Below are 57,671 nucleotides of genomic sequence, written 5' to 3'. Positions count from 1 at the left end.
ACGATCGCTGCAAAGGCTCCGAAGATAAGTGAGTAGATCAGACCCAATTTAATGGCTTCGCGTACTCGATCAATCGCTCCGCGGCCCCAGTTTTGCGCAAGTAATGGAATTAAGCCTGCTCCAATTTCTTTAGCTGGGAAAAAAAGCAAAGAGTGAATTCGATTACCAATCGCAAAGGCTGCAACCGCTTGGTGCCCATATTGGACGATAAAAATATTCAATACGAGAAACCCGAAATGCGTGCTGGCTTGAGAAAATGACAAAGGTAATCCAACTTTGAGAAGCTTCTTATGAATCGCCAATTTGGAAAATGTTTTTGAGGTGCTCCACTCCAACTTAAACTCATGGTTTTCTCGTTGGTACAAGAAAATCACAATCGCCAGCTGGATAAAATAAGTGACCAAAGTGGCATAAGCCAACCCATCGATGTCGTAATGGAATCCATAGATAAACACTGCGTTCATCACCGCGTTACATACGACACCTAAAATAGATATCTTAGAGACGATTTTCATCTTGCCTTGAGATTTAAAGAAACTCATATAGAGCTGAAATAACAAGACCAATGGAATCGATAGAAATAAAATCCGCGAATAGATAAGCGACTGTTGATATAGCTCGGAGGAAATACCCACGGCGCCAAGTATTGCAGGCAACAATATTGTTCCTGGGACAACGAATACCACAGATAAAAACAGGATTAACAACCGTAACTGCGTGGCGTAAGCCGTTGCTTCCTCGGGTTTGTTCTGACCGAGTAAGGTGGCGATGATACTGATTCCACCGCGAATCACACCTACAGCAAGTGCTTGAAGCATAACGAATAACGGAGTTACAAATGCAACAGAAGCCACTTCAACACTGCCTAAGCGTGAAGCAAACACCATATCGACAAACCCATATGATGTTGTGACAAAGCCTGCCAACATCACAGGCGCAGTCATTTTATAGATAAGATCTTTTATCGGCTCATTATGTAAATCGACCTGTGGCTTCACTTTTTTTCCTATTATTTATCTTCCTCTTAAGTATTATATTTATTTACACAATAATGATAATCTACCAAAAAAGTAAATTACTTTTACCAGGTGGTAATAATGAAATGGCAAGGAATTAATGAATTTGTATCGGTCGCAGAAACTCATAGTTTCTCGCAGGCAGCAAAGCATCTTGGGATATCGACTGCTCAGGTAAGTCGTCAAATTACCGCACTGGAAAAGCGCCTCAAGGTGAAACTGTTTTATCGCACCACCCGTCATGTTTCTCTCACCGCCGAAGCCGAACCGTTTTATCGACATTGTCGACAAATCTTAGACGAGTTAGATATGGCCGAACAAACCATTACAAATCTCCAAAGTCGACCGCAAGGCAAGATCAAACTGACTGCGCCTCCCAATTATGGCGAGCTAAAAGTCTTACCGTTAATCAACGATTTCGTTGTGAAATATAACGACATAGAAATTACAACCGAGTTAACCAACCGCGCCGGTGATTTAGTCGAAAACGGCTTTGACTTGGCTATTCGATTGGGAGTTCATTTGCAAGATTCCAGTTTGATCGCGAAAAAGCTTAGTAAGCGTTCAACCTTTTTATGTGCTTCACCAAACTATTTAAAAAAGCACGGCTACCCTCAAACTTTAGCCGATCTTAAACATCACAATTGCCTGCGAGGATCGAGAGATTATTGGCGCTTTAAAGAAAATGGAAAAGAGAAGCTCATCAAGATCAAAGGCAGTTTATGCAGCAATAGTGGTGTCGGTTTAGCGGATGCTGCGATGAAAGATATTGGTATCGTGCAATTATCTGATTCGTACATACGTCCCTTTATTGAATCAGGACAATTAGTCACCCTTCTCAATGACTTTTGGCAGCCAGAAGAAAATGTGTGGGCTGTTTATCCGCAAAATAAGTATCTTTCACCTAAGATTCGCTTACTGATCGATTATTTAGCCGAACATTTAAACTAAGCCTCTCACCATTGGTTAAAAAGTCGATACGCTTTCTCGCCTGAAAAAACGGGAGTGGAACCGTCAAATTTCGACTGTTTACATTCAATTCTTGACTCTGTAGTAACCTACAAGGTTTATAGTATATTGAGAATAGTGAGTAGAAGGGGTTGTCTATGGCGACGTTCACGCGGGGACAGTTGGCAAAACACTTTGGTATGACTACAGAAGCAATACGTTTCTATGAGCAACAAGAATTGCTCAAGCCTCATCGTGCGGAAAATGGGTATCGTCAGTACGACCAAGATTGTGTCAATAAACTTGAGTTTATCCTCCATGCCAAAGAGCTCGGCTTTTCTCTTAGTGATATCCATGAATTGTTGTCGATTCGAATTAGTCCTGAACAGCACACTTGCCAAGAAGTTAAAGATATTGCGCAAACAAAGTTACGGGATATCGAACAACGAATCACGCAGTTACAGCACATGCATGAAGCGTTAAAAGTTGTCAATGAGCGTTGTTGCGGTGGCTCGCACTCTGCTGAACATTGCACCATTCTTACTGCTTTAACCGACACGCAACAGAAGGAGGGCTAAGATGGAATTAGTCACCACATTTTTTAGTTCATTGCTTAGCCTCTGGCTCGACGCGGCATTTTGGATCATTTTTGGCTTAATCGTTTCTGGCATTTTGAAAGCCACACTCAGCAGTGACAAACTGGGTCGTCACTTTAGAGGATCTGGGCCTTTACCTGCGATTAAAGCCGCGTTAATGGGTATTCCACTACCTTTATGTTCATGCGGCGTTATTCCAGCTGCCGTGGGTTTACGACGTGCCGGAGCCTCTAAGAGTGCGACAACCGCTTTCTTAATATCCACGCCCGAAACAGGCGTTGATTCTATTGCGATTTCGTACGCACTATTAGGCCCGTTTATGGCGGTTATTCGACCTATAGCGGCCACCACCTCGGCCATTACTGCCGCGATGCTTGTCCTCGTTTCGGATAAAGAAGAGACTGAAAAGAAAGGCACTTCCGAGAAAGCAGCGAGTTGCTGCGAAAGCAAGAAGAAAGATAAGGACACGGTGGTCGAAACTCCCAAAATGACTGCATCAAGCAACTGTTGTTCAAGTAACAAAGAAAAAGCCACTTTAGAAGCGACTCCTCAAACAGCCCCGAGTAAAACAAGCAGTTGTTGCTCAAGTAACAAAGAAAAGGCCATTGTAGAAGCGATACCTCAAGCGTCGCCGACTAAAACAAGTAGTTGCTGTTCAAGTAAAAAAGAAGCAACAGCGGTAAATCTAGTAACTGCAACTAAACCAGCAGCATCACTAAACCTTGCCAGCTCACCAAGTTCAATGGGTGAAATAAAATCGGTCAAACCAGAAGAGACCTTAGATGAAGCCGTCGAAAAAGAATCGTGGATTCAGAAATTATGGCAAGGCCAACGTTTTGCGTTTACCAATTTGATTACATCACTATCTATGTGGTTGATCATCGGTCTTGTTATGTCGGCACTCGTGGTTACCTTTATTCCACCTGAAACATTAGCGGACATAAGTCGAGGCCCAATGGCTATGTTCCTTATGGCCATCATCGGGGTACCAATGTACATCTGTGCGTCAGCTTCAACGCCGCTGGCTGCTGGGTTTATGCTGGCTGGAGTCTCTCCGGGTGCTGTATTGGTGTTCTTATTAGCAGGTCCCGCATCGAATATGGCAACATTAGGTATCGTACAAAAAGAACTCGGAACGCGTTCTCTGATTAGCTATTTGGTCGGTGTCGTTGGTATCGCGATTCTATTTGGTTACCTAACCAATTTCCTCGTTGATCATTTTGGCATCAACATCGACGCTCAGTTAGCAAATGGAGGTGAGTTTGTTCCTTCTCCTTTAGCTTGGATTTCTGGTATCGTGTTAGCCGCATTGATTGCTTGGGATCTATTCAAAAAGTATCGTGCTCGTCCGTCAAAACCGTCTCCTGCACCAACATCAAGTTGTTGCAAAAGCAAAAGTGCCTAACCATCACTAGGGTATTGAAGCTGAGATATAGAAAAGGGAAGTCATCACTTCCCTTTTTTAATGAGGTTATTGGGTATGTTCAGTTGGTTTTCGGTTTTTTGTTAGCGTTTTTTGTCCGCGTTTTTTGTTCGAAATAATAAAAAGCTCAACTTAATAAACCTAAGTATGTTAGTTAATCGAGAAGAGACTGCAATATTAAACGAGTTTTCATCGAGATACTGAACGACCTCTTTACGACCAAACATCTGAGCCCAATCTCGAACATTCATATTTGAATGGTTTTTGGCGTCTGTCTTCGCACCCCACTCTAATAACAGTTGGAGTATCTCAACATTTCCCTTAAACGCGGATGCCATTAAGACGGTGTTACCCATGAAATCCATCGAGTCTACATTGGCACCAAGCCGTAAAAGCGCTTCGCAATAGTCTTTCTCACCATTGTAAACCGCCAGCATTAGTGCTGAATAACCTCGAGCATTTCTCGCATCGAGGTCGATATTAGGATCTTGCTCAACAATTGAAACCAATCCTCTCAAATCCCCATCCCGGGCATAATCGATAAGATCAGGTTCACGACGAAATGTCGTTTTATAGTCGCTCCAAGTTCTCATAACCTTGCTACTCCGTAAATTAAGTGAAAAAAATGCGGACACACAATAAGTGTCCGCACTTCCTATACAACTAAACTACAGCGCGACATCGGCTAAGTTAACACCAAGCGCTTTTGCAACGCCTTCGGCGTAAGCTGGGGATGCCTTATGACAATTAGAAATGTGGCGATGTTGTACTTCAATCGATGCACCACCGACACTTCGAGCCGTATTCTCAAATAGCACCTGTTGTTGTTCAGGTGTCATTAGATTAAACAGATCACGTGGTTGAGAGTAGTAATCACTGTCATCTTCACGGTAATCATAGTTATACGCATCGCCTTCAAGTTTCAATGCTGGTTCTTTTGCACTAGGTTGTTCCTGCCACAGACCCAAGCTATTTGGCTCGTAAGCTTTCGTGCTTCCGTAGTTCCCGTCAACACGCATCGCACCGTCGCGATGGTATGAATTTACAGGACAACGAGGTTGGTTTACTGGGATGTGTGAGTGATTCACGCCCAGTCGATATCGTTGAGCATCGCCATAAGAGAATAAACGCCCTTGCAACATTCTATCTGGAGAGAATCCAATCCCAGGAACAATGTTGGCAGGATTAAACGCAGCTTGTTCAACTTCAGCAAAGTAATTATCCGGGTTACGATTTAGCTCCATGACACCGACATCGATCAACGGGAAATCGGCATGTGGCCATATTTTACTCAGGTCAAATGGGTTGTACGACACTTCTCTTGCTTGCTGTTCGGTCATGATTTGAACTTTTACATTCCAGCGTGGGAAATCCCCTGCTTCGATCGACTCATACAGATCTTGTTGATGACTTTCACGATTTTTACCCACTAAAACTTCGGCTTCTTGATCGGTTAAGTTTTCAATACCTTGCTGAGTTTCTAGGTGGAATTTAACCCACGAACGCTCATTATCCGAGTTGATGAAACTGAATGTGTGACTTCCAAATCCGTGCATGTGACGGTAAGTACGTGGAATACCACGGTCACTCATTACAATTGTGATTTGGTGAAGCGCTTCGGGTAAAAGTGTCCAAAAATCCCAGTTTGTATTGGCACAACGTAAGTTAGTACGAGGATCGCGTTTCACTGCGTGGTTTAGATCTGGGAATTTAAGTGGATCTCGAAGGAAGAATACTGGCGTGTTATTACCCACTAAATCCCAGTTACCTTCTTCAGTGTAGAACTTAATCGCAAAACCACGGATATCACGTTCAGCATCAGCGGCACCACGCTCACCGGCTACTGTAGAGAAACGGACAAATAGGTCGGTTTTCTTACCCACTTCAGAGAAAATATTTGCTTTAGTGAATTCAGAAATATCATGAGTTACGGTGAAAGTACCATATGCACCCGAGCCTTTCGCATGCATACGACGCTCTGGAATCACTTCTCTATCAAAGTGTGCGAGTTTTTCAAGAAACCATGCATCCTGCAGAAGCATTGGACCACGAGGGCCCGCGGTTTGTACGTTTTGGTTATCAGCGACAGGGCAACCATTTGCTGTGGTTAATTTATGTTTTGTCATAATGTTATCCAACAATTGAGGTAAAAGGCACTAATCATGCTACGTGATTGCTTTCTAATACAAAATTACTCTCTAACAATTAATTCAATCGGTAAATCCTATTAATCTCCTCGTTCATTCATATTAGAAAGAATAATTTTATCCGTTGAGAGTTGATCTTTCTTTAATGGTTTTTGAATCAGATACCCTTGCGTTAGCATTGGAGGGAATTGTCGCAGATACTTAAGTTGTTCTTTAGTTTCAATCCCTTCGGCAACAATTTCAATTTCTAAAGTGTTAGCAAGAGCGATCATACTTTCAAAAATTTTAGCCCCTTTATCATTGACCATGGCGTCAGATAAGAAGGATTTATCAATCTTTAGTTTGTCTATATCCAAGTCCCGCAATCGACCTAATGATGAATACCCAGTGCCAAAGTCATCGATCATTACATAGACACCCTTCAGCCTTAACTGATGAATTCTAATGGCCACTTTTTCAAAATCTTTAAGAATTGTACTTTCCGTAATTTCAAGATGAATAATTCTACCTTTCATCTTTTGGATGGTATTCATCATTGTTCTTAAAAAGTGATTCGATAGAAATTGCCGTATGGTGACGTTGACAGAAACAAACTGGTTAGGAGATTGAAAACACTCACTTTCATCGGCAACGGCTTGCAATAACCATTGGAAAAATGCATCTGAAAGGCCCATATTTTCGGCAAGACTAATAATAAGTTCTGGATCGACATATTCCCCATCCAACTCCCATCGTATCAATGCTTCATATCCTACGACCTGGCTGTTATGAGTATTAACAATGGGTTGAAAAACTAAGTGGAATTCGTTGTTGAACAGCGCGTGCTTTAGGTTTGTAGATAAGCGCATGTGCTTTTTATGTCGTTCACCAACATCATCATTATAGTAAAATACAGGGGTGCTTTTGTTGGATTTCGCCTCATACATCGCCATGTCGGCGGCCACCAACAGTTCACTAATTGATTCACCATGATCTGGCGAAAGTGCAACGCCAATACTAAAGCCTACATTGACTGATTTTTCATATATATCAAAAGGTTCTTTTATACAAACTTGAATACGGTTAATAATTCTTTCGAGAGCATTTTCAGCATCGGCTCTTTCAACAATTACTAAAAATTCATCTCCTCCCAAACGTGCAGCCACCTCTTCACTTCGCACGACTGACGAAAGACGTTGACCCACTTGCTCCAAAAGTCGATCCCCATGGTCATGACCAAAAGAGTCATTCACAATCTTAAAATCATTCAAATCGAGAAAAATGACACCCACTGAGTAATCGTAACGTTTAGCTCGATGTAACATTTGAGTAAGTAAGAATTGAACAAAATCCCGATTTGGTAAGCCGGTTAAAGAATCGTGATTTGCATTGTATTCATTGCTCTTATTGAGATTGTTAATATCGATAATTCGTCGAATAGAATAGATACTCGCAACAACTGCTATCCATAAGAAACTAAAAATTATCTCGTCCAATTCCCAGTCTTCATGTGCACGAGTAAAGTCGTACAACGTTTCTACAAACTCGACCTCAAATGCTAACGAAAGAGCAATCAAAATCAATACAATGGTAATGGCATAAACTAATTCGACCATCGCGCGGCGTTTTCGCCAACGATGTAGGTTAAATCGAAAGTTGTAAAACCAATTAGTCATTAAATACCGCAGCCTTTGTAAACGAGATTTTTACACCAGTACTTAATATAGTTCAGTTTCGAATAACTCGTACCAAGATAACGAAATAAATACGACCAAGAGTTAATCTAGCAAATCTCCAGAATCACTAAGCCAACGACTCTGCTTTTCGTCACAACAGACTTCGCATGTGTACAAAAGTTACAAAACATTCAAAACTTACAATATTTTTCCACGCTCATTCTGTAATTCTAAGAATTGTTACACTGAAAACCATGAACCCTATGAGCTTTCACAGAAGCCATTTGGAAGACTGTCGTTTACAGCGAATCACAATAAAGGTGAGGGAAAAATCATGCTATACCTCGAGTTTCTGTTTCTATTAGTCATGCTCTATATGGGCTCACGTTATGGTGGCATTGGGTTAGGTGTCGTCTCAGGTATTGGCTTAGTCGTGGAAGTATTTATCTTTCGAATGCCACCAACTTCCCCTCCTGTTACAGTGATGCTGATCATTCTCGCAGTAGTCACTTGTGCTTCAATTCTTGAAGCGGCAGGTGGACTGAAGTTCATGCTTCAAGTCGCTGAACGAATACTCCGAAAAAACCCAAAAAACGTTACGCTCATTGCACCGTTTGTCACCTACACCATGACGTTTATGTTGGGTACTGGTCACGCGGTGTATTCGATTATGCCGATTATCGGAGATGTCGCACTGAAGAATGGGATTCGACCTGAACGTCCGATGGCAGCCGCTTCTGTGGCATCGCAAATCGCCATTTCTGCCTCTCCGATATCGGCCGCGGTGGTGTATTACCTTGCTCAACTTTCAAACGTTCAAATGGATATCACATTGGTATCGATATTGATGGTGACAATTCCTTCTACATTGATAGGAACCTTATTGATGGCGCTTTATAGCGTTCGAAGAGGCAAAGAACTCGACGATGACCCAGAATATCAGCGTCGTTTAAAAGATCCGGTTTGGCGTGAGAAAATTCTAAAAACGACCGCGACAACACTGGATGAAACATTACCAGCCTCAGCGAGAAACTCAGTGCTTATTTTCATTACAGCGCTATTAGTCATCGTCGCAATTGCAATGATACCGGAAATTAGAACTGTGGTAGATGGCGGAAAACCAATCAAGATGTCAGTAATCATTCAGATGATGATGCTCTGTTTTGGCGGAATTATCTTGTTAGCGACTAAAACCGACCCTCGCAAAGTACCGGAAGGCGTTGTGTTTAAATCGGGCATGGTCGCCGCCATCGCCATCTTTGGGATTGCTTGGATGTCTGATACCTACTTTAAGTTTGCACTTCCACAATTCAAAGAAGGCATCATTGGCATGGTAACCGACTACCCATGGTCATTTGCGTTGGCACTCTTTATTGTGTCGGTTGTGGTTAACTCTCAAGCCGCAACCGCTCGTATGATGTTGCCTGTTGGTATCGGCTTAGGGTTAGAGCCTGCATTACTGATTGGGATAATGCCTGCAATCTACGGCTACTTCTTTATTCCGAACTACCCTTCTGATATCGCAACCGTTAACTTCGACTCTTCAGGCACAACAAAAATCGGCAAATGGTACTTTAATCACTCGTTTATGTCGGTTGGTATTATTGGCGTCGTTTCCGCCTGTATTGTCGGTTATTTACTTGGACAACTATTCCTCGCGTAACCTTTGTTCCATTTATCGATTTAGGGCTCATTTTGAGCCCTTTTTTTATGAAAATTCCTGATTCAAAGCAAACTGCGGCCCAAATAAATCCAGATATACTGTGTGAGCTCGTTACCATCTATTGAGTGACGCTACTGATTGAGATCGCACATGAAATTAAAAAGTTATCTGGCAATCACGACCATTTCAACCTCCACTTTTATGGGGCTCATCGTCACCCTTGCGATTCTAGTGTTACTTCAAAGCTCTCATCAAGACGGTTTTAAAGCTCGAGGACTCGAATTGGCACGAGTTCTCGCTCACAATCCGATTGTCATTAACGCGGTTAACGCTAAAAACCACAATCAGCCATATGCGCTACAAGACTACATAGAAAACATCCGAAAGAGCACCGATGCCTCTTACATCGTTGTGGTTGATAAAAACGCCATCAGATTGAGCCACCCCGTCATTGAGCGGTTGGGTAAACACTTTATTGGTGACGACATTTATCCCGCGTTAGAAAACGGAGACGAATACAGTAGCCTAGCATCGGGGTCACTAGGAGAAGCAATACGGAACTTTTCTCCCATTCGATTAAATGGCGAAGTGATCGGTGCCATTTGTATCGGCTATTTATCCCAAAAAACGTCGAGCCTACTGTGGCAGAAATTCAGTGATGTTGGCTTGCTGATTGGAGCAGTGTTTTTACTGGGACTAGCCACGATCATCGCCTTCGTTTACAAAATTAAGCGCACATTTTTAGACTACGAACCCGAATTTATCGTCAACAAGTTTCGTGAGCATGAGATGATCTTCGACAGTATTCGCGATGCGATGATAGCCATAGATAGTGATATGAACATCACCACCATCAATGACAGCGCAATACAACGACTATCGATGGGAGTATCCGACCGCTATCATTACGTTAATCACCCTTTGTCTCGTTATTCTGCTGCGTTAAGCCACTTAGTATTATCAAAACAGCACCAGTTTCACCAAGGAGATTTCTCAATTGGTAAATTTTCTTATCAAGCCAATATCTATCCAATTGATACACCAAAAGGCCATCTGGGGCACGCTATTGTTTTTTTCCCAAACCTCAAGCAAAACGAGCTCGAGAGAGAAATAAACTCACTTAAAAGTTATACCGAGATTCTGCGCAGTAAAACCCATGAATACTCGAATAAACTAAATGTTATTTCAGGGTTACTTCAAACTCATAAATACGATGCCGCCATCGACTATATCCAAATGGAAACCGACCGCTATCAACATGTCCTCGGAAGTATTGTCCTTTCAATTACCGATAGTACAGTGGCGAGCTTACTGCTAGCGAAGTTTAATAAAGCATCGGAAATCGGAGTTCGATACACCATTGATGGCGATTCGACACTCTCAAACTATGAAAAAGACACATCCGAAAAGCTCGTCACCATCATCGGCAATCTGGTTGATAATGCAATATTAGCAGCGTGGCAAAATCGAGAAACCACAAGCCCAGAGGTCAATATTTACCTGAGCGACCGAAGTAGCCAGCTAATTATTGAAGTTCAAGACAGTGGTTGTGGAATAAGCTCCACCATCGCTGAACATATTTTGGAGTTTGGCGTCAGTTCAAAAACAGAAGATGGACAATGCGGTATTGGGTTGTACTTAGTCAAACAACTTGTTGACTACTTCAAGGGAAGCATTGAGTGGGAACGAACGGAAAACCAAACCACCCTTTTCAGTATTTATCTAAATAAGAGTGATGTTGAAAACCATGAATAAATACACAGTAATGATTCTAGAAGATGATGTTCGAGCCAGTTACACCCTCGAATCTACCATCAATCAACACGCGGAATTTCGAGTGGTTGCAATCAGTGAGCGCTGTTTTGAAGCTCTAGAGCAATTTAAGCTTTATCAACCTGATTTGGTTTTTATCGACATCACCTTACCCGATGGAAATGGCATTGATGTGATGCGCACACTTCGTGAACAGAATGCGGCATGTGACTTTATTATGACAACAGCAGAACGAGACACCGCTGTCATCGAACAGGCCGTTCACCTAGGAGTAAATGACTACCTAGTCAAACCCATACGAATGTCTCGTGTGCATCATGCATTAGATAATTTTTACCAATACAAACAACGCTTGACCACATCTGAAGCCCCTGACCAGGGCGCGATCGATCAAATTTTGGGGAAAGTTCCTGTAAGTTCTACCCGAACCACCCCAAAGGGCATCGACGCAACCACACTGGCATCAATGAGAACAATCATTAATAGTGAACAATTGGAAGAATTTTCTGCCAGTGACATTGGAGAACAAATGAATGTGAGTCGAGTTACGGCTAGGCGGTATCTAGAATTCTTAGAATCGCAAGGCGAAATTCAATTAGTCTTAAAATACAACACGGGCGGGCGTCCACAAAGGCTGTATCTGCCAACAGTACGATATTGACCTTTAAAGTGGTATGACTGCTCACACGCTACAGTCATACCAATACATTACGCTCAGTTACCACGCTTTGTAGGGTAGGAATTTACCGTTCATGGTAATCACAACACGATCACCTTTTGGGTCTTCAACTTTATCTACATCCATACTAAAATCGATTGCACTCATGATACCGTCGCCAAACTGCTCTTGAATAACTTCTTTTAAGGTATCACCATACACGCCAACGACTTCATATAGTCGGTATATCAATGGATCTTGTGGCACAGATTGATCCCAAGTCTTCGTTGGGTAAGCAGTAAGTGCTGCATTCGCTCCCTCAGGCAATTCAAGAAAAGCACAAAGCTTATCTGCAATATCCTTCGGCATACTATTCATTCCTAAGCACGCTGAAGTCACCCATACACATCCCATACCCAATTCATCAGAGATTGCTTGCCATGATAAGTTGCGCTCATGTTTAGCTATTACTATTGCCTCTACGACTTCTTCCTTTTTCATTTCATCTCCTTATGTATCAATACGCTGATATCTAGTACCACCAAAAACCGAAGCAAACCACGTGCCATTTATAGAATAATAAAAGTTATAAATAACAACATGTTACATAGTAAGGATGTGTCGTTTTGAATGAAACTTCAGAAGTTGGGCAATATTGCACTTTTATGGTCACAACGCGGTATAATATATTGCCAACGCGCCATGACGATGTGCTCTATTTATGGGCTAATCCTTCTCATGAAAAGTATGAGCTAGAGTCTATTAGTGAGGAGTTGGTTCCATCAAGCAACACCAATCAGGATATTCCTCAACTTCGGAAAAAACAGCGATGTTAGAAATTATGAAAGAAGAAAAAGAAGTCTTATTAATTATCGATATGCAAGTCGGATGTTTTAAAACGCCAAGGTACGACAGTGATGGGGTTATTTCTAGAATCAATCAAGTTTCGCAATATTTCCGACTAAACAATATTCCTGTCGTTTTTATCCAACACAATGGCGTTAAAGAAGACTATTTGTTGCCTGGAACAAACGACTTTGACATCGTTAAAGAACTCGTTATTGATTCCAAAGATTATATTGTTGAGAAGAAAGCCAACGGTGCATTTTACAAAACAAAGTTAAAAGAGCTACTCGATGAACTCGATGTCAGTACGCTTTATATTACTGGACTAGCGACTGATTTTTGCGTCAATGCAACGATTCATTCCGCACTGGTAAGTGACTATAATATCGTTGTTATTTCCGACTGCCACACCACGGCAGACAAAATCGACTTTCAAGCCCGTGATATTATTCGTTATCACAATTTCATTTGGTCAAACCTCACGCCAACGCAAGGAGCGATCCAATTAAAAAATCATCTCGACGTAATCTCTGCCTTAACTATCTGAGATTCGGTTAGCAACATTTCGTCATTTTCTTGCTCCATTTAGTTTACACGAATGAATCCGACATCGGAGCACATCTGTTTTAGAGGACAGTGATATTAGTAACTTAATAAGATTGAATATACCAGAGAGCTAAGAACGAGATAAATCTGTTATAGGTAAGACAATTTCGGCCTACAAGCTTGAATTTCCAACCTAAAATAACTATTTTATTTCAATAACGTACGTTTTTCACAATGTTTTTCACAATAGATATGGTGCAACTATGATTTGTCAATCTCCAGATCTAATCTCAGCGCTTAGTGAGCATGATGGTTGGGTAGTTAAAGAAAACGAAAATACAGTCGTCATTACCAACGAAGATAACATCGAGGCTTTCCTCGCCATATCAGGTGAGCAGATTCTCGTTGAGGTTCTTTTATTTGGTAAAGACCAAGTGAACAACCCTCAAGCACTTAACGATTACGTGCTAAAGACACATAAAATGTTCCCTCTTACCACCGTCGGTATCAACGAAATTGGAGGTGATGAATACTATGTTGCTTTTGGATCTCTTTCCTCTCAATCCAAACTAGAAAGTGTCGTAATTGAAGTCGCCACCTTGTTTCGTAACGTCGAAGCATTCATTGAATTATATCAAGAGTTTTTAACGGAGAGCGGGCAATGAGCGTTTGGAAAAAACTATTCTCTGCGGTAAAAGGCGGAGCAAATGAAGCAGCAGAATCGATAGCGGATAACCAAGCATTGCGTATTCTCGACCAAGAGATTCGAGAAGCAAAATCAGAGTTACGACGTTCAGATGAAGCTTTAGTTAGCATTATTGCTAAGCGTAAATTATCACAAAATAAAGTAGACGCGTTTACTCAAAGCATTACTGAATACGAAAACCACACCCGCTCAGCGATGGAAAAAGGTCAACAAGAACTGGCGTTAGAGTGTGCGCAAAAAGTGGCGAACTTAAAGAATGAACAAGAAGCCGAAAATACGTACTTAGAGCAGTTCAAGGCGTCAGCTGCCAGCATGAGTTCAAATATTGCACAAGCAAAAGATAAACTACGTCAATTAGAACAACAGGTTGATGTCGTCAAAGCAAACGAAGCGGTTCAGAAAGCTCAATCTGCGGTTTCCGCAACCAATGTGGGCGCGAATGCGAAAATGCACACAGCCGTAGAATCTCTAGATCGAATCAAGAAGCGTCAGGAAGAACGGTCAGCGCAACTTGAGGCCGCAGCTGAAATGGCCGACGAAGCCTCTGGCAGTTCTTTAGACAAGAAACTCGCAGAAGCGGGGATCACATCGAGTTCATCATCAGCAGAAGATGAGTTAGCTCGTATTCTTGGAAAATAAACTGCCGTTTGAGAAATGAGAGCGCCTAAACAGGTGCTTTCATTGATTCTACACATGCCATAAAAATGTTCCTATCGAGCGTTTTTTACAAGAGGGAACGGATATGTCGCTATGGTTGGCTGTTCGCCAATGGACGGTTCGTCACTTAGGTCAATTAACAGGAAAAAACCTTGTTATCTTGCTCGTGAGCTATATCTCTGCAAGTTGGGGATTACTGTACCTCACTGGAGAGTCAGACCTTACTCATTCATTCAGTGTTTTCATCTATTATTTAGTCGTAACGGCTTCTACGGTTGGGTATGGCGATTTCTCTCCCACCACCGACATGGGCAAATGGGTCACATTGCTCTTTGTTATCCCTGTCGGATTAGGAATATTTGCGATAGTTGTTGGTCAAGTTGCTAGTGTGTTAGTGGAGTCTTGGCGAAAAGGAATCAAAGGTAAGCGGAGCCTTAAAATGAAAGATCACATATTGGTACTTGGGTGGAACGAGAAGCGCACATTAAACATGCTCGACATGTTATTGCATGAAGAAAAAAATAAACGCCCGATAGTATTGTGCACCAACACAGAAATAGAAAATCCGCTACCTGGTGTCATTGAATTTGTCTCTGTTCCAAGTTATGTCGATAGCTCAGAAATGGCACGCTCAGGCATCGCTCACGCCAGTGTTATCATTATCGACACCCCTGAAGACGATGTAACATTGAGCGCTGCGTTATTTGTGAGCGGACAAAATACCAATGCCCATATCTTGGCATACTTCAACAACGAAGAGCTCAGTAATCTGCTCAAAACCCATTGTCCAAACGTTGAGTGTATTCCTTCAGTATCAGTAGAGATGCTTGCTAAATCTGCGATCGACCCCGGGTCTAGCTCTCTTCATCAAGAGCTACTCAGTACGACGACCGGCATGACTCAATATTCAGTGGTCTATCCTGATAATGGTTCAACTACCTTCGACATTCTGTTCCATGCTTTTAAGAAGCAACATGACGCGATCCTCATTGCTGTAGATGGTGGGAATGGCCTTCAAATCAACCCAGGTTTAAGTACTGAGGTTAACCAAGGTATGACTCTATTTTATATCTCGGATGAACGTATTGATAATGTCAATTGGCCGAAGTAGGAAAGACAATGTTTGATTGGTTGAAAAAGAAAGAACAGAAAACTCAGCCCGAAAGCGCACCTGAAGTGCTCGGGATGCGTTTAGGTGGCGCGATTGAGCTCGACGATTTGAAATTTCGCCTTATCGAGGACTCATTAACGATTGAAGGTGCGGCTCGAACTCAGCTAATTAAAGCCGTGGGCGTTGTCGAACTCGACGGGCAAACTCGGTTACTGCGTTATTATACTGATGACGATGGCTATTTTCAGGTTCTGCAAAACGGCACAACCGACGCTGATATTGTTGAAGTGAAATTGGTTTATTTTTACGAAACCAAGCCTATCGACACCGATACTCAGTGGGAAGCTTGGCTATCCACCCATTTAGTGGCTGCCAACCAATCTCTGGATGACCAAGTATTTTACAAAGCTTGGGATAATGAACGCCCTGTCGCGATGACGGAAAAAACATGGTTTGAAGATGGAAGCATAAGCGCCACCGATCAGTTTGCCATGGTATATGAAAGAGAAATCACCCCAGAGTTGTTTGAAGGGTTGCAAGTCATCGCTGAAGAAAAAGTTGAAAATAATCAATTACAAAGGAGCATCGTACTGAGCACAAGCATCGATGTTTCCCCAACAGATTTCAGAGTCATTGGTTAATAATGATTTTAGATTAAGACTACATTTATCAAAGGAGTTAGTATGCAATTACTCATAGATTCTATTGGGAACATCGGAGCATTTTTACTCTACTTTATTGTCTCATTGGGATTTTTATTACTCTTTAAAGTCGTTTACGTTCGCATCACACCGTACGATGAGTGGGCGCTGATTAAAGATGGAAGAAATATATCCGCAGCTATTGCGCTTGGTGGTTCGATCTTAGGCTATTGTTTGGCCATTTCTGGTGCCGCAAGTAACTCGGTCAATATTGTTGATTTTGCCGTCTGGGGTGTTGTGGCCTTACTGGCTCAAATTATGGCGTTCTTCATCGTTCGCTTTACGTTTATGCCTAAGATTTCTGAACGAATTGAACTGGGTGAAATCCCTGCGGGTATCGTCATGGCTGCGACATCAGTGTCGGTTGGATTATTGAACGCCGCCTGCATGACTTACTAATAGGGAGATTGTGAGGATGAAAAAAACCAAACACATTTCTCTCGATAGAATGCGCAAAACATGGCGTCCTTTCGCGCAGAACACACTGTCTGTCGCAGTTGTATCTGCAATGATCGCTGGTTGTGGTGACTCTGAAGAAGCAGTGATTTACCAACATGTCGATGATTGTATTAGTGATAACCCTGATTTTGCTCAACAATGTAAAGCAGCTTACGAATACGCGTTAGAAGAAGCCAGCCGAACTGGACCAAAATACAATACTGAAAACGAATGTATTCAAGAATTTGGCAACAACTCTTGTGTTCAAGTTAACAACTCGAGTTGGTTCATGCCAGCCATGACCGGCTTTATGTTTGCTCGTATGATGAACAATAATCGCCCATATTACTCACAGCCGATGTATTACTCACGTTATCCCGGCAGTATTTTTTATGATCGCTGGGTCACGTCTGATGGATACGATTACGGCTCGAGTAAATCTCGCCGCTCGACCATTAAAATTGGCAAAGATCAGATTAAGCCTAAACCAACCACGACTCGAACCATGTCTCGTGGTGGATTTGGTTCAACGGTATCGGCAAAATCAAGTTGGAGCAGCAGTAAGTCAAAGAGCAAAAGTTGGGGTGGTTAATTTATGCTGAGAGTTAGCGCAAAAGAGAGAAAGCACTGGAAAGCGCTAGCCAAGGAGTATGGGTTTGGTTTTCATTCTGTTTACGAAGACCCATATTGGGATGAAACGGCCTACTATCAGTTTACGCTCGAACAAATCGAGAAAGACATTGAAGATCCAACTGAAGAGATCCACCAAATGTGCTTACAAGTGGTGGATAAAGTGGTCTCCGATGACTATTGGTTACAAAAATTCCAAATTCCAGAACCCATGTGGGAAAATGTCTTAACGTCTTGGAAACAAAAAGAGTCATCATTATATTCACGACTGGATTTTGCCTATGATGGAAAAGGCGCGGCAAAGTTATATGAAAATAACGCCGATACGCCGACCTCTTTATATGAAACTGGATTTTGGCAATGGCTGTGGCTTGAAGATATGGTAGATAGTCAGCAAATTAGGCGCGATGCTGACCAATTTAATTTGCTTCAAGAACTACTCATCGAACGTTTCCATAAGCTCGCACTGCAACAACCAGGTCAAACCCTACACTTTAGTTGCTGTAAAGATACCGTCGAAGACAGGGGCACAGTGCAATACATCGAAGACTGTGCCTTAGAAGCAGGCTTATCAACCGCTTTTGTGTTCACAGAAGATATCGGCCTCAATAATAAAAATGAATTTGTTGATTTGAATGATCATGCGATTCGTTGGATGTTTAAGCTCTATCCGTGGGAGTTTATGTTTAGGGAGCAATATGCACCGAACTTGAAAGAAGCCAAAGTTAACTGGCTCGAACCAATGTGGAAATCCATCATCAGTAATAAGGCGCTACTGCCGTTACTATGGAAAATGTTTCCAAATCACCCGAATTTAATTCCCGCCTTCTTCCCTGATGACAAGCAAATTAGCACCTTAGGTGACTATGTCATTAAACCACTTTTCGCACGTGAAGGGGCCAATATTTCAATTGTGGAAAAAGGAAAGAAAACGCTGGAAACCGATGGTCCATACGGTGAAGAAGGTGTGATCTATCAGGCATATCATCCATTACCCAAATTTGGCGACAGCTATACGTTAATCGGCAGTTGGTTAGTCAACGATAGACCAGCAGGAATGTCGATCCGAGAAGACACATCAAGAGTCACACAAGATCTGTCGCGTTATATTCCGCATATTATTTTAGATTAAGATGTCGAACTAACCATACCTTGATAAACGTACGTAACCATTATTTGATTCAATACAATTTCAAGGTATGGTTGTTTTTACAACAACTGTTGAAACAACCATATATTGATATTTACTATCTGAATAATTTCAAATGGTTATAAAAAAACAACCGTATGTTGATATAACCATAAACAACCATATATTGATATTTTTGTGAAAAACTCTTAATTTGCTGTAAGAAACTTTCTTTCAAATCATTTAGGAAATTCTAACATGTCACGATTGTCTACCACGTACCCCCCGAAAGTTCATTAATGTGAGGGCCACCTTTCTTCCCCTTTGACTTATGTCACTCCTAGCTAAGTTCCACCGAAAAGCAATTTAACAATCGAATATTCTAATACAGCCTATAAACTTATTTCTGAATATTTGTGTGTCAGTGATATTGCTAAATTAGCGTTCAACGGATTAGTCGTAGTAATGGAAACCAATCAAGATAATAATTTGTAGTTAGTTAGGCAACTCAATATAACTCCCAAATAAGCAAACCACTCACAGCAAGAAAAACGAGGCCACCTAATCTATGTAATAAATCTATGTTCCAACGAGATAACAGCTTACGCCCTACGTAAACTCCGATTCATGATGTCGTAGTTAACGCTAGGGTCGCCCCCAACCAAACTAGCATCGGAACTTGAGATGCACTCATGGTTACAACGGTAAGTTGAGTTATACCTCCGAGTTCTGCAATAAACAGTATTCAAACATAGACGTTGCAACGTCCGGAGAGAAGCTGATAGGCTTCGAAATTATTTAGAATTCTCTATTCATTTTCGTTAACGTTGCAATGAGCTTCTCTTCATCTTCTGACTCAACATTTATAGTTAAGTCTTTGACTAAGTCTAGGTGGAGTTGATTATGTCTCAGGTGTATTTGTTGGCCCTTATCAGTTAATGCCACAACAATAGCTCTACGATCTTCAAGGTGAGGAAGACGTTCAATTAAGCCTGCGGTTACCAACTTATCAACCTGAACAGTAAGTGTACCTGTAGTAATACCTAGTTTGTCTGCCAACTCTTTCATTCTCATCTGTCCATGGACACCGAGGACTTCTATGGTATGCACTTGCGCAAGAGTATAACCCGTTTCTTTTACAACTGATTGTTCCCACGAAGACATCTTGTCGTAGAATTCAGTAAGTAGCTGATTTAAGGTTTCTAGGTTTTTCATTTTTTATGCGCTTCTATGGTGAGATGATTAATCCTATCAAATCGAGATAGTTTTTGCTTAAGTTCATCTACTGAGAAAGTATCATTTAATGATATAGTCAAGGCAGCACTGTAATGATGACCACTTATCTTCCATATATGTAAATCACTCACCTCTCCATAATGCGATAACTCAATTAAAACTTGCTCACGGTATTCTTCTTCAATACTTTCATCTAATAGGATAGGACTTGTCTGACGAAGAAGATTGTACGTCCACTTGGAAATAACCAGAGCACCAACCATACCCATAATTGCATCTAACCAACTCCAACCATAAAACTTACCGAATAACAGCGCTACAATGGCTAACACAGAAGTTAGCGTATCAGCTAATACATGCAGATATGCTGCACGAAGGTTGTGATCATGATGATGGTGATGAGAATGTTCAGAGTGATGATCACTAAGAAGGAACATGCTGGCTAAGTTGACAACTAAACCAAGAAAGGCGACTAAGATAGCTTCGTTAAACTGAATAGCATGCGGATTAAATAAACGGTTCGCAGATTCAACAAACATCAGTATGGCAACAATGCCAAGAGCAAGAGCACTTGTATAACCACCGAGCACACTTACTTTTCCAGTACCAAAAGAAAATCGGCCACTGTTTTCATGCTTTTTGGCATAACTGTAAGCAAACAAGGTGATACCAAAGGCTGCTGCATGTGTTCCCATATGCCAACCATCAGCCAACAACGCCATAGAGCCGTAAACACTACCAGCAGTGATCTCAATGAGCATGGTTATGAGTGTAAGCAATAACACATAATAAGTACGCTTTTCGCCGTGATGGTTGTGCGCAGAAAATTGATGGTGATGTTTTAGTGAAGTATCCACAGTATTTCCAATTAATTTGATGACCAAACTATTTGTACATCAATGTAATTTGAAATTCAAACTATATTAACGCGTTTATTTACTCAATCACCACGAAACATACGAAACAAGTTTTTCCAATCCAAACTAGAGGGGGATGGAAAAAGCTATTTTTCTCTAACAATAAACGGGGTACTTCCGAGTTATGAAGTGCCAACTGTAAGGGTTCTGGGCAGAACAATGTTCAGTCACTTTTACCGCAGTGCTTGTTGCTGTGATCATCCCTTTTCCTCGTCCGGAAATTTATTCTGTATCGATAGACACACAAATTATTGCATTACAATCGAGTAGTGCTGCTTTCTTTTTTAGTTCATTCATCACTTGTCCTTTTAAGTATTCAAGTTTATTTATATATGTCTGGGATAACGTTACGGGATATAAGCATCGTTGTCGCTCAAACCCTGGCTGACTATGTTTGCAGGAATTCACTGCGAACAGCATTGATAAAATGGATAACTTTTAATAGGGCTAAAGTGTATGAACAGGATGTGAATGAGTAAAAGGTCTAACACATGAAGTGGGATTTCCGAGTCCGCTATACACAGTTGGACAAAAGCTTGTTAGTCAAATCCATTGCTCGAACTTGTCACTAGGCAATTATCATCTGGTAATTTTGCCAATGTAACAAACTACTCCTTGACCCATGTGTTACAAATAGGTTGTAGAATTAATCCAACTTGAGATTAAGGAAAGTACTATGGGTTGTTGTAATAAAGCACCGAATGGGGGAAGCAATAACCTCAAGCTATTAGTAAAGGTCACACTGATTATGTTTGCGATCATTTTTTTTATAGCTTTTTTATTAGGATAATTACCTCAGATAAATTCTACATCCGATACTTCAACACGGCCTGGAGAATTAAATATGTTAACAAAGGAAATTGCGAGAGTTGTGGGCGTTACTGCTGAAACCGTTCGCTTTTATACCAGAAGGGGTCTGCTGTCTGCCGAGAAAGACCCTAACAATGGCTATAAAATATATCAACCGAGTGCGGTAGATAGGTTACGTTTTATCACCCATGCTCGGAAAATTGGCTTTAGCTTAAATCAAATCGAAGAAATCATCGAGTACTCGCAACAAGGGAAAACGCCGTGCCCAAAAGTACGTAAAATGTTGAGTCAGAAGATATCTGAAACGAGGCAAAAAATCCTAGATTATGAAAAGCACCTTGTCTTAATGGAAGAAACTTATGCTGAATGGGAAAATGAACCCGATATGGTCCCAAACGGAAAAGCCATATGCTGCCTGATAGAAGGTTGGTCTGATAAGCATCCATTGACTGAAGAGCCCGAGGAAAAATCATCATGAAAACACAAGAATTTTCTCTCACGTTATCAGGTGTCAGTTGTGGGAAGTGTGTAGCAAAAATCATTTCTGCATTAAAAGAAAGTGATCCTGATGTTTCTCTAACGATAAATGAAAGTAAAACCAAAGCCCATGTTATCACGACACTGACACCAGAAAACACCATCAGGCTGGTCGAAAATACAGGGTATTCTGCTGCGATTCTTACTCGCCATCAATACGAAACATCGGTCGCGAACGTTGCTTGTAAAGGCTGCGCTAAAAAAATAACAAACGCAATTAAAGCCTTAGAAGCCAATGCAGATGTATCAGTAGACATTGAGGCCCAAAGGCTAGTTGTCACCAGTCATTTAAGTGGTGTCGAAATCGAAAAAGCTCTGGATGACTTGGGGTATAACGGCGAAGCCATACAACCAGAAAATGTTAAAGTTACCGCAGGTAACGTTGAAGATAGCGAACGTCAAAAGGCACAAGTCGCCGCTCACCATTCAGTAAATCTAGCATTGATGGGAGTTACGTGTGCCAGTTGCGTTAACACCATCGAGACCGCTCTTAACTCTCTGCCTGGTGTTGAATCAGTTGATATTAATTTTGCCAACCGCACCGCCTCCGTTCGGTCAGAACATTCAGTTGATTCTCTAATTCAGGTGATTCAAACGTCTGGTTATGATGCCAGTGAAATCGTCGATGAAGAAGTGGCAGGTGATGCTAAAACAGAACGAGAGGCCAAAGAATACCTGACAAAAATACAGCACTGCATTATCGGACTCGGGCTTGGCGTTCCATTAATGGGATATGGCCTGATCGGCGGCCCAATGAATGTCAACACACCATCACAACAAATCATTTGGTTTGGCGTTGGACTGCTCACCTTTTGGATATTACTAAAAGCAGGTAAACACTTTTTCACTGGTGCATGGAAAGCATCTCAGAACCGAAATGCCAACATGGATACCCTTATCGCACTGGGTACAGGTACCGCTTGGCTGTATTCAATGATAGTGGTTATCGGACCTGAGTGGTTACCCGAAAGCGCAAGGCATCTCTACTTTGAAGCAAGCGCAATGATCATCGGCCTAATCAACTTGGGCCAAGCGCTAGAACTTAAAGCCAGAGGAAGAACATCACAGGCCATCGCACGTTTACTTGCTTTACGAGTAAAAACGGCCATCGTCATTCGAGAAGGACAAGAAGTTTCACTTCCAATTGAACAGGTCATCGTTGGTGACAAGATTCGAGTCAGAGCAGGTGAAAAGATTCCTGTCGATGGTGTTCTGATCGAAGGCCAAACGACAATCGATGAATCGATGTTAACCGGTGAACCAATCCCAGTAGAAAAAAAACTGGGCAGTAAAGTATCGGCAGGCACCATTAACAACCAAGGTAGCTTCGTCTTTGAAGCTCAGAACGTTGGCAGCGATACCGTTCTAGCTCACATTATCAACATGGTCTCGAATGCTCAGAACTCAAAGCCACCAATTAGTCAATTAGCGGATAAAGTGTCGGCCATCTTTGTACCGACCGTGATGATTTTATCTATTCTTACCGCCTTAGGTTGGTACAACTTTGGACCGCAACCCATACTTATTCATATGGTTGTTGCCGCAACTTCCGTCCTAATCATCGCGTGTCCCTGCGCTCTCGGTTTGGCCACACCAATATCAATAATGATCGGTGTCGGAAAGGCGGCTGAAATGGGTGGACTAATTCGAAACGGTGAAGCACTTCAAAGAGCAAGTGAATTGGATGTCGTTGTATTAGATAAAACTGGCACCATCACACAAGGTAAACCTGAAGTTACTCATTTTTCTACCTTTTCAGAAGATGATGTATTACCTCTGGTTGAAGCATTGGAAAAAGGGGCTAACCACCCCCTTGCTAACGCGCTAACCAGTTATGCCCAAACTCATAAGTCACCTTCTCATACTGAGCATAAGATATCCGAATTTCAATCTGTAACCGGCATGGGTGTAAAAGCCTCATACAAGGGTAAAAAGTTGTTATTAGGAAATAAAAAGCTGATGCGTCAATACGGCCTAGACATACAAAATACGGCTAAAGATGCGATGCTATGGGAGCAAAATGCCAATACAGTGGTGTACTTTGCAATAGATAACACCATAAAAGCTTTGTTCGGTATCAGCGACCCAATTCGAGAGGATGCACAACGTGCGATTCAGCGCTTCCATGAACAAGGGATTCGTGTCGTAATGCTCACCGGTGACAATGAAAACACAGCAAAATCCGTCGCCAGTCTTGCGAACATCGACGAGTTCTACGCAGGATTGATGCCCGAAGACAAACTCCGTTGGATCAAAGAACTACAGAATAAAGGAAAGGTCGTCGGGATGGTCGGTGATGGCATTAATGACGCTCCTGCACTTGCTCAATCCGATGTCGGCTTTGCCATCGGCAGTGGCACAGATGTGGCGATTGAAAGCGCTGATATCACCTTAATGAGAAGCTCTTTGCATGGAGTGTCTGATGTGATCGATATTAGCAGCGCAACCATGAAAAACATCAAACAAAACTTGTTGGGAGCATTTTTATATAACAGCTTAGGGATCCCTATTGCGGCTGGGTTACTCTTCCCATTTACCGGCTGGCTTCTCAGCCCGATAATAGCCGGAGCAGCCATGTCTTTATCGTCGGTTACGGTCGTCACTAACGCGAATCGCCTGCGTTTATATGTGCCAAAGCAAGCCAAAGTTGGAGGTTAACATGTTGGTAAATATCATAGGGATCGTTACTATTTTACTTATCATTTGGTGGTTTTGGGGTAAATAGACCGTCAGCGATACCGCCAGCAACAGAGCGACTTGGAATCGAACACAAGCGCTCTGTTTAAGCCCTAATGGTGATGGTCATCGTTATGATGGTGATTATGTTGCTCTGTACTCTCAACTTTATTCTCAATAGATTGTTGTTCTATCTTATTCTTATGCGCATTGTTTGGTTCATCTAGAGCCATTTCATCCATTCTTTTTTCATGTAAATGGCTGTCAGTAGCATCCCCCATATCATGATGATGATCTGAACTGTTCGCCTCCGGTAAACTTAGTACTCCTAAACCATACCTATAAACCAGGTCGCCACCCTTATACGCTGTTACTGTGACTAGCCCCCACGATAAAACTAAAACTACACCGATAGGGAATAAGTATTTCTTTTTTAAAATTAAACTCAGTGTCGCCCCTAAAACAAAAACAAACGAAGTAATCAAAGCCCAATGTTGGTGATTTGACATCGCGGCGTGCGACACAGAGTCGTGTGTTACTGTGTTATAAGCATGATACCCAGTTAGCACAGTTGAGAATATGGCCAAAATACCTAAGATGTGAATCCATTTTCGAGTAAACCATAACGGACTAACATCGCTTGGTGCCTTTATCCAAATAATGCACTGAATGACGCCCGAGAGAGTTAATAACGTTACAGTAAAATGAACAAAAATTGGGTGCCAGTTCGGAATAATTTCAAACATAAACGCTCCTTTTTAAATTTTAATACTCGTTATATAGACTCATCTGCCCATCCTTATCAAAGGCGACAACGTTGAAGTCTTTAAAAGGCTGACCCGCAGGAGCCATACCAGGAGAGTGCTGAGGCATACCAGGTGCTGATAACCCTGAAATATTATCTGGCCGTTCAGCTAATAATTTTGCAAGATCTGCTTCGGGAACATGACCTTCGATCATATAGCCATCAATGACGGCGGAATGACACGAAACCAATTGACTCGGCATGCCAAACTCTTGCTTGACCGACGTCCAGTCACGTTGGTGATGAATGTTAACTTCATACCCTTTATCTTTCATGATGTTTGCCCATTCTGTGCAGCAGCCACAGGAAGGTGATTTGTATAATTCAATCGATGATTTAGCAAAAACAGATGTGTTCAGTATCATCGCTGATAAAACTAATGTTTTTATGTGGATGTTCATAAATTATCCTCGTGTTTCACGTATTTATTTATCATTAACTCAGAGAAAGCTAAGTCTAAGTAGTCACTTAAAAATTCAGTCCTGACTTTGGCAATATGTAGCCGTATGTCTGTATAAAAGCCCCAAAGAAGCCTTCTGGGGCTTTCATTATCAAAGTGTGATTTTTTTCACCATACCCGCTTCGGCATGACCAGGTAAATCGCATGCCAACTCTACGTTTTTATCGCCGTGGAAATGCCATAGTAACTGTCTCGCTTTTCCCGGTTTAACGACAACAGAGCCATCACTGTCATGAGCATTCATGTTTTTCATCATTTCACGAAGCTTGACGTGCTCCGCTGAACTGCCAATAGAAAATAGATGTTCAATCGAACCTGTATTCATGATGACAAACTGAACCACATCATTGGACTCAATCTTTACCTCTTTCTTAAAGCGGATTCTCTTATCATCTGACAATAGAACATGAACGACCTTATCTGGCTTAGCACCCATAGCCGGCATACCGACATCAGACATTCCTTCCATAGACATACCTGCATGATCCATTTTCATGTCGCTCATTTCAGAGTGGTTGTGCTTTTCATCAGCAATCGCAGTGCTAGAAAGTGTTACGAGTGCTAGAGTGATTAATGTCTTTTTCATAATAAACCTCAGTTTTGTATTCGTTAATTTTGTGCCGGCGATCAGGCGCATGTTGTATGTTGTTCGTTATTGCTTGTTAACTTCGCGCTGTTTCCAGAGCTTAAAGATGGCTGGAAGAACCAGCAGGGTGAGTACGATGGCCGAAGCCATTCCCCCAATCATCGGTGCTGCGATACGTTGCATCACTTCAGAGCCTGTTCCGGAGCCTTGCATAATCGGAATTAAACCGATAATGACCGTAAGAACCGTCATCATAATCGGGCGGACACGGAGCCCTGCACCTTCAACGATCGACTCTTTTAAGTCTTGTGACGTCAAAGGCTGCTTATCTTCTAGCAAGCCAAGTTTTCGGTGGTGCCATGCTTGATTGAGGTACACCAACATAATGACGCCTATCTCTACCGCAACACCAGATAAGGCAATAAAGCCCACACCCACCGCTATGGAGAAGTTGTAGTTGAGGTAGTGCATCAACCAGAGCCCGCCAACCATAGCCAAAGGCAGAGTGAGCATGATGATCATCACTTCACCAACACGTCTAAAGCTGAAATACAAAAGCAACATAATGATTGCTATAGTGACGGGAGTGACAACACTTAGCCGCGCCTTCGCTCTCTCCATGTATTCATATTGCCCAGACCAAGCAAGGGAGTAACCAGGCGGTAAAACCAATTGTTCAGATACTGCTTGTCTGGCTTCAGACACATAAGACCCTAGATCTCGGTCAGCAATATCAACAAATACCCAACCGTTCGGGCGCGCATTTTCAGTTTTAATCATCGGTGGCCCATCTTCAAAACGCACATCTGCAACATCCGCGAGTGCAATTCTGGCTCCACTTGGCGTAACAAGAGGAAGGCTTTGAAGTTTCTCTAAAGAATCTCGATATATCTGGGGATAGCGAACATTGATCGGATAACGCTCCAACCCTTCTGTTGTCTCTCCAACATTCATGCCACCAATCGCGGTTGAGATGACTTGCTGGACTTGGTTCACACTCAGACCATAACGAGCGGCTTGCTTGCGTTGAATATCAATGGTGACATAGCGACCGCCAGCTACACGCTCGGCATAGACCGACGCAGTACCTTCAATATTATTGAGAATCGGCTCCAGCTCTAAACCAATTTGTTCAATCACGTTAAGGTCCGAACCTGCTATTTTTATCCCGATCGGCGTTTTAATACCTGTCGACAGCATATCGATACGAGTTTTAATCGGCATGACCCAAGCATTCGTTAAACCGGGAAACTGGATCAAACTGCCAAACTCTTTCCGTAAGGATTTCGTTGTCACTCCTGCGCGCCACTCCTCCTTAGGTTTAAATTGAATGACAGTTTCAATCATGGTGAGTGGTGCCGGATCGGTTGCGCTTTCAGCTCGTCCTACTTTGCCCCAGACACTCTCCACTTCGGGGACTGTCTTAATCAGTTTATTGGTTTGTTGCAAAAGCTCACGAGCCTTACCAATTGAGATGCCAGGGTAGGTGGTTGGCATGTACATCAAGTCCCCTTCATCTAATGGAGGGATAAATTCGCTACCCATTTTAGTAATCGGAACATACGCCGATGACATCAAAGCGAGAGCGATTACCACCATAGTCTTTGGAAACTTAAGACTGACATTCAATACCGGTTTGTACATGGCAATAAGAAGACGATTCACTGGATTCTTGTGCTCAGGTAGAATGTTACCTCGAACGAGATACCCCATTAACACGGGAACTAGAGTGATCGACAATCCAGCAGCAGCAGCCATTGCGTAGGTTTTCGTAAACGCCAGTGGCGAGAACATTTTCCCTTCTTGCCCTTCTAGCGCGAAAACCGGAACGAAGCTTAGCGTAATGATCAGCAGCGAGAAAAATAAGGGAGCGCCCACTTCTTCCGCCGCTTTGCCAATCACCTGCCATCGATTTTTATCGGTTAATGGCGTTCGCTCGATGTGCTTATGTACATTTTCAATCATGACAATAGCACCATCAACCATCGCTCCAATGGCGATAGCGATACCACCAAGTGACATAATATTGGCATTGATACCCTGCCAATGCATCACGATAAACGCAGACAAAATACCGACAGGCAAGCTGAGCGCAATGACTAACGAGGAACGAATATGGAACAGGAAGAGAGCGCATACAATGGCAACGACAATAAATTCTTCAGCCAGCTTCTCCCATAGATTTTCTACCGCCTTATCGATAAGCGTGGAACGATCATACGTCGCCACGATCTCTACGCCTTCTGGCAAGCTTGACTGCAGTTCGGAGAGTTTCTGTTTTACGTTGGCAATGACTGAACTAGCGTTTTCACCAAAACGCATCACGATAACACCTCCGACGGCTTCTCCTTCGCCATTAAACTCAGAGATACCACGACGCATTTGTGGACCTAAGTTAATATCAGCAATATCACCCAACAATAAGGGAGTCCCCTTTTCCGTCACCTTGAGTGGAAGCGCCTTGATATCTTCGATCCCAGATAAATACCCTGTTGTTCGGACCATATGTTCGGCCTCTGCAACTTCGATTACCGATGCACCAGTCTCCTGGTTTCCCATCTTAATCGCATTGTTTACCTGCTGAAGCGTCAAGTCGTAGGCACGTAATCTGGCTGGATCGATTTGTACCTGATACTGCTTGACCATCCCACCGACAGTAGCAACTTCAGAAACGCCCTCAACCGTTTGTAACTCGTATTTTAAGAACCAGTCCTGATAACTGCGGAGTTCAGACAGATCATGCTGACCCGTTTTATCTTGTAGAACATAACTGTATACCCAACCCACACCAGTAGCATCTGGCCCTAGTGTGGGCTTAGCATTGGCGGGAAGGTTCGGGGTAACTTGGCTTAGATATTCCAGTACTCTAGAACGGGCCCAATACATATCCGTGTCATCATTGAAGATGATGTATACATAGGAGTCTCCAAAAAAAGAATAACCTCTCACCGTTTCTGCTCCCGGCACAGCCAGCATCGCCGTAGTCAGTGGATAGGTGACTTGATCTTCAACAACTTGGGGGGCTTGTCCTGGATAATTTGTTTTGATGATGACCTGAACATCAGAAAGATCTGGCAGAGCATCAACAGGTGTATTTTTAACACTAAACAAACCAGCAAACACCAAAAACACCGTAAAAACTAAAACAATAAAGCGATTGTTTAGCGACCACCTTATAATGGCAGGAATCATTGTTTACCTCCTACCAATTCTAAAGCGGTTAGCTTGGGTTCATTGCCCGATTTATCAATTAGAAAACGAACCATTTGCCCTTCAGAAAAGGGGGATAAATCAACTTCGTGATCAACAGAAAAGTTCATTTCACCCGCTTGCCAGCTCCATTCCACTACAGGCTCATGACTTACTGTCAGCATATCGAAGTCGGCCATAAGCATACTGATCTCACCATTAACCCATAATTCATTGGCAACCACAGAATCATCGACTGTAAAATCCAGTATTTCATATTGACCAGAGTCGGTTTTCTGAATTTCGAACTCAATAGACTGGCCCGACTGAACAGTTTCAATATCGAGCCCTTCAGCAAAAGTAAAGTTCATGACCATGCCCGGCCATTGCCATTCTTCAACGGGCTGATGATTAATCGTTGCCATCCGATGTCCGACCATCATGTCGGTGATCTGACCTTTAGCCCAGACGCTTGGATTTTCAGCATCGACTCCATTGACCCGTTCAAGTTCGGCGCTCTGACTGGACTCAGAGTCGAGCATAAACTGAGCAGACGTGACAACACTATCTCCCTCTACAAGCCCAGCCAAGACTTCGATGAACTCCCCCGCTTCTCTACCTACTTCAATTCGCGCAGAGCGGTATTTTCCTTCCCCTTCAGATAATACTACTCGAGTCATTCCTCCTGAGCGAATAACTGATTCTCTTGGAATAGTCAGCACTGACTCATCGGATTCAGCCTGAAGAGTCACACTGGCAAACATGTTTGGTTTAAGCGCACCATCCTCGTTTACGAACTTTAAACGTACTCTCAGAGTTCGTGTTTTTGCATCAAGAATGGGATAGATGAAATCGACGTTCCCTTCCCAGTTTCGCCCCGGTAAGGCGCTTAAAACCATGTTGGCGTTACTCCCTACATTGATCCAATGAGACTGACGCTCAAACACCTCCACATCTACCCACACCTCATCTAACGGCCCAGCGCTTATCACGGTTTGGGCTGGAGAAATATAGCTCCCTTCTCGAATATTCAGCTGAGCAATTACGCCATCGTCTGGCGCTTTTATCGCAACATTCTGATCAGCACGACCTTTTTTAACAATTTGATTAATTTGACTTTTATCTAACCCTAAGGCGATCAAACGCTCTTGAGCGCCATTAACCAAACCTTTACGACCAGAGCGATAAGCATTGAGTAATTCTTCTTGTGCTTTCACCAATTCTGGAGAATAAAGAGTAAATAGCACGTCACCTTTTGATACCTGCTCACCAACCGTGTTCACATCCAATGTTTCGACCCAACCACTGACTCGACTGTTGGTTTGCCATAAGCGGCTTTCGTCAAAGTTGATGTATCCGACAGTATCAATTTTCGGTAGCAATTTATTTTGAGAGGCATTAGCAGTTTTTACCCCAAGGTTATTTTCAACGGCTGGGTCAATCTTGACCGTTCCTTTTTTCAGGTTGCCCCCTGAGTCCTCTTCATAGACAGGGATAAGATCCATTCCCATCGGAGATTGACCGGGTTCGTCTCTACGATAGTTGGGATCCATTGGTGCGACCCAATAAAGAGGTTCCTTGGCATCCGAGCTCATCGCTGAACTTGATGCCATCTCATGACTTCCCAATAAGTATTGATTCCCGGTAAAACCAATCACACCACCGATCAGCAGTGCTAGGGTTGCAATAGGGAGTGATTTCATAATTTATTATCCTCTAAGTCATAAGCTGCGCTGAGTTCAGTGACATTTTGGTCATACTGATTAAGTACATAAGCAAGTTCATTTTGGGTATTATTGAGATCAGCAACTAACCGAGCTTCTTCTTTTGCAATCATCAATTCATCTCTTAGCGCAGTAATAAGCTCACTAAACTGAACCGTGTTATTTTCGTACCCCCGTTCGGTCGCCTTAGTACGCTCTTTTGCTTGTTTAACCAATACGTTTTGATAACGTTGAATACGTTCCTCCAGATTGTGTTTATCCGAAATAAGCGTGTTTGCTCTAGCATTCATCTGAACTAAAAGAAGGTCTTTTTGCGACTTAGCCGCACCTGCCTGATGTTGAGCAGCGGCGTATTTTCGGTCCTGTTTTTTATCGGTGAATAAAGGAATGTCCATGGTCAGATACGCGCTGACTAAATCCGATGCTGGCTGACCATTCATTCCGTTTGCTTGTCTGTAGGCATACGCTACTTCAACACCAAATTGAGGCGTGTAAGACTGCTCAGCGATAGACACTTGAGTTTCTTTACGTTGAATATTTTGTTCCGCGGCTTTGACTTTCGGATGGGAAACCAGCAAATCATAAAATTCCGTTCCACCTGACTGCAGTGTTTTGTCCAGTTCAACGAGGGAGCTCCATTGAGTGCTTTTAGCATTACTCACATCTATCTGACGAACATATTCGGCTTCTACCCACTCAGAGAGTTGTGCACGAACACGCTGCTGCATTTGCCGATTTTTCTGGAGTTTCTCATCGAGTTGACTGACCTGAAGCTCCGCATAAAGCAAGTCTTGCGTCTCGCTTTTACCGAGAGAGTAGTTGGTCTCAATGAACTGGGTCATTTCTAGCATGAGTTCACGCATTTCTTCGGTAAGCTCATTTGCCCGGATCAGATATCTAAGCTCTATCCACAGTTGCGTAATGCTTTTTGCGATATCAAGTTTTCGCAGCTCCGCCTGATAACTGACGACCTGAGCCTGTTGCTCATATTGCTTTTTGGATAAATCAAGCGTCGCGCCACGGCTGAACTGCTGAGACAGCCCAACAGAGATATTGGTCATGGCATCGTCATCGAATTGAAAACTGTCGACAGGCAGGCCACCTACACCAAACTTTACCTTTGGATCCATCAAGGTTGCGCTGGCAACACCAGTTTCCTTAAGCGATAAGGCTTGTGAGTTAAGCTGAACGAGTCCCTGATCACGGGACACCGCGAGCTCAATAATGTTACTTAGAGTAAATTGACCTTCACTGGCATAGGAAGGTGTCAGCACGGCATTCAATGCAAGTGCTAACGCAATTGGTTTAATGTTCACTTTGAATTCCAATCGTTTACTGATGCAAACAGTTAGCCGAAACCAATAGTTTGCAAATAGAATAAGTCACACGGGAAAACCGCGTGAAACGAAAACGATGACCTTATGTCACCAATTGGAATTTAAACGATGGGGGGCCGAAATAAAGCGCTGGCGATAGAGCTAACGCGACTTCTTGATTCTTTCGAAATGAGGACAAGATCTGGGGTTTGTGATAATTCGTAGGCAGGAGAGCTGATAATAGAATAACTGGTGACACAGCTAGTGTAACAACACTGGTGATCTGACATCACACTGTCTTCACTACAACACTCTTGAGCGTTATCAACCACAATGTCATTAGCAGTGACGCAATGTGATTCGGCCATATGCATAGACATAGTGCCATGACTTTCAGTAAGCATTTGCAGAGGCATAAGAGGGGCACTACTTACTGCGCTAGAAAGCATAAAGGCTACTAACGTCAATATTGTTACCCAAACTGTGCGCATTCTTTGTTGCATCACAAACTCTTAAATTCTACTAAACACGGTAAATAGTCTATTAACACTTGCTGGTTGTCAAGAAAAAGCGGTTGCTGGAACTCGTAGGCTCAAAAGCAAAATGACGAACGGTCGATAATATTATTGAACTAACTTGGAAATGGACAGAAGCTTCTTAGAGTATCAATTTAAATTAGCAAAATACGGATAATTTAAATTGATACTCTACAAACCAAACATTCTAGCCGTGAACAAAAAAGATTACTGAAAAGTTATTAATGCTTCACAACCCGAAGTAGAGCGGTTACTAATTGAGAAGATCCAATGATATCTGCGACATAAATCTTCAACGATGAGTAATCCTAACCCATGTCCATCTTGGTTAGATGCTTCATTTAAACCCGAACCATTATCCCTAATAGCAAATGAGTCTACGGATACTTCTAGAGTTATTGTTCCCTCCGGAGTTGCGGCGATTGCGTTCTTCAATAAGTTTCCTACGACCATGTTAAGCACGGCTGGCGCAGCCTTAATCGATGGGCTTTGGAGGAAAGTCAGTTCAACATCGATATTTTTATCTTTTGTTTGAGCACTGTTGAGTTCAATGATGTTCTCAAATTCGTCTTTGCTTACCTTTCTTTCAACGGTTTCATCTTCACTACGCTCATAGCGCACAAGCCCTAACAATGCATCAACCATCGTGGTCATCTGTAATGTAGCTTCATTGATACGAACCACCTGTCTCTTTTGAAATTCTTCTGACACCTTTCGCTCTAGCAATTTACTTGCGCCTTTCACAATGGTTAAGGGGGTTCTCAATTCATGGCTGGCATAGCGGGCAAATGCCTGTTCACGCTTTAACAAACTATGAATATCATGCCGATATTGATTAAGCTGATCTGCTAAAATCTGAAACTCACTGGCACCACCTGTAGGAATATAAAATACATGGGCGCTATTACCGCTTTGTTCGGTTAATTGTTCTATCAAATGATTAATAGGAGTTATCAGGCGTTGTGTTAAACGATTCAACAATAATCCAAAGACGAGCAGTAGCCCAGCAATACTAGTGACCACTATAAGACTGGCATACACTATGTCATATTCACCAAATTCAATTTGATTGATATCAGATAACAATATAACGGGTTTTCTTTCTCCATTATTTGTGTAGTAACCAAAGTAAAGCATGAGTGATTCGGTTCCATATCCGACTTCACCAACATAAGAATCTCCGCCTTTAAAGTACTTATGGAACCTTGAAGGAACCAAACTAATATCATTATAGGCATGAGTGAGAACGTCTATGGAGATTTCTCCATTTTCTCCATCCATAAATCGCTGTATTGCCTCATTCTTATCTAGTTCAATGCGACGCTCCCCAACTTTATCTTCAGACCAATGTAAGACAGCAAAAAATATAATGTAGCTGACTAGTCCCATGACAAGAGCGACAATCGTAAAAAATATCCTCAATTGATTCGTTAAGGTGCGAGTGCTGGTTACACCAGATTGCTTCACTATGCTTTCTCCAATCGAAAACCAACTTTGGGAACCGTAATCAACATGGAGGTAGCAAATGGCTTATCTAATTGAACTCGCAACTGATAGATATGACTGCGCAATATGTCATTACTAGGTTCATTGTCTTGCCAAAGCATATTGGTAATCTCATTACGCGTGACAACATCAGGAGCACGTAGGCAAAGAAACTCTAGTATTGAGTAAGCCGTTGGGTTTAAATTAAGCGCAATACCTTCACGATAAGCTTTATGGGTCTTCTGATCGATATATAAGTTACCAAACATTAATTGCGTTTCTGTCACTGTGCGTCGGTAGCGTTTGATTAACGCTTCTAATCGAGCGGCTAGAATGTCGAGATCGAACGGTTTAGTTAAGTAATCGTCTGCTCTATATTTAAAGCCATTTAACATATCATTCCGACTATCCAATGCAGTTAACATCAGCACTGGAGTTTCGTTCCCAGCATCTCTAAGCTTCTCGCAAACCGTTAAACCGTCCATGCGTGGAAGCATAAGATCTAGAATGATGGCATCAAACTCAATTTCTAAAGCGAGTTTAAGACCGAGTTCTCCATTGTCGGCATAATCAAGTTCAACTTCTCCACTTTCAAAGTAGTCAAACAAGATCCCAGCAACTTCCCTATTGTCTTCAACTATTAACACTTTTTTCATATCAACTCATTCTTTATCTTATGCATAACGGATAGTTATATGCTTAATTCTCAGAGATCTTGATAAACCTAAAATACTCGCACAGATCATGATTACTCGTATAGATACGATATATTGATAGGAATGGCCTTTTTAAGCAATTTGACTCGAAGCTTTTGTTCGGGCCATAAATGGGGCACTATTTCAACGGCCTTTACTTTCACTATTATTTATCGACATAGAATACCACCCTTTTTGATAAGCCATACTACCAAAATTAGCATAGGCATGCGCTTCCTTGGTCAAGGCTTGATCAAGCCGAGTCTCTATAAGTTGTTTACCTTCTACCAAGAAAGTTCTTGGTGTTTTATCAGGTTGAAAAATTACTGCCTTACCATTTTTAATATACGCAAAGTTCTTATCATATTGCAGCATTGCTCTCAATTGAGAATCATCTAATGGCTTAGTGAAGTCGTTACCCACCATTGGGTGTTCACCAGAAGCTCCTATCACTGACAGTAGTGTTGGGGCAAGATCAATCTGACTTGCTAGCCGAGCATCCTCTCTATGCTCCACATCGTTGCCAAAAATAACAGCAGGAATATGGAAGTGACCAACGGGGACTAAATTCGCACCAGACACACGGGAGTCATGATCAGCAACGACTACGAATATCGTATCTTTCCAGTATTCAGATTGTTGTGCCTTTTCAACAAATTTTCCCAAAGCATAATCAGAGTATTTAGCGGCATTGTTACGAGTTTGTTTTTGACTGTCGTACTGTGAAATTTTGCCATCTGGATAATCGTACGGAGAATGATTTGACGACGTAAATACAAGACTAAAGAATGGCTTACTTTGTTTATGTAGCTCGACGAACTCTTTATCCGCTTGAGCATATAAATCTTCATCAGATGCGCCCCAAGAACCGTTAAAATCTATTTTGTCGAAATCACTACCTTGAACAATATCTTGAAAACCATTACCTAAAAAGAATGTCTTCATATTGTCGAAATGCGCTTCGCCACCGTAAATGAACTGTGTGTGATATCCCTGCTCACCAAGAAAACTGGCTAAAGTAAAAAAGTTTTGCTGAGATTTACCTAACTTAACAACAGAGCGTGCCGGGGTTGGGGTAAAGCCAGTCACAACAGCTTCAATCCCTCTGACAGAACGCGTACCCGTCGCGTATAAGCGGGTAAAGTTCCATCCCTCATCCATAATTTTGTCCAGGTTAGGAGTCAGTGGTAATCCTCCCAATTTTCCTACGTATCTCGCCCCCAAGCTCTCTTGCAACAAAATAACTAAATTCTTCTTACGATTGGGAAAACTAGAGGTATGCATCGTTTTCGTTGGAACAAGAGGATCAGAGAAATCAGCATGTGAATTTTGTAAAGTGCTACGAACTTGATCAAGCAGCTCATCTTTCTCTATAGCGCCATAAAATTCAGCACTCGACATTTCATTTTTTGCTTGTTTCCACGCAAATGCTACTGAATAAGCAGAATTTAAGCTGAGATCATTTAACAAGTGATCCGTTGAAAATGCCACAAATGCAGGGTTTATCGGGCGGTGCTCCAACGTACCACGAGCACCTAGAATAAGAAGGCAAGCAACAGCAAGTTGAATCGTCACTTGCTGTAAGAGCGCTCCTTTGGTCTCTGTAGGCCAAACTATATCGAACATTTTACTTAACAATCGGGCTGCGATGAATAGCCCTGCTACGGTGACCAAAATTTCGATTTTGTAACCCGAAATCAACATCGAAAAGACTTCTTTTGGGTAGACCAGATAATCGATAAACAATCGGTTTGGACGCAAGTCATATTCAAGAATAAACGTGGGAGTAATCAGTTCAAAGAACAAAAACAACATGCTGCCACCTACTAAGTAAACTTTTAGAGGCACGCGAAGGTGGTCAGTTACTTTTAGCAATGTAGCCAGCAATATCAGCAATAATGCTGGTATTAGCAAATAACACACTGACGAAATATCAATGCGAAAACCACCGAGAAAAATTTGGCCATAGTCAACAGAAGCAAACGCACGCTCACTCTGCCATAACGAAAGCATCAATCGCGAAGTACTCAATAGTATTAAATCGATCAAAGCGAAATAAAGTAATGGCATAAGAGGGCCAATTTTAAATTTCGAAAAAATATTATTCTGTGCTGATATTAACGCAACCATAAAACCGTCCCCCAAATAGCCATCGAGCAAACCATGCTCAATAGTACTAAAGCAGAGCCAATGTTCTTAGCTACGCCAGATAACGAGTGATACTCCGACCCTATCCGATCAACCACAGCTTCAATTGCGGAATTTACCATTTCGGCAAGCAGTACTGACACCATGCCCAACATAACTAATAAGGTATGCATAGCTGGAAAATTCTGCCAAAATGCAAACACGGATAGAGGTACAAAAAGTATTAGTTCTTGTTGGAAGGCCGCTTCGTTTTTACAAAGCCATTTGAAGCCGTTATAGCTATGGACAAAGGTATAAATAATACGATGAATACCTTCACGTTTAATGATGATTTCTTGTTGCATGTTTACATTACTCTATAAAATGGTTATGAATCTAAGCGGCAACTGGATGTTATATCTAGTTCTGAATTTTGAACTTCTGTCTGAACGCCATACAACCCAAGCAAGCTATGAAATAAGTTATCGTGTGATAATGCGTGTTTCTGAGATTTTTCTTTAAGACATTGACTACTCAGCCTTTTTTGCTGAGCATACTCTTTTGGTATCCACATTAACCAAGGCACTTGTGTTTGCTCCTTCGGTGCTATTGCATAAGGTGTACCGTGCAAGTACAGCCCACCTTCTCCCAGTGATTCACCATGATCAGAGATATAAGTCATCATGATGTTATAATCGTTCGACACGGTTTTCAGTTCATCAATCACTTGGGATAAGACATAGTCGCTATACACCAGTGTATTGTCGTAAACATTAACGATTTGTTTGTCGTTACAGTTTTCAATGTCACTACGATTACATGCAGGTTGGAACGGTGCTTGAGCATCTGGATAGCGTTGCCAATAGGTAGGCCCATGACTACCTATCGTATGCAGGACCAACAACTTGTTATGAGAACCATCATCGATAAACTGTTTGGCATCTTTAAGCATGGCAACATCAAAACAAGTTGAACCGTTACAATCGTCATTTTTTAGCGATGGATCGATGGAAATGTAAGTTAGATTTTTAGCAACACCTTTATCTCCACCGTCATTATCAATCCACAAGACATCTACTCCTGCGTGTTGAAGTACATTGAGTACGTTATCCTGAGCAGCTGTGTGGGGTTTACTGTAAGAGTTGCGAGTCATATTGGAGAACATGCACGGAACGGACAAAGCTGTGTAAGTACCACACGAAGACACATCCTGAAAGGCGATTAAGTCCATATTTCTCGTGTACGGATTGGTATTCCGACTATATCCGTTATAAGCAAAGTTCATTGCTCGTGCAGTCTCACCTAAGACGACGACCATCAATGTTGGTTTTCCGTTGGCAACTTCAACTACCTTCGCATCTGTACCTAACTTTTGGTAAACCAGTTTAGTTTCGAAGTAGGTTTTCTTAAGGTATTTCGTGCCATTGTAGATGTGAGCAGGATTAATCATTTTGTTTAAGTAACTATTATTTCGACCTACTGAGGCGTAATCTTTGTAACAAGTCTCCGCAATAAGACCAATACCAACGACAGCTACTAGGACAAGACCTACTCTGGAGAGAAGAGCATACTTCCAATTTTGAAACGGTGTTATACGGACGGCGGCTATGAAGCCACAAGGTACGACACCAAAAGCAAATAAATAAAAGACTGTCGTATAATTTAGGTAGAAAAAGACTTCCGACGAATTAGTTTCAAAAACACTTTCCATCATAGTGGAGTCAAACATGGTCTGAAAATTTACCGCTGCGTACAATGCCCCAGCAGAGGTCAGCACTACAAAACACATAAACGGCTTAAAAATATAAGGCCAAGCAAATGCTGATAAAACAATAATAAATGCACAGGTCAGTAACACCGGTGCGGTATAGGGGAATACAGGATTGGAAACACCTGAGCTTAAATTAAAAATAGTTCTCAGCACGGGATAATTCATCACAGTACCAAAATATAAAGCACACAATATAACTAGTGTTGTTATATGCATCGAAATACGATATGAAAGCAATTTTTTTATTGGCATCATCAATTATAAGCTTGGTAATATTTCTTATAGATATAGGAACTTACTGATTTCAGAATTAGTGAATAAAATGGAATAGACTTTCACAATTCTGAGATGGGGTTAGTATTGCAATTGATGTGTGAAAAAATTGTCAACAACGGTATATCTGGTGCGCCAACCTGCATCGCGTCACTGGTATTTTTTGCTATTGCGACTTCGAATGTCTTACTGAGATATTAAGTGCCTGGCATTCAGGTAAGTTCTAGCCGACTCAATTAATGGGATGTTGGAGTTAGAAGATCACAACGGGTTTCACTTTCAAGAAGCGCCCTAATTCTTTGGCTGACAAACAATGGGGCAAAAGTGTGATTAACAACATGAGTTAGCAATCTTTTTCTAGAAAAAGCTTCACACCTTATCCTGTTTATTTTTACAGTAGTAAACAACTAAAAGGAGAGAGACATGTTTCTTCAGAGGCCCAAGCCATTTCCGGATGAATCATTGGAAAGCTTTTTCATCCGAGTGGCGAACAAAAACGGATATCAAGACGTACACCGTTTTCTCTATGCACTTAAGAACTATCTTCTCGACGTTGATTCCGACAAATATGATACCTTCCCTACTGACATCAAACTGATTAACCCTTGTCACTCAAAAAGTAACTCTACAAGCCGAATTCATGCACTCCAGGCCATCAGTCAATTAACCTTTAACGTTCCAGGAGATGTACTCTCCTTAGCTATTAATCGCTCATCAAAAAGATACTCCTCTGGTACTAAGGCACTTATGCGTGGTGCTGAGATAATTCCTCGCTCTCTTTTACGTAACGCACCTGCTCCGGTCTGTCCTTTGTGCCTATGTGAAACAGGATACGCAGACTATCGATGGCACTTTGAAGGCTATGATGTGTGTCATAAGCATGGTTGTAAGTTAACAGCTTCGTGTACATGTAGTGAGCCATATGATTATAGAAGCAATGGTCTTTCAGGTGAGTGTAGCTCTTGTGGAAATCCATTACCTATACACACTATTGATACGTTAAAACAACAATCCTCTATCTCGATCTGGCTCACTGGCTCCGATGACTCACTTCTACCAGACATCCCAATTAGCTATCGATGGGGACTGGTTCATTGGTGGAAGAAAGCAAGTCAATCAGAGTATTTTGATGCAATGAGTTTTTACCAGTTCTGGGAAAACTGGCCTGAATCTATAGGCCAAAAAATTCAAGACACTGTGGAATACAACCTTGAATACAGAACAGTAGGCGAAAATGAGTTAACACTACGAGATGTATTAGGGAACTTGTTGTTTTCGTGCATTTTGCTTCCCGACAGAAACTTAAAGTACAACCTCATTTTGAGAGAACTGTTCCACTACCTTGAACAGAGAGTCTGGGAAGATAACGGGCAGTTCGCTAACCTCCGGATGAACGCAATAGATGTCGCTATCCTTCTTAATACGGATATGGAGCAAATAGCCTCACTCGTTGACCAGCGGATCTTAGTTCCCTCAAGAAACATCAAAAATAACGAACCATTGAATAAAACCGCCAACCTTTTTTATCTCGGAGACGTCTACTGCCTTTGGCTAGCAGAGTTTCAGACAGATGAGTTCAATCGCTCATTTTATGTTTCAAGGTGGTAGTCTACATGAACCTGAAAGATGTTTTGACAAGTGATGCCGATGACCTAAATTCCGAATTGCGACGCGCATTCCGGCCACTGACTCCAGCGATAGATATATCAGAAGAACTTTCTAAAGCTTTAATCATTTTGGTAAACCTTACTGATAAGGTCGACAAGCAGATTGATCTACTCAGCAGAGATAAATGCAAGAAAAAACTAAGAGATGAAAAGTGGTGGGCTCGTTGTCTTAATACCGCTAAATATCGCCAAAGTCACAATGTGAAATTTCCAGATATTCGGGCTACAGGCACCATACGGGCAGAAACGATAGGAGAGCTTCCTGAATACTTACTATCATCAAGTAAGTTGCCTAAAGCTGCATGGGCATATTCCAAAGATTCAACTGACGTTAATGTGTGTATGTTTTTATGCGCAGAATTTATTTGGGAAGGGAGTATCTCTTGTCTTGCTATACTACTTCAGGACTTCGACCACTCCATTTGGTTCGCACTAAAAAGATTGGGCTGCTACGAGAAATTTAGGAAGCTTGCGGTCAAAACACTAAAGAAAATCCCGTCACGAACAATAGATGTCACTCTTGCACCGAACTACCTTAAACAGATTAGCCTTCCTGATGGCAACGACTCGTACATATCACTATCGCCCGTAGCCTCACAAGCACTCCAATCTTACATGTATCAATCACTAGAAGCACAGCGTAATAGCCAAACATTTCGTGCTAGTCGCCCTGGGAACATGGGGTTATTACCAGCTTGTTGTGGCGGCGCATTTAGAATGCTTAAAACAATACCATTTATCAAAGACAGGAGACATCATTACCTAAATGATGAACCACGCTGGTTATCAACCGAAGCTATCCGCGCAATGTCTCAATACATGGAAGCTCCAAGTTGGTTATTACCGTCAAATCTGTATCAGAAAGAAATTGCACGAGTGAAGTTCACTATTGAAGAAATGGTGCAAAAGTGGATGAACAACCAAACCAATGTTGAAGAAACGTCATTATCGGCCCTTACAGAAAAGCTAAATACAGATTTAGCATCATCAAAATCTGGCCCTAGACTTAGTTATGAACCGAGATTGACCAAGTTACTTTACTATTTGATTAATAAACTACGGCAACAGGCAGCGGAACTAAAAGTTAAAAATGCAAGCATGCGGTACTTACTTATCCCAGAGATTCGAGTCTGCGCAGCCAGCGCACAGAGCTCCAGTGTAACCATTGGACTGCCCTCTATGATGGGATTGTTTGGTTTTGTACACGCTTTTGAAAGGAACATTTCGAAGCATTCACCGGGATTTAAAGTCAACAGTTTTGCTACCTGTATACATAGCTACCACCTGCAAAACCGAGGATTAACAAAGGAAGCAGTTAAAAAGCTTTCTGGAGAGATATCACCGCCAGCGATATACGACGATTGGCAGTGTGATTTAACGTTCAGCCTGTTACTTGATTGCGGTGACTTTTCAGAATCACTGCTAGAGCGAGTCCCGAAATTATTGCCTAAAAGGCTTTGGCGAGGTAAATCCTATATTGATATAGATGATATGCAACATATCTTAGTTTATTCGAAAGCCACTTCGGCAATAAGTGCTATTCCTAACGATTATGGCTTTTGGCTAGGCTTTGATAACCACACAGCTATTGAAGATATCGGTACTCTTGTTGAGCACTGCAGAACTAATAGGACATCATTAGTAACAACCGTTGGGTATCACCTATTAGAGCAGCCTAAAGAAAGAGCGGAAAGCCTGCGAGGCTACCCCCATGCGTTCTGCGAAACAGCGCTTGGGTTAATTAGACCTGTAACGGTCACCCGAGCAACTAATATCAATGAGATTTTCTGGGACTACACTGTTGATGAATATAATCCGCAGATATCACCAAGGAGTTGTCAATGAAACTTCCAAAGCAACTAGCTTATGAGAAATCAATAGAAGCAACGGACGTGACATTCGAAGCGATCTGGCCTTCCGGTGAAATAAAACCGCTTAAAATATTCAGCAGAATAGCCTTGGGAATGAAAGAAGGAACACATTCAGCCTGTAACAATGACGGAACTATTAAAGATAAGGTTGAGCCAACTGAACTTGCTGAAGGCAATCCGCATGAACTCAATGTCTGCCAAGTACCATACGGAGTTGAACTATTACAGTGCCGTTTTTCTGTTGCTTTTTCATCTGAGCTTCTTGAAGAATACAAGTGCTCCGATGCGCAAGTTCGTAACACTATGCATGATTTAGTCGCACTGTATATACAAAAAGTAGGCTTAGAAGAGCTAGTCTCTCGGTATCTTGAAAATATCTTTAACGGGCGATGGCTATGGAGAAATGCTAAAAAATCATATTGCACCACAATTGAAGTTAAGCCTTGGCCTTGGGAAGACTCACTGATTGTTGCCCATGATATACGATCACTGAGAAAAAATGATCATTGGCTTCACGAGATAGAAGGCTGGGATCAACTGATACAACTGATTATTGGTTCCATGACATCACCAGATGATTACTGCATCTTAAAAGTATGTGCAAAACTACAACTTCCAGAGATGACACCTGTCTACCCAAGTCAGGCATTTAAAGATTCAAAACAGAAAAAAAGTGATAAACCAGATAGAAGAGAAGTCAACCGTATCTACCAGTCCACTGAAATAGATGGATATAATAGTCCAATATTTGGTTGCTACAAAACAGGAGCAGCGATAGCCACCATCGATGATTGGTACCCTAATGCAGAGAAACCACTGCGTGTGGGGCATTACGGTGTTCATAAACAACATGCCACCGCGTATAGGCACCCAGATACAGGTAAAGACTTCTTTAGTTTGCTAAAAAGAGCCGATGAATTTGTGAAGATCCTAAGAAAGGATGTCCCTATAGAACAAGAAATGATAAACGATCTTCATTTTATCATGGCAAATATCATCAAAGGCGGACTATTCCAGGAAAAGGGAAACTAATATGGCTTGGTACTATCGCAGCGTAACCTTTCTTCCAGAGCACAGAAATAATGAAGTTCTTGTTGGGAAGTGTTTAAAGAAGCTTCATGGTTTCTGCAATAAGTATCAAACGAATGCGATTGGCGTTTCATTTCCTTGCTGGACGGAAGCGACCATTGGTAACCGAATCACTTTTGTTTCACAGGACCCAATGAAGCTAGACTTTCTGCTTACTCAGACTTATTTTCGGGAAATGGTGCTTCTCGGGTATTTTGTTATCACCAGCTACACAGAGGTTCCCGCAGACTGTACATACGTTCTTTTCAGGCGAAACCAGATGATCGATAAAACCACTCCACTCGGCCAGGAACGAAACGCGAGAAGACGAAAAACCAGAGCTACTGAACGTGGAGTAGACACCTCTATCATAGAGAAAATTGAGCAAACTTTATTTACAGTTGAGCACTATCATTCCATTCCGATGAGTAGCAAAAGTACAAGCAACAAATTTCGGCTGAATATTCAAACGGAACTAGAAAGACCAAGTATTGAGAACGGGAGATTTACAAGCTACGGGCTATCTAATAGAGAAAACTGTCTACAGTCAGTACCATTGATTTGACCTTTTTTCAGAGCAACCTGATAACCAATTGATTTTGAAGAACCTATGTCTTATTCTAAAATTTGGGTATATTGCTCAATACAACACTAACTTATTGTGTTATGAGTATTATACTAAGAAATGTAACACCTTACTGCCGCACAGGCAGCTGATAATGTGAAGTTTAGGCGATTACATGGAAGGCTCTACCTTACTGCCGCACAGGCAGCTGATAATTTGATAACGTGTATCGCATCGCATGCTTTGAACCTTACTGCCGCACAGGCAGTTAACTAGTCACATCTTAATTCCTCGATTCACAAACAGCCTAATCGCTGTTTGCCTCTCCATCAAATGAGGACTATAATCCTCGTTGCTGCTGCAAAAGTAGTTGATAAAAAACGAACCACTTTTATTCGAGTTCAAGATCACTCACTGCCGAACAGGCAGATTTCATTTAAGGAAGTAGTTCCTTGACATCACACTGTAGAACCGCGGCTATCTGGTAGGCTTTCTCTAGTGTGATGTTCACTTCTCCTCTTTCGATTCGACCAACGTAACTGCGATCAATATCAGCTGAAAGAGCCAGTTTGTCCTGAGAAATACCTTTGTCTCTACGCATATTGCGAATATTGACTCCGAATTTTTTCGCTAAGTCTTTCATATTGTTCGTACATTAAAAAGAAAGACTATCGGCTCTTGATGCGCACATTACCACGGACTATAATCCGCATCTCGTTAATATAAGTAGCTATCAATAGATAAGAGAGGGTTAAGGTGTCACAAATATTTACTCTACATCCCGATTTGTTCGCTGTACTCATGGATCATGAAATGAACAGTTTTCAAATACCTCAAATTCGAGATCTTCTTATGAGCAGATCGATGCAGGGAAAAAGCAACAGTACCGTTCGCTTGTTTGTATCAAGACACCTAAACGCGCTCGAAGCCCAGGGTCTATTAACTAGTAAAGGCAAAGGACGAAAAAAAATATTCAGCAAAACAGCGCTTTTCTTAGATTCTGACCTTCAGCCAAACCAAAAACCACAAAAATATATACCCAAAAAGGAAGACGCAAAAACAACCAATCGCAATGCGTGTATGCATGAACTAGTACAAGCTAAATTGACGTTAGAAGCTGAGTTAACCATTCTTCTTGCTGAAACCGAGGAGTATCAGTCAATAATGCTGCAATACCCTGAAGCTAAAAAACATGCTAAGAAACTTCATGAACAATCTACGCAACACTCAGCAGTGTTAACCGGAAAAGTAACAGCAATGACAAAAATAATAGAACTTGCAAAAGCGGAAGTAGCGCTATGTTAAGAACATGGCAAGCCGAGTGTATTGACAAAGCACTTCTCAAATATTCCGCTGGACAAAAGCACTTTCTGGCTCAAGCTACACCCGGCGCCGGAAAAACTATTTTTTCGGCATATCTCAGCAAAAAACTATTAGATTCTGGCAAGATTGATCTAGTCATTTGTTTCTCACCGTCTGTTACTGTATCGGCGGGATTTGCAGCTACGTTTTCACATATTTTAAAATGTTCTTTTAACGGAAAAATTGGGTGTGTAGGTATGTCTTTGACGTATCAATCACTGCAATACTTAGATGATAATTTTTGGAAAACACTGTCAAAACACCGTGTTTTAGCAATTTTTGATGAGATTCATCATTGCTCCGGCGAGAATGTGCAGAATGCGAATTCTTGGGGTGAGCAACTCCTACTGAAAGTACAGCAATCGTCTACCTTTACCTTAGCCTTGACAGGAACACCATGGCGTTCGGACCGCATGCCGATATCTCTCAGTTCCTATAGCGATCCAGAGGGAAAGATCATTTGTGATTACCAGTACACCCTGCAGCAAGCAATTATGGACAATGTTTGCCGTAAACCCAAGCTAGTATTAGTCGATAACGAACAACTTAAAATAACAAATGGCAATAAATCAGAAAGTTACAACTCGATTAGCACCCTTTTCAAGGAAAACAAACTTGGCTACTCAAGTATCCTGCATGATACCAATGCTCTATCACATATTCTAAAGTTGGCGTGCAATAAGCTCAAATCAATAAGATCGACAAACTCCAACGCCGGAGGCTTAGTAGTCGCTTCCTCTGTTTCTCATGCGAAGCTCATTCAAAAGCTACTGACTGAAAAATTTAACCAATCCAGCGTTTTAGTCTCATATCATGACCTGTATGCACAAACGACAATTAACCGTTTTAAAAATAGCGATGTAGAATGGATTATTAGCATAGGTATGGTTAGTGAGGGAACCGATATACCCCGATTACAAGTATGCTGCCACTTAAGTAACGTCCGAACCGAACTGTATTTTCGACAGGTACTTGGAAGAATTTTGCGAATAACAAAACTGTCAAACCAAGAAGCCTGGTTGTATACCTTTGCGGAAGAAAGCCTTATCAGTTTCGCAGAACAAATTGAACAAGATATCCCTGAGTCATGCTTGTATATAAAACAAGATACCCCTAAACAAGATACCAGTGAAAATACATCAGCTAATTCACTGTCTAGCTTAAGTCATTCAGGATCTATTTCTGGCAACCAAGCCAAGCTTCATTGGGATAACAAAATTCTAAACCTTGGTGATACCACCAATGACTCACAGCATGAATCCTTATCTCTAGGGAAATTTCGAGAGCGTGTAATTCAAGCATTTTCAGCTTTGTGAAGATAAGTTTATTGTGCCCCAAGTGTAGTATCGGTGAACATATATGATTTCTATGTATAAGCGATAATATGCGCACATGACTATGTAACGCGTTTTTGGACAGAAACGTGTTTGGCTCAATATCAAATTATTATTCTCATATAAGCAAAAGATGTTGAAGCCTTACGCTCTTATTAAATGGCTGCCAAATAAGATAAGTAATATTTGTAGCACTACAGTATCGAAATATTTATGACGGTACCCATTGTTTATTATTATATTCGTAGGCCCACCAATCAACTGCACCAACAGGAAGCTCTACTAGGATTTCAATTCGTAGATATACCTGTTTAGCTATAAATATTTTTGCGGCTTCCTTAGCTGTTTCCATGCTGGAATAGTAGGAAACTTCTTCCCCCGCATAAAGTTTGTAATTTCCTTTTTTCATCTTTGCCTTTTAACGAATGACATGGATTCCCCTCTCCCAAGGATCTGCCACACTTAAGTGGTCAACACTATTACTGGAGGCACCATGTCTAATCTATCTTATTGCGGTATTGATCTCGCTAAAAATCACTTCAGTGTTCATGCTATTGACCAGCATGGCAAAGTCGTTCTTCACAAGAATGTCACCCGCTCTAAATTGCTTAATACCATAGCAAAACTGCCCCCCATGCGTATAGGTATAGAAGCTTGCGGTGGCGCCCATTATTGGGCAAGAACGTTCAATCAACTCGGTCATGACTGCCGTATTATGGCTGCTAAATATGTTGCACCTTACCGAATGAAGGAGAAAAACGACCTTAATGATGCCGCTGCTATATGCGAAGCGGTTCAACGACCATCTACTCGATTTGTTCCTATTAAATCTCCTGAGCAACAAGCCGTTCTTGCTACTCATCGAATGCGTGAACATTGGGTTCGTGAAAGAACGGCGTTAATGAATCGTATCAGAGCCATTTTATCCGAATTTGGATTTGTCATGGCGACAGGGAAAGCAACTCTCATGAGAGAAGTCCCTCTTCTTTTAGAGGATGCCGAAAACTTGCTACCCCACCAGGCAAGACACATTATTAATGACGCCTACTCACACCTTCAAAGCCTCAACCAGCAAATTGATGATACTGAAAAAACCTTCGCATCTATGGCCAAACAACATGAAAACACCAAACGTCTTCTTAAGGTTCGAGGTATTGGCCCACAAACGGCTACTGCCATCATTGCCGCGATTGGCGATGGTAGTCAGTTCGATAAGAGTCGAGATTTAGCTGCTTGGTTAGGTCTTGTCCCCAAACAGTTCTCTACTGGAGGGAAGAATCGCTTAGGGAGGATAACGAAGCATGGTGACAAGTATATTCGTACTTTGCTAGTTCACGGGGCACGAGCCGTTGTTACCACGATTGGTGACAAACAAGACCGCCTGAGCCAGTGGTGCCGACAAATTAAAGAAAGACGAGGGTTAAACCGCGCAATTGTGGCACTTGCTGCCAAAAATGCTCGCATCATCTGGTCTCTTTTACACAACCAAACTGAATATGAAAACTATGCTGCTTAACCATTAAAGCGGTTAAGCTGCATCATTAAGAGTTGAACCCACCGGGTCATTGCAGACGCTAATGATGGAGATAGGTTAAGACCACTTGCGGAGAGCCTGTTAATGCGGCGGACACACTAGATGTCATCTAACGAATAAGGCACCGCAGTCGCGTAAGTCATCAGGGCCAAGGTAAACATAAAATTGCCGATAAGTAGGCCGAATGTAGAGCGGCAGTCCAAAACTCATCACTGTTAGTTTAGCGGATGTTTGACAACCGGGGGAATCCATGTAGCCGCGTTAAAGTGCTATTTCCACTTATACCTTACCCTATGATGATGCTGTAGATGGCTAAGGTGTTTATCGTGTTGAAGCCTTCCTGTAACAATGCCAGGATGTATATGTATTGATTTAGCAAAATTTGCAATGGAATTAGGGCTAAAATCAAACTCAGAAAGAAATGCATCATATGACATTTTCGGAATTAGAGTTTTTTGCGAAAAGTTATCAGCTTCTTTCTCCTGAATTTTATAATCCTTATTACTATTACCACCTTCAATAAAAGTAATTCTCTTATCGTGCAATAGAATATGAGCTAATTCATGCATCAAACTAAACCAAAATATATCTCCCCAACTTCCTCTCATAGACATCATAATTACTGGCTTATTCTTTCCATACCAGAATGTAGCGCCCGTTACGTAAGTTTTAGGGTAATGAGGTATAACAACCAAAGCGACCCCACACTCAGCCAACAGCTGCTTTAGAGACCTGAGCATTATATTTGGATCAGACTCCAAGGTTAGAGATCTTATATTTTCTATATTACCTTTAAGAATATTTTTATCGAATTCAGCAACACTTTGTTTTGTTGCCAATAAATGTCCTGTTCTCAACCAAGCTGCAATTGCCTCTCTACTAGTAGTGTCTTTCTCACACATTCTAAATGCCGGAGAGTATTCTTTGACATTTTCAATATTAAATAACGAAGACACCCCAAAAAATTTTTGGAGTTCTTTTACTTTTTCAATAGCATTTCGAGTTTTCTTTACTAATCCGAGTTTACTCATTTCAAGATATGGGAACTTAGAAACTGCCTCAGTTTCTTTTTGAGCCTTTAATATCTCTTGTTCTTTTGCAAGAACTAACCTGTACTCTGATTCTAAATTATTCCAAAACTCAGCAGGCACACCTACAACTTGCTCTAATTGAATGGCTGTATCAGGCGTAATCGCTTTATCACCCTTGATGATTTCATTAATAGCCTGTGGAGGCCTTCCCATTCTACGAGCTAGTTCAGCCTGACTAAGCTGTAGATCATCAAGCATCTCCTCCAGGTATTCACCTGGAGGGATGGCTAAATCAGAAATATAACTTTGATCAGTCATCATAATGTTTACTCACTTCTTCAATCATTGCGATACTCAACTTATCGCCTTCTACCGTAAATATTAGCCGATAAAAACCTGTAAGGTTTACTGCGTACTGCCCCTTTCGATCACCTTTTAAAGGATGACAACGCAAACCTGGTAATTGCATCACTGCATTTAAGTCTTTAGCCGCTTTAATCAAGTTGATACGTTGAATGTACTTACGACCAACTTGATCACCGAATTCTCTATTAGCTTGACGACTCTCTTTGAAGCATCTTTCAAGCTTGTTTGTTCTAAATTCTATTTCCAAAATCGGATACCTTTTGGTGCAACTCTTCCAATGGTATTCACCCTTGGGGTGAATGGTACACACAAAAGAACTAGGAGTCGAGCGGATTGCACTTTAACAGTTGTTATATAGACATTGTCCACGTGACAATGTCTATATAATTAGAAAGCAGACTCTCTAGATTTCTGTATCACAACAACTTAGTGGGTCTGAATACCGAAAAATGACGACAATGTCGTTATAAGTAAGAATGGTATTCTATTTCGATTAACTGTGCATCAAAATACTAGACTTAATGCATATTATTATACGTGTGTTAATTTGAGTAATGTGAGAATTGCTAATACGTTTTGGGGCAGAACTTTGTTAGCCAATCTGTTGACTTAGCACACATTTGGACAAAGACGAGTTAGCTCAATTATGCAAAACGATTGTTTGTTCAGTTAGTGAAAGTTTCTTGCAATCTTAATGATTTGTATTGATTCACTTTTAAGACTGACAAGGAGACTTACTTCAAGCAACTCGAGAAGGGGTCAGGACGGTAGTGCTCAGATAATTTAATATATCGCAAGCAGCTAGGCGCATTAGTTTGACGCAGAAGCCTCTATCTTTGTCGGTTCGTAAAATAGACAAATCTGACAACCTCATTCACAATGCTTATGTATTGTCAGATTTGGTAAAATGAACTCGCTAGCGACTCGGTGCGTCGTCGCCAAGCGTATTTAAGTTGTAGCTTCTTTATATTCTAAGGTATAGAGATTGTAATCTGGAATGTCAGCCTGTTTTATGATGACTGGAGCCTCATGACATGGTAGCTTGCTGTTTATTAAGTCTACAATTTCATGAACATTTTTCATTTCACTTTTAGGAAATTCGCAACCTAAAGTGATGCTAACAATGCGGGCGTTGATTTTATCTTTATTATCGTCCTTATAATTATAACTTTCAAAATACACTTTCGTTTTTGTATTAGAAAACAGTCTAACCTCCTCTTCATAAGACCATTCGTAATTCTTAGTTAAGATATATTGCGGAAATGAATACATATCCTTTTCTTTGTTTCTATTATGCTCATAAATGTAACTAACTTCCCGAACGCCCACTCCTCTAGGGATCTCAGTTCCAAAACAATATTCTATCATTACCCCCTTATGCTGATTGGCATAATGGGACCACATCAGTATAGAGTTTGGATTTCTTGTAATTGAACAAATACGATAATCAGGGTCAATAAGACTATCAGGGTTAATGTGTTTGCGTGTGGGCAGTTCAATAGGATCATTCAGTTCGTCTCTAGATGCAAAATAGAAATATTGATTTTTCAGCCCATCTTTGGTGTTTTCATTAAAGGAAGTGTATTTATACAGGCGGTTGCCTTTTGCGATTGAATTGTCCCATCTAAATTGATTAGTCCACGATTCATTATATTTTTCACGTAATTCTTTAATTTCGGATTCAGGTACTTCGTTTGTTTTCGAACGTTTCGCAAAGTTTATATAGTTGTGGATCACTCTGTGATTGTATTCGCCCGATGTCTTCATCAAGTCAACCGCGAGCTTGTAATACTTAAGAGCATTGGTCTGAGCATCTATGTCGGTTTTATGCTCATAACAAGCTGCAATATGAGTATAAGATGACATTGAAGGTATATGGGATAGATTATATTTAAAAATAATTTGTATTAGATAGTCATATTCTTCGCATACAAAACCGCTTGAAATCAGCATCCGAAACTGAATATTACTAATCTTTCCTTGCTTAAATATCTTATTAAGATACTTAAACCTTTGGTGGTGATGTTGTTCATGCCACCGTTCAGCCATTGAGCTTAGTTCGAGTTTCAGTTTATCGTAAAGATAGTGTTTACTCAAAGAAGGGTGATCAAGATACCTTCTTGCAACGTCATAAGCAGGAACAAGTTCAATTTCGCTACTTAGTTTGCCGGTAGAAAGAGTATTCTCTAACTTGTTAATATTCTGTCTGCATAGGAATGCCAGATGTAAAGCATCTTCTTCTGCGGTCGCAATACTAAGATATACTTGGGGGATAACAGGTTTCTTTGGCTTCTTATTCAGATAATTGCATGCAAGCAGGTAATACAAATTTGGTGAACGATGTTGAGTAAACATAACACTTCTAGCGTTTTTATCGTATATAAATATTACGTCTTGATAAATTTCTGCTCTAAAGGCCTTTTCTATTAGCTGCAAATTATTGGGTTTACGTTTGTCTATGGGAATTTTCTTGTCTTTGTAAAACTCCTGTCTATACACTTCATAGATGACCTTATGATCATCGCCAAATAATGCTTCCACTTCTGAAAATTTAACCTTAGAAATCGCGTCCTCTTTAGTTATTTGTTTTTCTTCATAATAATGTTTCAAAATCGTCGCACTTACCTCAGCGCTGTTTTCGATTATAGCTAAACAGTCGTCATCTTCGTTGAGATAAAAATGCATATGCATTAAAAGATTTGGACTACAAGTTAACTTACCATCGAAAATGAATTGTTTTATTGATTCCCAATGCTCTTTTTTAAAGATGGGAGGGCTTGGCTGTACTAACGTTTCAATAATCGAATTGACCGCATCTACAAGTGGAGCAGAATGACCTTGTTCATATAGAAATTCTAATACTCGAATATATGCATCTACATCTTTAGTTTCCTTGAACAACATATAATGCGCTATAAAATTTGTTGTATCTATGTCTCTCGCTCGCCTAAAAAAGCTCGCTGCAATTCTATTTCCATCGAGGTGCCCATAAATTCTCTTAGCTATTGCGCCTAAAAATGTACACGCGGAATATTCCCCTTTACATCGAGATACTATTTCGGAAAACACCTCATCAGTATTTAACCCTTTTTGATACTGAATAAAATAGTATAACCCCAAGTGATCCGGGTTTTTAGATGTATTCCATATCTCATCCAGAAAAACCAAGCTAGAGTATTCACATTCTCTAATCCATTTTATTATTCTGGTATTATCTATTTCATCAACATCACTCATAGGCTTAATTCTTCAAATTCAGGCACATGACCATTGAATATACTAGAATTAATTAGTTAGTAAATTTTATTATCGAAATTGCTAAACGCATAACAGCTAAAGACCCTAGAACAGTTTATCTATATGGCGGACTATTGTTTGAAGCAGAAGACAATGCTAAAAAATTAAATGACATGGGCACAATTGCAGCGATCAGATGGTTATGTCATGAGAGCACATATATAAATAAACTAGATTGTGGTTATCGAGTGAAAGAAGCTCTTGAGAGTATAATAATGAAAGAATTATCACAGTTGTAATTAGTAACCCATATATGGACATTTTTGATTTAGTTGATTAATTCTGTAACAGAGAAATAATGGCTCACAGATCTTCTATATCAATGTCAATTTCTGGAGAGTTTTCTCTTTGCCTAACTAGTTCTCGGTCTTGTTCATCTTCCTCAAATTCAATTCGGCAAGAGTCAAAAATATCACCTCGTTGAACTAGAAAATCGCTGTCCACTTTATCTGCATCTTCCGAATAAGATCCCCAATCTTGTTCACTTGTAGTCGCGAGTTCATCAGAGTGTCCAGTATAACTTGTGAATCCTTCCAAAAGTTCTTTTTCTGCCAACCGTTTTTTACTCATAGCTTACTTCTCGCTTCGAAAATGACATTAGATAATTTATAGAATATCGAGTAGCTAGCCATAATGAAAGTTAACCCTGAAACAAGGTTTGGGGCAGAAACGTGCTAGCAACGATCTCGCAGGCACGCCTCTGGACAGAAGCTTGTTAGCCCCACAGCTGACCTAACACACTTCTGAACAAAGCTTGTTGAATCGATTTATATCGGATAGTGCTCAGCGTCGAATAAATATTCAAAGCGCTTTAACACTGCTTTATAGTCACCTTCGGAAGGTTCAAGACCAAGTTCATCCCATGAAACTGTAGCAAGTTCATCAGTATGTGCGGTATATGGAGTCATATCCTCTACCAACTCTTTCTCAGTCAATTTTCTACTCATAGCCAGCATCTCGATTCAACATGACATCAAGTAATTAGTAGCATTACAACCTATGCTTCTTAGAAAAGAACATAGCCAAGCGATAATCCAACGATCATAATAATGATTGTTGTTAAAGTCATATTGTTATCAACCCATTGGTCAAGTCTACTCATCATCTACTCCACAATATCAACGTTTACTTAACAGTAATATATCAATCAGATTTATAATTTAAACTCATTTGAGGTCAAAAATATACCACCGTACAAATAATTTAACATTAATGAAATATAAGTAGCAAGATACAGCGCGCAATACAGCAACGCTCCAAAACGATAGTCCACGTATGGCATATTGACATGTATAACTAAATAATAAAATTAACTGGGAAACCTGATAAAATCGCAACCATTGAGCTAGTCATTTGACAGAGGGTTATATGATAATTTGGACACCAGAATTGGCACCCCCGATTCGAAAATGGGTAGACTCAGTGACTGAACAAATTATATGTTGCGAGTTAAGCGAATGGAATGGTACCGAATATCCTGATTTTGAATTAAATTTATCAAATCAATTCGGAGTAACTTGCTTACCACTGTATATCAACAATAAAAATTCATCGGAAAACTTTGATTCTATATGGAAATATTTAACTAGTAATAGAAATCTAATCCATGAGTATATTAATCGGCAGCACGAGTTTCGTCGTTCGATACTCTTCCAGCAATACGAAAACGGTGAACAGCTAGATTTGGGTTACTACGATTATATAGACCTACTATCACATCTAGAGGAAAGGGTTGTTTTATGTATAAGAGCCTTGCATTCATTTCACCCCAACTTATTGCCCTGGTTAGACTACATTGTGAATAAAACAAATATTAAAATTTTAATTCTCAATAGCAAAGGAATTAAAGGATTGGATCAGCTCAACCACTTTCCGAGAGCCATCTTACCCTCATATTCGAAAAAGGAGATAGTGGAAGCTTGTTCTAGAGCGGTTTACGATTTGACTGGAACTAGTATGAGCTATTCTGAATTAAGTTCTGCGTTTTCGAAATGCCATTCATTAAAAGAGTTTATTACAAAAGTCCAGACTGCAGCGGTGTACCAGAGCACTCCTTCGAAAATGAAACATCTTAACTATTTTAAAGAGGCACTTTGATATTTGTCTTCCAACAACAAATTAATCAAATAATGATTTGCAAACTGATAGATAGTAATGATCTAAACAATAATGGTCGAGTAGACGACAAAAGTACGTTACCGTTCTCAAATGGAGAACTTCAAAATATGTCTCTAGGAAACATGTCCTTTTCTTGCTGGTTAAGGTAGTTTCCCCACCCAATATCTTCAGGTGGATGTTGTATCTTTAATTCGCTCACTTTCACTTGAAATGGGTTTTGCTTTTCGCAAGCCGCCTTACTTACTTTTGGAGCTGCTTTGGCGAAGTGTTGAAGTAAAATCTTATTTGAATTATCACGCAAAGCGAGCCGACTAGACCTATTGATTAACTTTCGTATGCGGCGCAGGTTTCCGTGGGAGAACGCATATATGCGCTTCATCATATCAGGGGATGCAAGCTCTGAAGGTTCATGAAAAGGAAGTGCTTCATCAAGCATGATTAGAAAGGCCTTATAAAGAACAAGATTTTCTTTGTTGTTTAGTCGAAAAGGCTCAAGTGTATGTTGCAACTCAAAACGTCCCGCTAATTGATTATTTGCTTCCAAAATCACTACAGAGTAGGGCATACCGAACAGTACCACAGGAATCCTCGAACGAACGATGAGCATTTTCAGCCAATCGGCTGCACTATGTAAAACTTGCTTATTCTTTCGATCTATCATGTGTTGAAACTCATCAATAATAATTAGCTCAACTTTACATAGTTTCATTAAATCACTCATTTCTTTCGCAACTTTTACTGGGTCACTCCCTCTAGAAAAGGCTAATGGGTCACCCAGATCAGACAGCAATTGTTCAGAAGCTGTTATTGGGGTAGCGTTAGGAGGAAGAGAGGTTGATAGAATTGGGATAATAGAGCCATCAGTTGTCTCCGAGCGAGGATTTTTATCTAAGTATTTGTTAATAAGTGTTGTTTTACCAGACCCCGTATCTCCGACGACAATCATACAGTCTGGTTCATGGATACCATCACTAAACTCTCGACAATCTGAAATATCGGCAATTATGTCAGTAATTTGGGGATTATGGATAAAGATTTGTTTGACTTTATCGGCGGTTTTTTCTACTGCGTGATGCTCCATAATCAATCGCCTCTAAAATAATTTACTGTATAGACCAACCAGTAGTATTAACTTCAATGTCCCAATCTAACTCATCATCAAGGTCAGGGGTATTGCAAACGTTCGATTGTTGTTTCTTTGCTTTGGAAGTTGCTCTTTCTGAATGCTCTTTTACTCGTTGTACCCTTGACGTTGTTGTTATGCCTAAAGAGTTACGCTTTTTGCTCTGCCCTGTTTTTTCGATTGCCTCATCGATAATATCGAGGATTTTTCGCCACGCTTTAACTACATCTTTATGGTTGTAGTTTTTTCTAATATGTCGCCTTGCGTATTTACAACAGGTTTTGTGCAACCATTCTGAAACAGAATAGGCATAGTCAGCATCGATAGCTTCAACAGCAAAGAACTCTTCCCGCTGTTCATCAAGTACATAAACCCTTCCCAGACAACTGGGATCATACTTAATACGCACTTGTACACTTTTTAGATTGCTACCCGTTTTGTTACCAAAATATCGTGCTAAACGAGCACTGGTGTAGCGTATTGTAGTACCAATTCTAATCCCGTTCTTATCGAGAGCTACCCGATGGTTTTTTCCTAGATTGAATTTTA

Annotated in this window: 54 protein-coding genes (1 of these 54 running past the window's edge); 25 read left to right on the top strand and 29 right to left on the bottom strand. The window is 41.2% G+C overall.

Annotated elements, in window-relative coordinates; genetic code table 11:
- Positions 1–998: the 5' portion of an MATE family efflux transporter gene (locus ACXJY6_RS00270; protein WP_458766727.1), read on the bottom strand. It extends 403 nt beyond the left edge of the window; 998 of the gene's 1,401 nt are visible here — the first part of the coding sequence; it begins with the start codon at positions 996–998; its stop codon lies off the left edge, out of view.
- 99 nt (positions 999–1,097) lie between these two features.
- On the opposite strand from ACXJY6_RS00270, the gene ACXJY6_RS00265 reads away from it, so the two are divergent.
- The 3 genes from ACXJY6_RS00265 (at position 1,098) to ACXJY6_RS00255 (ending at position 3,965) form a co-directional block, all read left to right on the top strand.
- On the top strand, positions 1,098–1,967 hold the full coding sequence (locus ACXJY6_RS00265; RefSeq protein ID WP_456051114.1) for a LysR family transcriptional regulator: 870 nt from the start codon (positions 1,098–1,100) through the stop codon (positions 1,965–1,967).
- A 155-nt stretch (positions 1,968–2,122) separates the two neighbouring features.
- Positions 2,123–2,542, top strand: coding sequence for a Zn(2+)-responsive transcriptional regulator (zntR, locus tag ACXJY6_RS00260; protein WP_458766725.1), 420 nt, complete (start codon positions 2,123–2,125; stop codon positions 2,540–2,542).
- Between the two features lies 1 nt (position 2,543).
- A complete protein-coding gene (locus tag ACXJY6_RS00255; protein WP_458766723.1) occupies positions 2,544–3,965 on the top strand; it encodes an SO_0444 family Cu/Zn efflux transporter in 1,422 nt (473 codons plus the stop codon).
- Positions 3,966–4,066: 101 nt separating this feature from the next.
- Here the strand turns inward: ACXJY6_RS00255 and ACXJY6_RS00250 are convergent, their stop codons facing one another.
- From ACXJY6_RS00250 to ACXJY6_RS00240, 3 genes are all read right to left on the bottom strand, one after another.
- On the bottom strand, positions 4,067–4,576 hold the full coding sequence (locus ACXJY6_RS00250) for an ankyrin repeat domain-containing protein (RefSeq protein ID WP_458766721.1): 510 nt from the start codon (positions 4,574–4,576) through the stop codon (positions 4,067–4,069).
- Positions 4,577–4,651: 75 nt separating this feature from the next.
- Positions 4,652–6,109, bottom strand: coding sequence for a catalase (locus ACXJY6_RS00245; protein ID WP_456051110.1), 1,458 nt, complete (start codon positions 6,107–6,109; stop codon positions 4,652–4,654).
- 101 nt (positions 6,110–6,210) lie between these two features.
- A complete protein-coding gene (locus tag ACXJY6_RS00240; protein WP_458766720.1) occupies positions 6,211–7,785 on the bottom strand; it encodes a putative bifunctional diguanylate cyclase/phosphodiesterase in 1,575 nt (524 codons plus the stop codon).
- Positions 7,786–8,119: 334 nt separating this feature from the next.
- Between ACXJY6_RS00240 and ACXJY6_RS00235 the strand changes: the two genes are divergently transcribed.
- From ACXJY6_RS00235 to ACXJY6_RS00225, 3 genes are all read left to right on the top strand, one after another.
- Entirely contained in the window at positions 8,120–9,448 is a 1,329-nt protein-coding gene (locus ACXJY6_RS00235) for an anaerobic C4-dicarboxylate transporter (RefSeq protein ID WP_458766718.1), read from the top strand.
- 150 nt (positions 9,449–9,598) lie between these two features.
- Positions 9,599–11,203 (top strand): ATP-binding protein, encoded by a 1,605-nt coding sequence (locus ACXJY6_RS00230; RefSeq protein WP_458766717.1) that lies wholly within the window; start codon positions 9,599–9,601, stop codon positions 11,201–11,203.
- On the top strand, positions 11,196–11,882 hold the full coding sequence (locus ACXJY6_RS00225) for a response regulator (protein WP_456051106.1): 687 nt from the start codon (positions 11,196–11,198) through the stop codon (positions 11,880–11,882). Before ACXJY6_RS00230 ends, ACXJY6_RS00225 begins: the two co-directional genes overlap by 8 nt.
- A 57-nt stretch (positions 11,883–11,939) precedes the next feature.
- On the opposite strand, the gene cynS is transcribed toward ACXJY6_RS00225, so the two are convergent.
- Complete coding sequence (cynS, locus tag ACXJY6_RS00220; protein ID WP_456051105.1) at positions 11,940–12,380, bottom strand: cyanase; 441 nt, start codon at positions 12,378–12,380, stop codon at positions 11,940–11,942.
- A 328-nt stretch (positions 12,381–12,708) separates the two neighbouring features.
- Between cynS and ACXJY6_RS00215 the strand changes: the two genes are divergently transcribed.
- The 8 genes from ACXJY6_RS00215 (at position 12,709) to ACXJY6_RS00180 (ending at position 18,646) form a co-directional block, all read left to right on the top strand.
- Positions 12,709–13,272, top strand: coding sequence for an isochorismatase family protein (locus ACXJY6_RS00215; protein WP_458766714.1), 564 nt, complete (start codon positions 12,709–12,711; stop codon positions 13,270–13,272).
- Between the two features lie 262 nt (positions 13,273–13,534).
- A complete protein-coding gene (locus tag ACXJY6_RS00210) occupies positions 13,535–13,936 on the top strand; it encodes a DUF2170 family protein (protein ID WP_456051103.1) in 402 nt (133 codons plus the stop codon).
- On the top strand, positions 13,933–14,616 hold the full coding sequence (locus ACXJY6_RS00205; protein WP_456051102.1) for a PspA/IM30 family protein: 684 nt from the start codon (positions 13,933–13,935) through the stop codon (positions 14,614–14,616). The genes ACXJY6_RS00210 and ACXJY6_RS00205 overlap by 4 nt, the downstream gene beginning before the upstream one ends.
- Positions 14,617–14,719: 103 nt before the next feature.
- A complete protein-coding gene (locus ACXJY6_RS00200; protein ID WP_458766712.1) occupies positions 14,720–15,745 on the top strand; it encodes a potassium channel family protein in 1,026 nt (341 codons plus the stop codon).
- A gap of 8 nt (positions 15,746–15,753) precedes the next feature.
- Positions 15,754–16,386, top strand: coding sequence for a YjfK family protein (locus ACXJY6_RS00195; RefSeq protein ID WP_458766711.1), 633 nt, complete (start codon positions 15,754–15,756; stop codon positions 16,384–16,386).
- Between the two features lie 42 nt (positions 16,387–16,428).
- Entirely contained in the window at positions 16,429–16,845 is a 417-nt protein-coding gene (locus ACXJY6_RS00190; RefSeq protein WP_458766709.1) for a DUF350 domain-containing protein, read from the top strand.
- A gap of 16 nt (positions 16,846–16,861) precedes the next feature.
- The gene (locus tag ACXJY6_RS00185; RefSeq protein WP_456051098.1) at positions 16,862–17,476 is read left to right on the top strand and encodes a DUF1190 family protein; all 615 of its coding nucleotides are present in this window, start codon (positions 16,862–16,864) and stop codon (positions 17,474–17,476) included.
- A 3-nt stretch (positions 17,477–17,479) separates the two neighbouring features.
- A complete protein-coding gene (locus tag ACXJY6_RS00180) occupies positions 17,480–18,646 on the top strand; it encodes a glutathionylspermidine synthase family protein (protein WP_458766707.1) in 1,167 nt (388 codons plus the stop codon).
- A 622-nt stretch (positions 18,647–19,268) separates the two neighbouring features.
- On the opposite strand, the gene ACXJY6_RS00175 is transcribed toward ACXJY6_RS00180, so the two are convergent.
- From ACXJY6_RS00175 to dmeF, 3 genes are all read right to left on the bottom strand, one after another.
- Positions 19,269–19,379: a TMEM165/GDT1 family protein gene (locus ACXJY6_RS00175; RefSeq protein ID WP_456051532.1), complete on the bottom strand. Its 111-nt coding sequence runs from the start codon at positions 19,377–19,379 to the stop codon at positions 19,269–19,271.
- Positions 19,380–19,441: 62 nt separating this feature from the next.
- Positions 19,442–19,858 (bottom strand): MarR family winged helix-turn-helix transcriptional regulator, encoded by a 417-nt coding sequence (locus tag ACXJY6_RS00170; protein WP_456051093.1) that lies wholly within the window; start codon positions 19,856–19,858, stop codon positions 19,442–19,444.
- A complete protein-coding gene (gene dmeF, locus ACXJY6_RS00165) occupies positions 19,855–20,736 on the bottom strand; it encodes a CDF family Co(II)/Ni(II) efflux transporter DmeF (RefSeq protein WP_456051092.1) in 882 nt (293 codons plus the stop codon). The genes ACXJY6_RS00170 and dmeF overlap by 4 nt, the downstream gene beginning before the upstream one ends.
- Before the next feature lie 904 nt (positions 20,737–21,640).
- On the opposite strand from dmeF, the gene ACXJY6_RS00160 reads away from it, so the two are divergent.
- Both ACXJY6_RS00160 and ACXJY6_RS00155 read left to right on the top strand, forming a co-directional pair.
- Positions 21,641–22,084 carry a MerR family transcriptional regulator gene (locus ACXJY6_RS00160; protein ID WP_456051091.1) on the top strand — a complete coding sequence of 148 codons (444 nt, stop codon included), beginning with the start codon at positions 21,641–21,643 and terminating at the stop codon, positions 22,082–22,084.
- Entirely contained in the window at positions 22,081–24,801 is a 2,721-nt protein-coding gene (locus ACXJY6_RS00155; RefSeq protein WP_456051090.1) for a heavy metal translocating P-type ATPase, read from the top strand. Before ACXJY6_RS00160 ends, ACXJY6_RS00155 begins: the two co-directional genes overlap by 4 nt.
- A 131-nt stretch (positions 24,802–24,932) precedes the next feature.
- Here the strand turns inward: ACXJY6_RS00155 and ACXJY6_RS00150 are convergent, their stop codons facing one another.
- The 12 genes from ACXJY6_RS00150 to ACXJY6_RS00095 form a co-directional block, all read right to left on the bottom strand.
- Positions 24,933–25,565: a DUF2231 domain-containing protein gene (locus ACXJY6_RS00150; protein WP_456051089.1), complete on the bottom strand. Its 633-nt coding sequence runs from the start codon at positions 25,563–25,565 to the stop codon at positions 24,933–24,935.
- A gap of 19 nt (positions 25,566–25,584) precedes the next feature.
- Positions 25,585–26,025: a DUF411 domain-containing protein gene (locus tag ACXJY6_RS00145; RefSeq protein WP_458766704.1), complete on the bottom strand. Its 441-nt coding sequence runs from the start codon at positions 26,023–26,025 to the stop codon at positions 25,585–25,587.
- 150 nt (positions 26,026–26,175) lie between these two features.
- Positions 26,176–26,670, bottom strand: a complete 495-nt coding sequence (gene copI, locus ACXJY6_RS00140; protein ID WP_456051087.1) for a copper-resistant cuproprotein CopI — start codon at positions 26,668–26,670, stop codon at positions 26,176–26,178.
- A gap of 66 nt (positions 26,671–26,736) precedes the next feature.
- Positions 26,737–29,862: an efflux RND transporter permease subunit gene (locus tag ACXJY6_RS00135; protein ID WP_458766703.1), complete on the bottom strand. Its 3,126-nt coding sequence runs from the start codon at positions 29,860–29,862 to the stop codon at positions 26,737–26,739.
- Positions 29,859–31,562 carry an efflux RND transporter periplasmic adaptor subunit gene (locus ACXJY6_RS00130; protein ID WP_458766701.1) on the bottom strand — a complete coding sequence of 568 codons (1,704 nt, stop codon included), beginning with the start codon at positions 31,560–31,562 and terminating at the stop codon, positions 29,859–29,861. Before ACXJY6_RS00130 ends, ACXJY6_RS00135 begins: the two co-directional genes overlap by 4 nt.
- Entirely contained in the window at positions 31,559–32,893 is a 1,335-nt protein-coding gene (locus tag ACXJY6_RS00125; protein ID WP_456051531.1) for a TolC family protein, read from the bottom strand. The genes ACXJY6_RS00130 and ACXJY6_RS00125 overlap by 4 nt, the downstream gene beginning before the upstream one ends.
- A gap of 128 nt (positions 32,894–33,021) precedes the next feature.
- Positions 33,022–33,402: a hypothetical protein gene (locus ACXJY6_RS00120; protein ID WP_456051084.1), complete on the bottom strand. Its 381-nt coding sequence runs from the start codon at positions 33,400–33,402 to the stop codon at positions 33,022–33,024.
- Between the two features lie 240 nt (positions 33,403–33,642).
- Positions 33,643–34,902 carry a sensor histidine kinase gene (locus ACXJY6_RS00115; RefSeq protein WP_458766699.1) on the bottom strand — a complete coding sequence of 420 codons (1,260 nt, stop codon included), beginning with the start codon at positions 34,900–34,902 and terminating at the stop codon, positions 33,643–33,645.
- On the bottom strand, positions 34,902–35,576 hold the full coding sequence (locus ACXJY6_RS00110; protein WP_456051082.1) for a response regulator transcription factor: 675 nt from the start codon (positions 35,574–35,576) through the stop codon (positions 34,902–34,904). Before ACXJY6_RS00110 ends, ACXJY6_RS00115 begins: the two co-directional genes overlap by 1 nt.
- A 183-nt stretch (positions 35,577–35,759) precedes the next feature.
- Entirely contained in the window at positions 35,760–37,745 is a 1,986-nt protein-coding gene (locus ACXJY6_RS00105) for an LTA synthase family protein (RefSeq protein WP_458766696.1), read from the bottom strand.
- Positions 37,733–38,107, bottom strand: coding sequence for a diacylglycerol kinase (locus ACXJY6_RS00100; protein WP_456051080.1), 375 nt, complete (start codon positions 38,105–38,107; stop codon positions 37,733–37,735). Before ACXJY6_RS00100 ends, ACXJY6_RS00105 begins: the two co-directional genes overlap by 13 nt.
- A 23-nt stretch (positions 38,108–38,130) precedes the next feature.
- Complete coding sequence (locus ACXJY6_RS00095) at positions 38,131–39,729, bottom strand: phosphoethanolamine transferase (RefSeq protein ID WP_456051079.1); 1,599 nt, start codon at positions 39,727–39,729, stop codon at positions 38,131–38,133.
- A gap of 480 nt (positions 39,730–40,209) precedes the next feature.
- Here ACXJY6_RS00095 and ACXJY6_RS00090 point away from each other — a divergent pair, with 480 nt between their 5' ends.
- Genes ACXJY6_RS00090 through cas6f form a run of 4 tightly spaced genes read left to right on the top strand, consistent with a single transcriptional unit; the run spans position 40,210 to position 44,957 of the window.
- Positions 40,210–41,394, top strand: a complete 1,185-nt coding sequence (locus ACXJY6_RS00090; protein WP_458766693.1) for a TniQ family protein — start codon at positions 40,210–40,212, stop codon at positions 41,392–41,394.
- Between the two features lie 5 nt (positions 41,395–41,399).
- On the top strand, positions 41,400–43,298 hold the full coding sequence (locus ACXJY6_RS00085; protein ID WP_458766692.1) for a type I-F CRISPR-associated protein Csy2: 1,899 nt from the start codon (positions 41,400–41,402) through the stop codon (positions 43,296–43,298).
- Positions 43,295–44,356, top strand: coding sequence for a type I-F CRISPR-associated protein Csy3 (csy3, locus tag ACXJY6_RS00080; protein ID WP_458766690.1), 1,062 nt, complete (start codon positions 43,295–43,297; stop codon positions 44,354–44,356). Before ACXJY6_RS00085 ends, csy3 begins: the two co-directional genes overlap by 4 nt.
- A gap of 1 nt (position 44,357) precedes the next feature.
- Positions 44,358–44,957: a type I-F CRISPR-associated endoribonuclease Cas6/Csy4 gene (cas6f, locus tag ACXJY6_RS00075; protein ID WP_456051075.1), complete on the top strand. Its 600-nt coding sequence runs from the start codon at positions 44,358–44,360 to the stop codon at positions 44,955–44,957.
- Positions 44,958–45,393: 436 nt separating this feature from the next.
- Here the strand turns inward: cas6f and ACXJY6_RS00070 are convergent, their stop codons facing one another.
- Positions 45,394–45,600 (bottom strand): helix-turn-helix domain-containing protein, encoded by a 207-nt coding sequence (locus ACXJY6_RS00070; RefSeq protein WP_456051074.1) that lies wholly within the window; start codon positions 45,598–45,600, stop codon positions 45,394–45,396.
- Positions 45,601–45,770: 170 nt separating this feature from the next.
- Here ACXJY6_RS00070 and ACXJY6_RS00065 point away from each other — a divergent pair, with 170 nt between their 5' ends.
- Positions 45,771–46,262: a VspR family transcription factor gene (locus ACXJY6_RS00065; RefSeq protein ID WP_456051073.1), complete on the top strand. Its 492-nt coding sequence runs from the start codon at positions 45,771–45,773 to the stop codon at positions 46,260–46,262.
- Positions 46,256–47,635 carry a DEAD/DEAH box helicase gene (locus ACXJY6_RS00060; protein ID WP_458766687.1) on the top strand — a complete coding sequence of 460 codons (1,380 nt, stop codon included), beginning with the start codon at positions 46,256–46,258 and terminating at the stop codon, positions 47,633–47,635. The genes ACXJY6_RS00065 and ACXJY6_RS00060 overlap by 7 nt, the downstream gene beginning before the upstream one ends.
- Before the next feature lie 229 nt (positions 47,636–47,864).
- Here the strand turns inward: ACXJY6_RS00060 and ACXJY6_RS00055 are convergent, their stop codons facing one another.
- Positions 47,865–48,062, bottom strand: a complete 198-nt coding sequence (locus tag ACXJY6_RS00055; RefSeq protein ID WP_458766685.1) for a hypothetical protein — start codon at positions 48,060–48,062, stop codon at positions 47,865–47,867.
- An 84-nt stretch (positions 48,063–48,146) separates the two neighbouring features.
- Between ACXJY6_RS00055 and ACXJY6_RS00050 the strand changes: the two genes are divergently transcribed.
- Positions 48,147–49,169, top strand: a complete 1,023-nt coding sequence (locus tag ACXJY6_RS00050; RefSeq protein WP_458766683.1) for an IS110 family RNA-guided transposase — start codon at positions 48,147–48,149, stop codon at positions 49,167–49,169.
- 287 nt (positions 49,170–49,456) lie between these two features.
- Here the strand turns inward: ACXJY6_RS00050 and ACXJY6_RS00045 are convergent, their stop codons facing one another.
- From ACXJY6_RS00045 to ACXJY6_RS00035, 3 genes are all read right to left on the bottom strand, one after another.
- A complete protein-coding gene (locus ACXJY6_RS00045; protein ID WP_458766682.1) occupies positions 49,457–50,539 on the bottom strand; it encodes a HigA family addiction module antitoxin in 1,083 nt (360 codons plus the stop codon).
- The gene (locus ACXJY6_RS00040; protein WP_458766680.1) at positions 50,529–50,831 is read right to left on the bottom strand and encodes a type II toxin-antitoxin system RelE/ParE family toxin; all 303 of its coding nucleotides are present in this window, start codon (positions 50,829–50,831) and stop codon (positions 50,529–50,531) included. The genes ACXJY6_RS00045 and ACXJY6_RS00040 overlap by 11 nt, the downstream gene beginning before the upstream one ends.
- A 701-nt stretch (positions 50,832–51,532) precedes the next feature.
- Positions 51,533–53,821: a DUF2971 domain-containing protein gene (locus tag ACXJY6_RS00035; RefSeq protein ID WP_458766678.1), complete on the bottom strand. Its 2,289-nt coding sequence runs from the start codon at positions 53,819–53,821 to the stop codon at positions 51,533–51,535.
- Positions 53,822–53,955: 134 nt separating this feature from the next.
- Here ACXJY6_RS00035 and ACXJY6_RS00030 point away from each other — a divergent pair, with 134 nt between their 5' ends.
- Positions 53,956–54,120: a hypothetical protein gene (locus ACXJY6_RS00030; protein ID WP_458766677.1), complete on the top strand. Its 165-nt coding sequence runs from the start codon at positions 53,956–53,958 to the stop codon at positions 54,118–54,120.
- A 64-nt stretch (positions 54,121–54,184) separates the two neighbouring features.
- Here ACXJY6_RS00030 and ACXJY6_RS00025 read toward each other — a convergent pair whose 3' ends face one another.
- Together ACXJY6_RS00025 and ACXJY6_RS00020 are read right to left on the bottom strand one after the other, a co-directional pair.
- Positions 54,185–54,451 carry a hypothetical protein gene (locus tag ACXJY6_RS00025; protein ID WP_458766676.1) on the bottom strand — a complete coding sequence of 89 codons (267 nt, stop codon included), beginning with the start codon at positions 54,449–54,451 and terminating at the stop codon, positions 54,185–54,187.
- 197 nt (positions 54,452–54,648) lie between these two features.
- Entirely contained in the window at positions 54,649–54,828 is a 180-nt protein-coding gene (locus tag ACXJY6_RS00020) for a hypothetical protein (protein ID WP_456049981.1), read from the bottom strand.
- Positions 54,829–55,303: 475 nt separating this feature from the next.
- Between ACXJY6_RS00020 and ACXJY6_RS00015 the strand changes: the two genes are divergently transcribed.
- Positions 55,304–55,978 carry a hypothetical protein gene (locus tag ACXJY6_RS00015; protein ID WP_456049982.1) on the top strand — a complete coding sequence of 225 codons (675 nt, stop codon included), beginning with the start codon at positions 55,304–55,306 and terminating at the stop codon, positions 55,976–55,978.
- Between the two features lie 121 nt (positions 55,979–56,099).
- On the opposite strand, the gene ACXJY6_RS00010 is transcribed toward ACXJY6_RS00015, so the two are convergent.
- Both ACXJY6_RS00010 and ACXJY6_RS00005 read right to left on the bottom strand, forming a co-directional pair.
- Positions 56,100–57,080, bottom strand: a complete 981-nt coding sequence (locus ACXJY6_RS00010) for a TniB family NTP-binding protein (RefSeq protein ID WP_456049983.1) — start codon at positions 57,078–57,080, stop codon at positions 56,100–56,102.
- Positions 57,081–57,102: 22 nt separating this feature from the next.
- On the bottom strand, positions 57,103–57,671 hold a 569-nt coding region (locus ACXJY6_RS00005), incomplete at its 5' end, for a Mu transposase C-terminal domain-containing protein (RefSeq protein WP_458766673.1).

It is taken from the genome of Vibrio phycocola (assembly GCF_054404255.1).
The sequence above is the reverse complement of the archived record's forward strand: the minus strand, read 5'-3'. Positions and strand labels throughout refer to the sequence as shown.

Coding starts and splice junctions, on each gene's coding strand:
- ACXJY6_RS00265 (WP_456051114.1), top strand. CDS start 1,098: ATGAAATGGCAAGGAATTAATGAATTTGTATCGGTCGCAGAAACTCAT.
- zntR (WP_458766725.1), top strand. CDS start 2,123: ATGGCGACGTTCACGCGGGGACAGTTGGCAAAACACTTTGGTATGACT.
- ACXJY6_RS00255 (WP_458766723.1), top strand. CDS start 2,544: ATGGAATTAGTCACCACATTTTTTAGTTCATTGCTTAGCCTCTGGCTC.
- ACXJY6_RS00250 (WP_458766721.1), bottom strand. CDS start 4,576: ATGAGAACTTGGAGCGACTATAAAACGACATTTCGTCGTGAACCTGAT.
- ACXJY6_RS00245 (WP_456051110.1), bottom strand. CDS start 6,109: ATGACAAAACATAAATTAACCACAGCAAATGGTTGCCCTGTCGCTGAT.
- ACXJY6_RS00240 (WP_458766720.1), bottom strand. CDS start 7,785: ATGACTAATTGGTTTTACAACTTTCGATTTAACCTACATCGTTGGCGA.
- ACXJY6_RS00235 (WP_458766718.1), top strand. CDS start 8,120: ATGCTATACCTCGAGTTTCTGTTTCTATTAGTCATGCTCTATATGGGC.
- ACXJY6_RS00230 (WP_458766717.1), top strand. CDS start 9,599: ATGAAATTAAAAAGTTATCTGGCAATCACGACCATTTCAACCTCCACT.
- ACXJY6_RS00225 (WP_456051106.1), top strand. CDS start 11,196: ATGAATAAATACACAGTAATGATTCTAGAAGATGATGTTCGAGCCAGT.
- cynS (WP_456051105.1), bottom strand. CDS start 12,380: ATGAAAAAGGAAGAAGTCGTAGAGGCAATAGTAATAGCTAAACATGAG.
- ACXJY6_RS00215 (WP_458766714.1), top strand. CDS start 12,709: ATGTTAGAAATTATGAAAGAAGAAAAAGAAGTCTTATTAATTATCGAT.
- ACXJY6_RS00210 (WP_456051103.1), top strand. CDS start 13,535: ATGATTTGTCAATCTCCAGATCTAATCTCAGCGCTTAGTGAGCATGAT.
- ACXJY6_RS00205 (WP_456051102.1), top strand. CDS start 13,933: ATGAGCGTTTGGAAAAAACTATTCTCTGCGGTAAAAGGCGGAGCAAAT.
- ACXJY6_RS00200 (WP_458766712.1), top strand. CDS start 14,720: ATGTCGCTATGGTTGGCTGTTCGCCAATGGACGGTTCGTCACTTAGGT.
- ACXJY6_RS00195 (WP_458766711.1), top strand. CDS start 15,754: ATGTTTGATTGGTTGAAAAAGAAAGAACAGAAAACTCAGCCCGAAAGC.
- ACXJY6_RS00190 (WP_458766709.1), top strand. CDS start 16,429: ATGCAATTACTCATAGATTCTATTGGGAACATCGGAGCATTTTTACTC.
- ACXJY6_RS00185 (WP_456051098.1), top strand. CDS start 16,862: ATGAAAAAAACCAAACACATTTCTCTCGATAGAATGCGCAAAACATGG.
- ACXJY6_RS00180 (WP_458766707.1), top strand. CDS start 17,480: ATGCTGAGAGTTAGCGCAAAAGAGAGAAAGCACTGGAAAGCGCTAGCC.
- ACXJY6_RS00170 (WP_456051093.1), bottom strand. CDS start 19,858: ATGAAAAACCTAGAAACCTTAAATCAGCTACTTACTGAATTCTACGAC.
- ACXJY6_RS00160 (WP_456051091.1), top strand. CDS start 21,641: ATGTTAACAAAGGAAATTGCGAGAGTTGTGGGCGTTACTGCTGAAACC.
- ACXJY6_RS00155 (WP_456051090.1), top strand. CDS start 22,081: ATGAAAACACAAGAATTTTCTCTCACGTTATCAGGTGTCAGTTGTGGG.
- ACXJY6_RS00150 (WP_456051089.1), bottom strand. CDS start 25,565: ATGTTTGAAATTATTCCGAACTGGCACCCAATTTTTGTTCATTTTACT.
- ACXJY6_RS00145 (WP_458766704.1), bottom strand. CDS start 26,025: ATGAACATCCACATAAAAACATTAGTTTTATCAGCGATGATACTGAAC.
- copI (WP_456051087.1), bottom strand. CDS start 26,670: ATGAAAAAGACATTAATCACTCTAGCACTCGTAACACTTTCTAGCACT.
- ACXJY6_RS00135 (WP_458766703.1), bottom strand. CDS start 29,862: ATGATTCCTGCCATTATAAGGTGGTCGCTAAACAATCGCTTTATTGTT.
- ACXJY6_RS00130 (WP_458766701.1), bottom strand. CDS start 31,562: ATGAAATCACTCCCTATTGCAACCCTAGCACTGCTGATCGGTGGTGTG.
- ACXJY6_RS00120 (WP_456051084.1), bottom strand. CDS start 33,402: ATGCAACAAAGAATGCGCACAGTTTGGGTAACAATATTGACGTTAGTA.
- ACXJY6_RS00110 (WP_456051082.1), bottom strand. CDS start 35,576: ATGAAAAAAGTGTTAATAGTTGAAGACAATAGGGAAGTTGCTGGGATC.
- ACXJY6_RS00105 (WP_458766696.1), bottom strand. CDS start 37,745: ATGGTTGCGTTAATATCAGCACAGAATAATATTTTTTCGAAATTTAAA.
- ACXJY6_RS00100 (WP_456051080.1), bottom strand. CDS start 38,107: ATGCAACAAGAAATCATCATTAAACGTGAAGGTATTCATCGTATTATT.
- ACXJY6_RS00095 (WP_456051079.1), bottom strand. CDS start 39,729: ATGCATATAACAACACTAGTTATATTGTGTGCTTTATATTTTGGTACT.
- ACXJY6_RS00090 (WP_458766693.1), top strand. CDS start 40,210: ATGTTTCTTCAGAGGCCCAAGCCATTTCCGGATGAATCATTGGAAAGC.
- ACXJY6_RS00085 (WP_458766692.1), top strand. CDS start 41,400: ATGAACCTGAAAGATGTTTTGACAAGTGATGCCGATGACCTAAATTCC.
- csy3 (WP_458766690.1), top strand. CDS start 43,295: ATGAAACTTCCAAAGCAACTAGCTTATGAGAAATCAATAGAAGCAACG.
- cas6f (WP_456051075.1), top strand. CDS start 44,358: ATGGCTTGGTACTATCGCAGCGTAACCTTTCTTCCAGAGCACAGAAAT.
- ACXJY6_RS00070 (WP_456051074.1), bottom strand. CDS start 45,600: ATGAAAGACTTAGCGAAAAAATTCGGAGTCAATATTCGCAATATGCGT.
- ACXJY6_RS00065 (WP_456051073.1), top strand. CDS start 45,771: ATGAACAGTTTTCAAATACCTCAAATTCGAGATCTTCTTATGAGCAGA.
- ACXJY6_RS00060 (WP_458766687.1), top strand. CDS start 46,256: ATGTTAAGAACATGGCAAGCCGAGTGTATTGACAAAGCACTTCTCAAA.
- ACXJY6_RS00055 (WP_458766685.1), bottom strand. CDS start 48,062: ATGAAAAAAGGAAATTACAAACTTTATGCGGGGGAAGAAGTTTCCTAC.
- ACXJY6_RS00050 (WP_458766683.1), top strand. CDS start 48,147: ATGTCTAATCTATCTTATTGCGGTATTGATCTCGCTAAAAATCACTTC.
- ACXJY6_RS00045 (WP_458766682.1), bottom strand. CDS start 50,539: ATGATGACTGATCAAAGTTATATTTCTGATTTAGCCATCCCTCCAGGT.
- ACXJY6_RS00035 (WP_458766678.1), bottom strand. CDS start 53,821: ATGAGTGATGTTGATGAAATAGATAATACCAGAATAATAAAATGGATT.
- ACXJY6_RS00025 (WP_458766676.1), bottom strand. CDS start 54,451: ATGAGTAAAAAACGGTTGGCAGAAAAAGAACTTTTGGAAGGATTCACA.
- ACXJY6_RS00020 (WP_456049981.1), bottom strand. CDS start 54,828: ATGAGTAGAAAATTGACTGAGAAAGAGTTGGTAGAGGATATGACTCCA.
- ACXJY6_RS00010 (WP_456049983.1), bottom strand. CDS start 57,080: ATGGAGCATCACGCAGTAGAAAAAACCGCCGATAAAGTCAAACAAATC.